General features: G+C 51.2%; 58 protein-coding genes (2 of these 58 cut by a window edge). 27 read left to right on the top strand and 31 right to left on the bottom strand.

Annotation, left to right across the window (positions count from 1 at the left end):
- The 3 genes from ACZ5ZS_RS00560 to ACZ5ZS_RS00550 form a co-directional block, all read left to right on the top strand.
- On the top strand, positions 1–653 hold the 3' portion of the coding sequence (locus ACZ5ZS_RS00560; RefSeq protein WP_229657637.1) for a (Fe-S)-binding protein. The gene continues 586 nt to the left of window position 1, outside the view; 653 of the gene's 1,239 nt are visible here — the last part of the coding sequence; its start codon lies beyond the left edge, outside the window; the stop codon is at positions 651–653.
- Between the two features lie 21 nt (positions 654–674).
- Entirely contained in the window at positions 675–1,958 is a 1,284-nt protein-coding gene (locus ACZ5ZS_RS00555; protein WP_188595955.1) for a glycerate kinase type-2 family protein, read from the top strand.
- A 111-nt stretch (positions 1,959–2,069) separates the two neighbouring features.
- Entirely contained in the window at positions 2,070–3,341 is a 1,272-nt protein-coding gene (locus ACZ5ZS_RS00550; protein WP_188595954.1) for an MFS transporter, read from the top strand.
- A 15-nt stretch (positions 3,342–3,356) separates the two neighbouring features.
- Here the strand turns inward: ACZ5ZS_RS00550 and ACZ5ZS_RS00545 are convergent, their stop codons facing one another.
- Together ACZ5ZS_RS00545 and ACZ5ZS_RS00540 are read right to left on the bottom strand one after the other, a co-directional pair.
- Positions 3,357–3,890 carry an NUDIX hydrolase gene (locus tag ACZ5ZS_RS00545; RefSeq protein ID WP_188595953.1) on the bottom strand — a complete coding sequence of 178 codons (534 nt, stop codon included), beginning with the start codon at positions 3,888–3,890 and terminating at the stop codon, positions 3,357–3,359.
- A 159-nt stretch (positions 3,891–4,049) separates the two neighbouring features.
- Positions 4,050–4,799, bottom strand: a complete 750-nt coding sequence (locus ACZ5ZS_RS00540) for an MBL fold metallo-hydrolase (protein ID WP_188595952.1) — start codon at positions 4,797–4,799, stop codon at positions 4,050–4,052.
- 576 nt (positions 4,800–5,375) lie between these two features.
- Here ACZ5ZS_RS00540 and ACZ5ZS_RS00535 point away from each other — a divergent pair.
- Together ACZ5ZS_RS00535 and ACZ5ZS_RS00530 are read left to right on the top strand one after the other, a co-directional pair.
- Positions 5,376–5,756 carry a 4Fe-4S dicluster domain-containing protein gene (locus ACZ5ZS_RS00535; RefSeq protein ID WP_188595951.1) on the top strand — a complete coding sequence of 127 codons (381 nt, stop codon included), beginning with the start codon at positions 5,376–5,378 and terminating at the stop codon, positions 5,754–5,756.
- 2 nt (positions 5,757–5,758) lie between these two features.
- Positions 5,759–6,160: a 4Fe-4S dicluster domain-containing protein gene (locus tag ACZ5ZS_RS00530; RefSeq protein WP_188595950.1), complete on the top strand. Its 402-nt coding sequence runs from the start codon at positions 5,759–5,761 to the stop codon at positions 6,158–6,160.
- A gap of 224 nt (positions 6,161–6,384) precedes the next feature.
- Here the strand turns inward: ACZ5ZS_RS00530 and ACZ5ZS_RS00525 are convergent, their stop codons facing one another.
- Positions 6,385–6,801, bottom strand: a complete 417-nt coding sequence (locus ACZ5ZS_RS00525; protein ID WP_188595949.1) for a hypothetical protein — start codon at positions 6,799–6,801, stop codon at positions 6,385–6,387.
- Positions 6,802–6,851: 50 nt separating this feature from the next.
- Positions 6,852–7,436 carry a TetR/AcrR family transcriptional regulator gene (locus tag ACZ5ZS_RS00520; protein ID WP_075059494.1) on the bottom strand — a complete coding sequence of 195 codons (585 nt, stop codon included), beginning with the start codon at positions 7,434–7,436 and terminating at the stop codon, positions 6,852–6,854.
- A gap of 121 nt (positions 7,437–7,557) precedes the next feature.
- Between ACZ5ZS_RS00520 and ACZ5ZS_RS00515 the strand changes: the two genes are divergently transcribed.
- Positions 7,558–8,772, top strand: coding sequence for an MFS transporter (locus ACZ5ZS_RS00515; protein ID WP_188595948.1), 1,215 nt, complete (start codon positions 7,558–7,560; stop codon positions 8,770–8,772).
- Between the two features lie 474 nt (positions 8,773–9,246).
- On the opposite strand, the gene ilvD is transcribed toward ACZ5ZS_RS00515, so the two are convergent.
- A complete protein-coding gene (ilvD, locus tag ACZ5ZS_RS00510) occupies positions 9,247–10,935 on the bottom strand; it encodes a dihydroxy-acid dehydratase (protein ID WP_188595947.1) in 1,689 nt (562 codons plus the stop codon).
- 542 nt (positions 10,936–11,477) lie between these two features.
- Here ilvD and ACZ5ZS_RS00505 point away from each other — a divergent pair.
- Positions 11,478–11,852 (top strand): hypothetical protein, encoded by a 375-nt coding sequence (locus tag ACZ5ZS_RS00505; RefSeq protein ID WP_188595946.1) that lies wholly within the window; start codon positions 11,478–11,480, stop codon positions 11,850–11,852.
- Between the two features lie 104 nt (positions 11,853–11,956).
- Here the strand turns inward: ACZ5ZS_RS00505 and ACZ5ZS_RS00500 are convergent, their stop codons facing one another.
- From ACZ5ZS_RS00500 to ACZ5ZS_RS00445, 12 genes are all read right to left on the bottom strand, one after another.
- Positions 11,957–12,736 (bottom strand): eIF2B alpha/beta/delta subunit family protein, encoded by a 780-nt coding sequence (locus ACZ5ZS_RS00500; RefSeq protein ID WP_075059491.1) that lies wholly within the window; start codon positions 12,734–12,736, stop codon positions 11,957–11,959.
- Between the two features lie 37 nt (positions 12,737–12,773).
- Positions 12,774–14,063, bottom strand: a complete 1,290-nt coding sequence (locus ACZ5ZS_RS00495) for a dimethylarginine dimethylaminohydrolase family protein (protein ID WP_188595945.1) — start codon at positions 14,061–14,063, stop codon at positions 12,774–12,776.
- Positions 14,064–14,128: 65 nt separating this feature from the next.
- Positions 14,129–15,346 carry an imidazolonepropionase gene (gene hutI, locus ACZ5ZS_RS00490; RefSeq protein ID WP_188595944.1) on the bottom strand — a complete coding sequence of 406 codons (1,218 nt, stop codon included), beginning with the start codon at positions 15,344–15,346 and terminating at the stop codon, positions 14,129–14,131.
- On the bottom strand, positions 15,324–16,817 hold the full coding sequence (locus ACZ5ZS_RS00485) for an aromatic amino acid ammonia-lyase (RefSeq protein WP_188595943.1): 1,494 nt from the start codon (positions 16,815–16,817) through the stop codon (positions 15,324–15,326). Before ACZ5ZS_RS00485 ends, hutI begins: the two co-directional genes overlap by 23 nt.
- Complete coding sequence (locus ACZ5ZS_RS00480; RefSeq protein ID WP_188595942.1) at positions 16,814–17,710, bottom strand: arginase family protein; 897 nt, start codon at positions 17,708–17,710, stop codon at positions 16,814–16,816. Before ACZ5ZS_RS00480 ends, ACZ5ZS_RS00485 begins: the two co-directional genes overlap by 4 nt.
- A 5-nt stretch (positions 17,711–17,715) precedes the next feature.
- Entirely contained in the window at positions 17,716–19,551 is a 1,836-nt protein-coding gene (locus ACZ5ZS_RS00475) for a urocanate hydratase (RefSeq protein WP_188595941.1), read from the bottom strand.
- Positions 19,552–19,611: 60 nt separating this feature from the next.
- On the bottom strand, positions 19,612–21,516 hold the full coding sequence (locus ACZ5ZS_RS00470; RefSeq protein ID WP_188595940.1) for a glycogen debranching N-terminal domain-containing protein: 1,905 nt from the start codon (positions 21,514–21,516) through the stop codon (positions 19,612–19,614).
- A 55-nt stretch (positions 21,517–21,571) separates the two neighbouring features.
- The gene (locus tag ACZ5ZS_RS00465) at positions 21,572–22,609 is read right to left on the bottom strand and encodes an ABC transporter ATP-binding protein (protein ID WP_188595939.1); all 1,038 of its coding nucleotides are present in this window, start codon (positions 22,607–22,609) and stop codon (positions 21,572–21,574) included.
- A 4-nt stretch (positions 22,610–22,613) separates the two neighbouring features.
- Positions 22,614–23,441 (bottom strand): carbohydrate ABC transporter permease, encoded by an 828-nt coding sequence (locus tag ACZ5ZS_RS00460; RefSeq protein ID WP_188595938.1) that lies wholly within the window; start codon positions 23,439–23,441, stop codon positions 22,614–22,616.
- Complete coding sequence (locus ACZ5ZS_RS00455; RefSeq protein ID WP_464858366.1) at positions 23,347–24,321, bottom strand: carbohydrate ABC transporter permease; 975 nt, start codon at positions 24,319–24,321, stop codon at positions 23,347–23,349. Before ACZ5ZS_RS00455 ends, ACZ5ZS_RS00460 begins: the two co-directional genes overlap by 95 nt.
- Positions 24,322–24,327: 6 nt before the next feature.
- The gene (locus ACZ5ZS_RS00450) at positions 24,328–25,698 is read right to left on the bottom strand and encodes an extracellular solute-binding protein (protein ID WP_188596020.1); all 1,371 of its coding nucleotides are present in this window, start codon (positions 25,696–25,698) and stop codon (positions 24,328–24,330) included.
- 211 nt (positions 25,699–25,909) lie between these two features.
- A complete protein-coding gene (locus tag ACZ5ZS_RS00445; RefSeq protein WP_188595936.1) occupies positions 25,910–26,953 on the bottom strand; it encodes a TrmB family transcriptional regulator in 1,044 nt (347 codons plus the stop codon).
- Positions 26,954–27,462: 509 nt separating this feature from the next.
- Here ACZ5ZS_RS00445 and ACZ5ZS_RS00440 point away from each other — a divergent pair.
- On the top strand, positions 27,463–27,615 hold the full coding sequence (locus ACZ5ZS_RS00440; protein ID WP_464858364.1) for a hypothetical protein: 153 nt from the start codon (positions 27,463–27,465) through the stop codon (positions 27,613–27,615).
- A 380-nt stretch (positions 27,616–27,995) separates the two neighbouring features.
- Here the strand turns inward: ACZ5ZS_RS00440 and ACZ5ZS_RS00435 are convergent, their stop codons facing one another.
- Both ACZ5ZS_RS00435 and ACZ5ZS_RS00430 read right to left on the bottom strand, forming a co-directional pair.
- On the bottom strand, positions 27,996–28,538 hold the full coding sequence (locus ACZ5ZS_RS00435) for a GNAT family N-acetyltransferase (protein ID WP_188595934.1): 543 nt from the start codon (positions 28,536–28,538) through the stop codon (positions 27,996–27,998).
- Entirely contained in the window at positions 28,468–29,010 is a 543-nt protein-coding gene (locus tag ACZ5ZS_RS00430; RefSeq protein ID WP_188595933.1) for a signal peptidase I, read from the bottom strand. The genes ACZ5ZS_RS00435 and ACZ5ZS_RS00430 overlap by 71 nt, the downstream gene beginning before the upstream one ends.
- 77 nt (positions 29,011–29,087) lie before the next feature.
- On the opposite strand from ACZ5ZS_RS00430, the gene ACZ5ZS_RS00425 reads away from it, so the two are divergent.
- The 3 genes from ACZ5ZS_RS00425 to ACZ5ZS_RS00415 all read left to right on the top strand — a co-directional run bounded on the left by ACZ5ZS_RS00425 (position 29,088) and on the right by ACZ5ZS_RS00415 (position 30,862).
- On the top strand, positions 29,088–29,381 hold the full coding sequence (locus ACZ5ZS_RS00425; protein WP_188595932.1) for a hypothetical protein: 294 nt from the start codon (positions 29,088–29,090) through the stop codon (positions 29,379–29,381).
- A gap of 198 nt (positions 29,382–29,579) precedes the next feature.
- On the top strand, positions 29,580–29,993 hold the full coding sequence (locus ACZ5ZS_RS00420) for a translation initiation factor IF-2 subunit beta (RefSeq protein ID WP_188595931.1): 414 nt from the start codon (positions 29,580–29,582) through the stop codon (positions 29,991–29,993).
- 5 nt (positions 29,994–29,998) lie between these two features.
- Positions 29,999–30,862, top strand: a complete 864-nt coding sequence (locus ACZ5ZS_RS00415; protein ID WP_188595930.1) for an NMD3-related protein — start codon at positions 29,999–30,001, stop codon at positions 30,860–30,862.
- A gap of 100 nt (positions 30,863–30,962) precedes the next feature.
- Here the strand turns inward: ACZ5ZS_RS00415 and ACZ5ZS_RS00410 are convergent, their stop codons facing one another.
- From ACZ5ZS_RS00410 to ACZ5ZS_RS00400, 3 genes are all read right to left on the bottom strand, one after another.
- On the bottom strand, positions 30,963–31,280 hold the full coding sequence (locus tag ACZ5ZS_RS00410; RefSeq protein WP_162508484.1) for a nucleotidyltransferase domain-containing protein: 318 nt from the start codon (positions 31,278–31,280) through the stop codon (positions 30,963–30,965).
- Complete coding sequence (locus ACZ5ZS_RS00405; RefSeq protein WP_188595929.1) at positions 31,265–31,633, bottom strand: HEPN domain-containing protein; 369 nt, start codon at positions 31,631–31,633, stop codon at positions 31,265–31,267. The genes ACZ5ZS_RS00410 and ACZ5ZS_RS00405 overlap by 16 nt, the downstream gene beginning before the upstream one ends.
- A gap of 273 nt (positions 31,634–31,906) precedes the next feature.
- Entirely contained in the window at positions 31,907–32,950 is a 1,044-nt protein-coding gene (locus ACZ5ZS_RS00400) for a DUF2208 family protein (protein WP_188595927.1), read from the bottom strand.
- A 329-nt stretch (positions 32,951–33,279) separates the two neighbouring features.
- Here ACZ5ZS_RS00400 and ACZ5ZS_RS00395 point away from each other — a divergent pair, with 329 nt between their 5' ends.
- Together ACZ5ZS_RS00395 and ACZ5ZS_RS00390 are read left to right on the top strand one after the other, a co-directional pair.
- On the top strand, positions 33,280–34,497 hold the full coding sequence (locus ACZ5ZS_RS00395) for a M50 family metallopeptidase (RefSeq protein ID WP_188595926.1): 1,218 nt from the start codon (positions 33,280–33,282) through the stop codon (positions 34,495–34,497).
- 55 nt (positions 34,498–34,552) lie between these two features.
- The gene (locus ACZ5ZS_RS00390; RefSeq protein WP_188595925.1) at positions 34,553–34,915 is read left to right on the top strand and encodes a roadblock/LC7 domain-containing protein; all 363 of its coding nucleotides are present in this window, start codon (positions 34,553–34,555) and stop codon (positions 34,913–34,915) included.
- Between the two features lie 43 nt (positions 34,916–34,958).
- Here the strand turns inward: ACZ5ZS_RS00390 and ACZ5ZS_RS00385 are convergent, their stop codons facing one another.
- Positions 34,959–36,290, bottom strand: a complete 1,332-nt coding sequence (locus tag ACZ5ZS_RS00385; protein WP_188595924.1) for an MFS transporter — start codon at positions 36,288–36,290, stop codon at positions 34,959–34,961.
- A 473-nt stretch (positions 36,291–36,763) separates the two neighbouring features.
- Here ACZ5ZS_RS00385 and ACZ5ZS_RS00380 point away from each other — a divergent pair, with 473 nt between their 5' ends.
- On the top strand, positions 36,764–37,981 hold the full coding sequence (locus ACZ5ZS_RS00380; protein WP_188595923.1) for an MFS transporter: 1,218 nt from the start codon (positions 36,764–36,766) through the stop codon (positions 37,979–37,981).
- 122 nt (positions 37,982–38,103) lie between these two features.
- On the opposite strand, the gene ACZ5ZS_RS00375 is transcribed toward ACZ5ZS_RS00380, so the two are convergent.
- Complete coding sequence (locus ACZ5ZS_RS00375; RefSeq protein WP_229657636.1) at positions 38,104–39,207, bottom strand: DNA primase; 1,104 nt, start codon at positions 39,205–39,207, stop codon at positions 38,104–38,106.
- Between the two features lie 136 nt (positions 39,208–39,343).
- Between ACZ5ZS_RS00375 and ACZ5ZS_RS00370 the strand changes: the two genes are divergently transcribed.
- The 6 genes from ACZ5ZS_RS00370 to ACZ5ZS_RS00345 all read left to right on the top strand — a co-directional run bounded on the left by ACZ5ZS_RS00370 (position 39,344) and on the right by ACZ5ZS_RS00345 (position 44,593).
- Positions 39,344–39,910, top strand: coding sequence for a KH domain-containing protein (locus tag ACZ5ZS_RS00370; RefSeq protein ID WP_188595922.1), 567 nt, complete (start codon positions 39,344–39,346; stop codon positions 39,908–39,910).
- Positions 39,911–39,961: 51 nt separating this feature from the next.
- Positions 39,962–40,609, top strand: coding sequence for a TIGR00296 family protein (locus ACZ5ZS_RS00365; RefSeq protein WP_188595921.1), 648 nt, complete (start codon positions 39,962–39,964; stop codon positions 40,607–40,609).
- Positions 40,610–40,697: 88 nt separating this feature from the next.
- Positions 40,698–41,162: a hypothetical protein gene (locus ACZ5ZS_RS00360; RefSeq protein ID WP_188595920.1), complete on the top strand. Its 465-nt coding sequence runs from the start codon at positions 40,698–40,700 to the stop codon at positions 41,160–41,162.
- A 141-nt stretch (positions 41,163–41,303) separates the two neighbouring features.
- Positions 41,304–41,996, top strand: coding sequence for an HAD family hydrolase (locus ACZ5ZS_RS00355; protein ID WP_188595919.1), 693 nt, complete (start codon positions 41,304–41,306; stop codon positions 41,994–41,996).
- 37 nt (positions 41,997–42,033) lie between these two features.
- On the top strand, positions 42,034–42,624 hold the full coding sequence (locus ACZ5ZS_RS00350; protein ID WP_188595918.1) for a MarC family protein: 591 nt from the start codon (positions 42,034–42,036) through the stop codon (positions 42,622–42,624).
- 229 nt (positions 42,625–42,853) lie between these two features.
- Positions 42,854–44,593, top strand: a complete 1,740-nt coding sequence (locus ACZ5ZS_RS00345) for a hypothetical protein (RefSeq protein ID WP_188595917.1) — start codon at positions 42,854–42,856, stop codon at positions 44,591–44,593.
- Positions 44,594–44,622: 29 nt separating this feature from the next.
- On the opposite strand, the gene ACZ5ZS_RS00340 is transcribed toward ACZ5ZS_RS00345, so the two are convergent.
- A complete protein-coding gene (locus tag ACZ5ZS_RS00340; protein WP_188595916.1) occupies positions 44,623–44,928 on the bottom strand; it encodes a 50S ribosomal protein L14e in 306 nt (101 codons plus the stop codon).
- A gap of 279 nt (positions 44,929–45,207) precedes the next feature.
- Between ACZ5ZS_RS00340 and ACZ5ZS_RS00335 the strand changes: the two genes are divergently transcribed.
- Positions 45,208–46,188 carry a tRNA guanosine transglycosylase family protein gene (locus ACZ5ZS_RS00335; protein WP_188595915.1) on the top strand — a complete coding sequence of 327 codons (981 nt, stop codon included), beginning with the start codon at positions 45,208–45,210 and terminating at the stop codon, positions 46,186–46,188.
- 17 nt (positions 46,189–46,205) lie between these two features.
- Here the strand turns inward: ACZ5ZS_RS00335 and ACZ5ZS_RS00330 are convergent, their stop codons facing one another.
- Positions 46,206–46,619 (bottom strand): metal-sulfur cluster assembly factor, encoded by a 414-nt coding sequence (locus tag ACZ5ZS_RS00330; protein ID WP_188595914.1) that lies wholly within the window; start codon positions 46,617–46,619, stop codon positions 46,206–46,208.
- Between the two features lie 370 nt (positions 46,620–46,989).
- Here ACZ5ZS_RS00330 and ACZ5ZS_RS00325 point away from each other — a divergent pair, with 370 nt between their 5' ends.
- Both ACZ5ZS_RS00325 and ACZ5ZS_RS00320 read left to right on the top strand, forming a co-directional pair.
- Complete coding sequence (locus tag ACZ5ZS_RS00325; RefSeq protein WP_188595913.1) at positions 46,990–47,940, top strand: GH12 family glycosyl hydrolase domain-containing protein; 951 nt, start codon at positions 46,990–46,992, stop codon at positions 47,938–47,940.
- 200 nt (positions 47,941–48,140) lie between these two features.
- Entirely contained in the window at positions 48,141–48,500 is a 360-nt protein-coding gene (locus ACZ5ZS_RS00320; RefSeq protein ID WP_075060508.1) for a hypothetical protein, read from the top strand.
- 46 nt (positions 48,501–48,546) lie between these two features.
- Here the strand turns inward: ACZ5ZS_RS00320 and surE are convergent, their stop codons facing one another.
- Entirely contained in the window at positions 48,547–49,353 is an 807-nt protein-coding gene (surE, locus tag ACZ5ZS_RS00315) for a 5'/3'-nucleotidase SurE (RefSeq protein WP_188595912.1), read from the bottom strand.
- 242 nt (positions 49,354–49,595) lie between these two features.
- Between surE and ACZ5ZS_RS00310 the strand changes: the two genes are divergently transcribed.
- Positions 49,596–49,994 carry a translation initiation factor IF-5A gene (locus ACZ5ZS_RS00310; protein WP_188595911.1) on the top strand — a complete coding sequence of 133 codons (399 nt, stop codon included), beginning with the start codon at positions 49,596–49,598 and terminating at the stop codon, positions 49,992–49,994.
- A 52-nt stretch (positions 49,995–50,046) separates the two neighbouring features.
- On the opposite strand, the gene ACZ5ZS_RS00305 is transcribed toward ACZ5ZS_RS00310, so the two are convergent.
- The gene (locus tag ACZ5ZS_RS00305) at positions 50,047–50,283 is read right to left on the bottom strand and encodes a hypothetical protein (RefSeq protein ID WP_188595910.1); all 237 of its coding nucleotides are present in this window, start codon (positions 50,281–50,283) and stop codon (positions 50,047–50,049) included.
- Positions 50,284–50,287: 4 nt separating this feature from the next.
- Positions 50,288–51,241: a hypothetical protein gene (locus ACZ5ZS_RS00300; RefSeq protein ID WP_464858356.1), complete on the bottom strand. Its 954-nt coding sequence runs from the start codon at positions 51,239–51,241 to the stop codon at positions 50,288–50,290.
- 140 nt (positions 51,242–51,381) lie between these two features.
- Here ACZ5ZS_RS00300 and ACZ5ZS_RS00295 point away from each other — a divergent pair, with 140 nt between their 5' ends.
- The 3 genes from ACZ5ZS_RS00295 to ilvA all read left to right on the top strand — a co-directional run bounded on the left by ACZ5ZS_RS00295 (position 51,382) and on the right by ilvA (position 54,702).
- The gene (locus tag ACZ5ZS_RS00295) at positions 51,382–52,635 is read left to right on the top strand and encodes a molybdopterin molybdotransferase MoeA (protein WP_188595908.1); all 1,254 of its coding nucleotides are present in this window, start codon (positions 51,382–51,384) and stop codon (positions 52,633–52,635) included.
- Between the two features lie 340 nt (positions 52,636–52,975).
- Positions 52,976–53,353 carry a RidA family protein gene (locus ACZ5ZS_RS00290; protein ID WP_188595907.1) on the top strand — a complete coding sequence of 126 codons (378 nt, stop codon included), beginning with the start codon at positions 52,976–52,978 and terminating at the stop codon, positions 53,351–53,353.
- A 113-nt stretch (positions 53,354–53,466) separates the two neighbouring features.
- The gene (gene ilvA, locus ACZ5ZS_RS00285) at positions 53,467–54,702 is read left to right on the top strand and encodes a threonine ammonia-lyase (RefSeq protein WP_188595906.1); all 1,236 of its coding nucleotides are present in this window, start codon (positions 53,467–53,469) and stop codon (positions 54,700–54,702) included.
- 51 nt (positions 54,703–54,753) lie between these two features.
- Here ilvA and ACZ5ZS_RS00280 read toward each other — a convergent pair whose 3' ends face one another.
- Together ACZ5ZS_RS00280 and ACZ5ZS_RS00275 are read right to left on the bottom strand one after the other, a co-directional pair.
- On the bottom strand, positions 54,754–55,617 hold the full coding sequence (locus ACZ5ZS_RS00280; protein WP_188595905.1) for a sulfite exporter TauE/SafE family protein: 864 nt from the start codon (positions 55,615–55,617) through the stop codon (positions 54,754–54,756).
- A gap of 348 nt (positions 55,618–55,965) precedes the next feature.
- Positions 55,966–56,561, bottom strand: the final stretch of a protein-coding gene (locus tag ACZ5ZS_RS00275; RefSeq protein ID WP_188595904.1) for a TSUP family transporter. The gene runs 802 nt beyond the window's last position; only the last 596 of its 1,398 coding nucleotides appear in the window; its start codon lies off the right edge, out of view; it ends in the stop codon at positions 55,966–55,968.

Genomic DNA, 56,561 nt, shown 5'->3' with positions numbered 1-56,561 from the left:
ATGATCCTGAGGTAAGGAGGAAAATGGAGGGATACCTGCGCAATGTGGTCAAGCTCCTCAAGGCCGCCGGCGTCAAGTTCGGCTACCTGGGCGAGGACGAACCGTACCCGGGCACGTTGCTGTTAGACATGGGGTACGTCGAGGAGTTCCGGAGGTATGCGGAGAAGGTGGTCAACCTATTCCGGGAGAGGGGGGTTAGGAGGCTAATAGTGGTGGATCCCCATACGTATGATATAATGATCAATGAGTATCCCAAATACGTGCCGGGCTTTGACTTGGAGGTGGTTCACTACCTAGATTTGCTTGGTTCACTCGACCTGAAGCGCGGTTTGGGCTCCGTGGCATATCATGAGCCGTGCCACCTAAAGAGAAGGTTGGACTACGACAAGCCGCTGGAGTTGCTGAGCAAGGTGGCCGAGGTTAGGCTTCCCCTGCATAACGGAAGGAACACCATGTGCTGCGGAGGCCCTGACGAGGCGTTTTACCCAGGCATATCGGATAATGTGGCCTCGATTAGGTTTAAGGAATTGAAGGATACGAACGCAGCCAGAATAGTGACGGCTTGCCCCATCTGCTTCGTTAACTTGGACAAGGACGAAAGCGTGGTTGACATATCGGAGGTCCTGATCGAGGCGATGGGCGGCAAGGCCTGACTTGGTTGAGTGGTGTACAGCATGATCAGCAACTTCATGAAGGACATGATTAGGGATATACTGGAGGAGTCGGACCTATACGGGAGAGCCCGCTCATGGTTGGCATCCCATCCCCTTAGTGCTGATCGCATCCACGTGATTTCAATGGGCAAGGGCGCCGTCAACATGGCTGCCGCCGCGGAGGAGGAGTTGGGAAGCAAGGTAGTTGATGGCATTGTGGTGGTTCCCCAGGGAACTCCGAGGAGAAGTCTTCACTCGATGGTATTGGAATCCACGCACCCACTGCCAAGCGAGGCAAGCCTCCGCGCGGGGGAGGCGATTATGGAGCTGCTGGGCAGCGTTGAAAGAGGAGATTTAGTTCTCTTCCTGATAAGCGGAGGCGGGTCCGCGCTTGTGGAAGTGCCGGCCCCGGGGATTTCGTTGGAGGACTTGAGGGGCCTCAACGAGTTGCTGATCATGAGTGGAGCCACCATTGAGGAGATAAATGCCGTGAGGAAGCACGTCTCCGCCGTGAAGGGTGGGCGGCTGGCCAAGATCGCGTTGGATAGAGGGGCAAGGGTCGTATCTTTGTTGGCAAGCGATGTTCCGGGCGATGATCCTGCCACCATAGCGAGCGGCCCCACTGTTCCGGACCCCACCACTTACGGAGATGCAGTATTGGCGTTGAAGTCGAGGGGGATATGGGAGAAGGCGCCGCCGCGAGTAAGGACTGTGTTGGAGGAGGGCATGCGGGGATTGAGGGAGGAAACGCCAAAGGAATTGGCGGGAGCCGATGCTTTCCTAATGGCGTCCAACATGGATGTATTGAGGGGATTATCGAGTCGCTTGGCAAGGAGGGGAATTCCCTCCCTTATTTTGACGTCTAGCGTGGAGGGGGAGGCCAGGGAGGTTGGGAGGTTTCTCGCCAGCATAGCTGTAGAGGCGCACCGCAGCGGCTTGCCTCTCCCTAGAGGGGCGATTTTAGTCGGTGGAGAACCCACAGTTATGGTGAGGGGAAATGGTAAGGGAGGGAGGACCACTGAGCTCTGCGCTGGATTCGCATTGGGCGCGAGGGGGGTTGGCGGCGTTTACATGCTGTCGTTGGCCACCGATGGGCAGGACGGCAATATGGATGCGGCCGGATGCGTCGCGGATGGGGAAACCATGAAGGAGGCGGAAAGGGCCGGTGTGAGCTTCGTGGGTGAGCTGGGCAGGAATAACACTGCGGCAATATTCGAAGCAACCGGCTCACTGATTAGAACCGGGTTAACCGGTAGTAACCTAAATATAATATCGGTAGTAATGATTGATTCAATTGAGAAATAATAGGATATTGACTAAGAATATATCATAATACTAATAAAAATTTTATAATATAAATAAATAATTATATATTTAACAGAATTGTTATAAATTGGTTATTCATAATTTACTATAATGTCAGAACAAGAACTACTAAATAAAACTGTGAAAAGGCTATGGATCAGAATAATTCCCTTTGTATTTATCCTTTATATTATAGCATTCCTTGATAGGGTAAACATAGGCTTTGCCGAGGTCCCCATGCATCAACTTCTCGGCTTCTCATACGCCGATCTAGGCTTAGCCTCCGGCATATTCTTCATTGGATACTTCATATTCCAGATGCCGGGCACGTACTTGGTTGATAGGATAGGAGCCAAGGTAGTGGTTGCGGTCTTCCTGGCGGGGTGGGGCATATTCGGCATATTGGTGGGGACGGTAACGAATATAGTGGAGCTAGATGTATATAGGTTCTTCGAGGGATTCATGGAGGGAGCGTTCTTTCCAGGCATAATATACTACTTATCCCTATGGTTCCCCCAGAAATGGAGGGCACAGGCAGTGGCCCTTTTCATGATGGCTATACCTGTCTCGGAGATAATAAATGGGCCGCTCGCCGGCTACATAATAACCACCATAGGTTGGCGCTGGCTATTCTACATAGAGGGCTTGCTCGCCCTAATATTCTCGCCGATAGCCTATGCCTTCATGACGAATAGGCCCAATGAGGCGGCTTGGCTGGCTCCTGAGGAGAAGAATGCATTGATAGCTGCGTTGACTAGGGAGGCCGAGGAGGCCGCTAAGAAGGTGAAGCAGAGCTTTGGATCGGCCATAGCCAACCCAGTTACCGTAATGCTTGCCCTGATATACTTTTTCTGGATAACGGATCTATATGCAGTAGATATATGGTCCCCCGCTATACTTAAGCTCGGCTCCACGTATGGATACGTCGGCGTCGGTTACTTGATCTCGGGCATATGGTTGATAGGGCTGGTGTACATGTATTTATGGGGCCGTCACTCCGATATAACTATGGAGAGGATACATCACACGGCAATTCCATTGATAATAGGGGCAATAGGTGCGATAATAGCAATAGCGCTGCCGGGCAATTTCTACGCTCTTGTAATCGCCTTGATATTATTAACCATGGGCATATTGGGTCCCTTCGGTTCCTTCTGGAGCCTCCCAACCATGTATTTAACGGGAGCTGTCGCAGCGGTGGCCATAGGGTTCGTGAACTCCATAGGAAACCTGGGAGGCTTCGTGGGTCCCTATATAGTTGGCTACATAGAATCGGCCACCCATAGCTTCGCATTGGCATATGCAGTATTTGTTGTTTTCTTCGTGTTAGCGGTTGCCCTGGTGTACTCGCTCAAGGCCTTCAAGCAGATAACCCAGGCGTGAGTTTTACCCTTAAAATCAAGCATTGAATATTTGTTTTTTCAATTCATCTGTCTCATCATACACTCTGAGAAGTATTCGCCTAGTCATGCCCCAAATTATTATTCCATCGTAGACTATCGCCGTTCTCTCCCTGTCCTTGACGATTGCCTCCCTCTCGTGTCTGTGAATATCGCTGAGGGCTATCCACTTGAATTCGTCGAACTCCCCCCCATCTGTGACCGGCTCGACGTTGCACCCATTAATGGAGAACACTATTGGCACCACGTTTATTTCGGGTATGTTATGGGGATGCTGGACATCCAGTACCTTGATGACGCGGGCATTGCTTAGATCTATTCCGGTCTCCTCCATCGTCTCCCTAATCGCGGTCCTCAATAGATCTCCATCGCTCTCCTTATAGTGACCTCCCGGGAAAGAGGCGTCGCCAGCCCATGGATCCCCGCTCCTATTCTTGCGCCTGCCGACCAGCACTTGAAGCTCGCCGCTGCAGATCCTCAGTATCACGGCGACCGCCGCCCAAACGCCCTCCTTCGGCTTGATGGCCGCCATACAGTGAGACGGGCATATTTAGTTAATATCTTTATCTCTAAATCCCTAATTAGCTGATACATTACCCTTACGGGCTGGGATTAATGCTTCCACGAGGGTGGATTGAAGCTTAGGAGGCTAGGAATGAAGTGATTCGCTTATGTTGGACTGCCTCCATGTCTAGAGCTCGCCCACATCTACGCTGGAGCACTCGAGCGGCACCAAGATGCGTCCTCTGTTTATTATTGGGTTCTTTATATAGTAATGAATTGGAATCAAGTACTTAACGCCGGCCATCTCCGCTATGTGTCTAGCATCGTCAGTGGTGCTATGGCCAACGGCGTGCGCCTCCGTCTCCATGCCTGGATTGCCGCTGATTTCATGAATTAAGACATTGCATCCCCTCGCCAGCCTAGCCACGTTATCCGACGGCATGGTATCCCCACTATAGACAATGCACTGCCCCGTGGAGTTCTCCATGACCTTGATGGCCATTGATGGGATGGAGTGGGCAGCCGTGGAGGCCCAGACTTGGTACCCATTGCCCTCATATATGATGCGCGGCTCATCACCCACGGATGCAGCGATCAAGCGGAGGAACCGCGTGTACTTCTCCAAGTGAACATCCCTCATGAGTCTCCTTATATCCCTCACAACGTAATCCATGGCGATCACCCTCAACCTGCGATTCTGGGAACCAGCCATCAATGCAAAAGATGGTATCCCCAACACGTGATCGCCGTGCCCATGGCTCAACACCACTAAATCCAAATCGCCCACGTCAAGGCCTGTGCACCTCCTATACTGCCTATATATCCCCTCCCCAGCGTCGAGCAGTATCCTTCTGTTCCCCACCGTGACCAGTATTGAGGCCATGTTGAGCCAGGGACTGGACACCCAGCCGCCTACGCCTAGGAAAGTCAACCTCATATAGTTCAAGCCGCATCAACCATTTATAAACAATACCTAAAAACTCGCCCTTTGGGATACAGTATATTGAAACTACAGCACTTAGCTACGGCATCGAATTAGCAATTGTTAGAATCGTTAAAAGGGAATCAAAATATAAACACGTGCTAGATCATGCTATAGGGAACAATCCTGGTGCTTGATCCTTCAATTTTAAGGAGTAATGATGATGAGTTTCAACCCCTCCATGGCCAACCCATCCAAAAATGCCGGGCCGCCCAGCTTAGAAGAAGCGTTGAGCGGTGGGGTCGAGAAGCAAGGAGCTTTGCTTCATCGATCCAGCATAGGTTAGGGACTTGCACAGGAGGTGAGTTAGTGGATCATGGATTGGGGATCTTCGCTTGTCCTCGCTATGGTTGAAAGGAATGATAGAACCACATTGCCTCCTCCAAGACTTGGGAAGAGCGTGGCAAAGCCCACGGCTTTACGGAACCACGCATACTATCCGTATATCATTTAAATGACTTTCCCTCATAGTATTTTACAATGGATTAATCGCTCATAAAGATTAAGTGACTCGGCGTTCAGCAGTTATTCATGAGCAAGGCATGGCATGGAGTGGATAGGTCCCGTTACGTCTGGTACCCTAAAATAGATTACGATAAATGCAGTGGATGCGGCCTATGCATTCTCACTTGCGGAAACGATGTCTTCAGGTGGACCAATAAAGGCGTGCCGTTGGTTGCTAATCCCGGTAGTTGCGTTCTGGGGTGCACAACATGCGCCAAGCTGTGTCCTGAGGACGCCATATCGTTTCCAAGCGATCCAAGGAGGTTCCTACAAGGCATTATAGTGAAGGAGAAGATATTTCCCACTGTAAAGAAGGAATTAGCGGAGAGATTAATTAAGTATCCCGATCATAGGGTTCAATCAAGGGCTATCAAACTAAGTGAGGGTCTACACGAGATGAGGCAGTGATCATGTGTTCAGACCTCAGCAAGTGGCATGGAATTGAGAGGGCCGCCATAGAGTGGGGTCCAGCGATAGATGAGGATAAATGCGTTGGGTGTGGTTTATGCGTGGTGCAGTGCTCCGAGAGAAGGAATGTGTTTGGATACGATGAGACTAAGAGGAAAGCCATTGTTCTATACCCGAATAATTGCATGGTTGGGTGCAATAACTGTCAAGTGGCTTGTCTCTGGGATGCAATAACGTTTCCAAGCCCCTCCGAGCTTAAGAAGCCTGCACGAGACCTCGTGGATTCGGGCGTAGTGAGAAGGGAACTTGAGGAGAGGCTTAGGAGGAACCCGAATCTAGTGATGGAGTTACCATCTTCGCTGATAAAGAAGATATGCGAAGATCAAGTTGGTACTTGTCATTGATGGCAAAACAAGCCTCGCCGACCATTGGCCAGAATAGCTAGCTTAAGCGCTCTCGTTTCTGTCTATTATCCCCATCAGCCCTTTGGTAATGGAATGATTTATCTCAATAATGCCGGAATAAACGATCTTCTAGTGATTAGTGATGATCCATGAACGGTGAGGTCCTTCCGAATTAGCGTAGGGTCGAATATTAATCATTACCTAATACATTATTGATGTTTGCTTCACTGCTTGGACTTAAATCCACGCGGGCGTCGATCATTGGGTACCGTATCCCCCTCTCTATGCCAAGGTTTTTCATGAGGTTTTCTATGCGGTTTCATGGCTGGTCCCCTCTCCTCCTGCGCATTCATTCTTTTCCTCGATGAGAGGTAATCATTTATTATTTCATAGGCCTTCCTTGGGTCGCTGACGTCAATTAGCCTCTTTGAGAGCTCATTCTCGCCTATGTACGCGAGCCATTGTACTATGTGCCCCTCCTTGAGGTGATACTCAAGGCTCTTCGGATCGACGTCTAAAAGCCTCTTGAATTCGCTTCTTAATTCCTCCATATTGCTGGCCACGCCGATGGTCTTATCAAATGACTTGAAGTAGAATGGCACCTTGCCTTGGGTTCTCTCGCCGGTTTTTCCGCCGCTCATTATCAAAGAATTGCGTTTTTACTTATATGCATTTTGATAATGTTCAATTATTAACTTATATTCCGTGTAGTTGAATTTGTCGCACTTAGTAATCCATCGACTAACTCCTCAACGAATTTCCTGGGCTCCACCTCGTTCTCGTCCCACCAAATCGCGTAACACATTAATGCTCCAAAGAAGGCCTTCTTAAGCGAGACCGGCATTGGGCGTCCCGTGAGAGTCTCAATTCTCTTGAACATCTCATCCATCTTACTCATGCAGGTCTCTCGCAACCTCTCCTTAACTCTCTCATATCTGTCCTTATAGGCCATAGTTAGCATTAGCAGCGACCTCAAATCCTCGTTTGAGTACTTCTCCATAAATCTCATGCCGAAATACATAAGTAGCTCCCGTGCATTATTGTAATCTCTCTTTAAAGCGTCGTTTATCACATCATAGGGTGCGGAGAGAAGCGCAACGCTTTGTATCAATTCATCCTTATTCTTGAAGTATAGGAATAATGTGCCCTTGCTCACGCCGCATGCCTTTGCCACCTCATCCATTGAGGCAGCATCAAATCCCTTCTCTGCAAAGACCTTAATGGCTGCATTGACTATATTCATTGTTTTTTCCCTTCTTCCTATCTTGTTTCTCATGGTTTTTCTCTAGATTATTCTGTAAATTGCGATTTAAATAACTTACTGACTAGACGGTTATATTAAACTGACTGGTCAGAAATATTTATAAACTAACTGACTGGCTGGTTAGTCGACCAATATGACACAACAAAATAAATGGAGAAAAATCGGGCTGGACTTCGGAGTAATAAGCGGGGCTGAGTGGCTAATAATAGTGGCAGCGTTCCTAGGAAGGTATCTACTCCAGTTCTATCAAACATCAATAGGCTACTTGGGGGGTACCTTTGGCATGAACTCATTCGAGGTCGGTATAGGCTTTGCGCTCTTCACACTGACTTTCGCGGCATCAGCGTTCATAATGCATAGGATAAGGCCGAGCCAACTAAGGATGGCTGAGATAATAGAGTTGACTCTTCTTGGAGTAACAATGCCACTGTACATAGTGGTGAGGGGTTATGCCGAGGTTTACACCCTGATGACTATTGACGGTCTTATAACTGGCGTGGTCATGGATTCCTTCATGACAATGTCAGGTATGGCCTCGGTGGAGCAGGCAAGGAGGCAGGTGGAGCAGGCGGCATTCTCATTCTGGGTTGCGCTGGCGCTTATTATAGCCCCGCTCACCACGGGTTACTTGCTTGGCCTTGGGATAAAGACCTTATTCGCATTATTCGCAATAATGGCCTTCATAGCTATACCATTCGTTGCAGCGATGAGTGGGAGGTATGCGTTGAAGTACGTGGAGGCCAAGGACCATAGCGGCCATGCGAGCATAACATCCCTATTCAAGAACCTGGAGTTCAATTGGGCAGTGATAGCGGCGTTGGCCTATACGATACCATTCTTCATAATATTCTCCTTCGGCTACGAGCTAGGAAGCGCTCTAGGCTTCTCAGCAAACGAGGTCTACTACCTATTCGCCGCCATGTTCATTGGCGATGTGTTGACGAGGTTGGTGATCAGGTTCAAGTCACCAATAATGAACAGGAGACCTTACATGATCGCCGCAGTCACTATAGCCCTACTGGCCTCGGTATTCCTGGCGCTAAGCATGGTTTCATGGATCTTCTTTGTCCTAGCATTCCTGATAGCAGGCATACCGGATGGATTAACCTGGACCCTCGGGCTACAGATAGCTAACACCTCATTCAAGCGCGAGGAGATAGCGTCGTCAACGTCATTCTTCAGCTCCATAATGATGATAATGTCAGTCCTAATGCCGCTGGTGGGCTACATGTTCTCAGTAGTCGGGTTCACAATGACTCTGTGGGTATTCGCGGCGGTGACTACTATATTATTTGCCTGGGAATTAATGCTAAGGCCAAGGACCGTGGCCGAGGTGAGGGCAGTATGATTTCAGCCCATACTTATTAAGTTTTGCTTTTCACTCGACTTTTTTTTAGCTCATTTTTATTCCATTTTTAAAGCGAGTCGAGCAAAGTTAGCTTGTCTTTGTGAAAGTCCTCACAGCTATCTGAATAGCGGATAGGAATGGTCTGACCTCCCCCCCTCCCTCGGCATTGCGGGGGTAGTCGGCTCCGCTCCCCATCCTTAGAGAGCCGAAAGGGAGGGGTGAAGAGGGTTGCGAATACCTGCTTGAAAATCCTTACCACGCCTTAAAAGGCGAGGCTTGCCGTTCGTTTTATCACTATTTTATAAGGACATTACGCGTTATAGAGATAGTAAGTGAGTCCCTGCGAACAGCCTAGGTTAAGCCAAGGGGAGGGTTGAAGGTCATCTACTTGTCCGGCTTCTGTGGGCTAACGCCCAGCCTCATTGGTCATTTTACCGTTTTCCTCCGCAATCTGGAGCAATCCTTTTAACGGATTCAATCCAGCACTGCGCCTCTGGCCGCTGATGCCACCAGCTTAGCGTACCGCGACAATGCCCCAGATGCGTATTTGGGCTCTGGCGGCGACCAATCCTCTAGCCTATCCTTTATTTCGGTCTCGCTCAATGCGACGGAGAGAGACTTGTTGATGGCATCGATGGTTATCATATCTCCATCGCTTAGAGCAGCTATGGGTCCCCCAACAGCTGCCTCGGGCGCGACGTGCCCCACCATTAATCCCCTCGTCGCTCCGCTGAACCTCCCATCGGTTATCAGCGACACCTCATCCCTTAACCCAGCTCCGACTATGGCTGATGTTACGGCCAGCATTTCAGGCATGCCAGGCGCGCCGCGAGGCCCGACGTACCTTATTACCACGACGTCGCCCGGCCTTATCTTGCCCTGAGTCACTGCGTTGAAAGCCGACTCCTCGTCATTGAAGACCCTGGCCGGCCCCTCGTGCCTGAGCTTCTTGACGCCGGCCACCTTCACCACGGCCCCCTCTGGAGCCAGGTTTCCCCTCAATATCGCCACGCCGCCTGTAGATAGGATGGGGTTATCCAAGTCCTTGATTATATCCCCGCGATCAATTAACGGCAGCGACCATGGCCACGTCTTGTCCAAGTTCTTCCCCATGGATTCCCCCGTCACGGTCAAAGCGTCCAGATTCACTAATCCCCTCCTACCCAACTTGCGGAGCACCAATGGGAGACCCCCAATCCTGTCCAACTGCCATACAGCGTATCGACCCCCGGGCAGGAGATCGGCTATGTACGGCGTCTTCGAGTATACTTCATCGAAGTCATCTAAGGTCAGCTTCACGCCCGCCTCGTTGGCTATGGCGAGGAGGTGGAGGACAGCATTGGTTGAACCGCCCATTGCAGCATCGACCGCTATGGCGTTTCTGAACGCGTCGTACGTCATCACGTCTCTCGGCCTTATTCCAGCCTCTAGCAGCTTCATCAAGGCTTGGCCCGATGCCTCGGCCACGACCCTCCTCCTGGCATCCACCGCCGGTATAGTGGAGCTCCCAGGCAGTGACATACCCATCGCCTCCGCTAGTATTGCCATGGTATTAGCCGTGTAAAGTCCAGCACAGGAACCAGCGCCGGGGCATGCGGCGTTCTCTATTAGCCTTAAATCCTCCGCCGTTATCTTGCCGGAGAAGTACGCGCCGACGGCCTCGAAGACATCGCCGAGCGACAACATGCGGTCGCCCAGCGACCCGGTCAGCATTGGACCGCCGTTTATGAATATGGCCGGGATGTTAAGCCTGGCGGCTGCCATTAACATGCCTGGCTCTATCTTGTCGCAGCTAGCGAGGAGGGCCACTGCGTCAAAGCCGTGGGCCATCACCATCAATTCGACGGAGTCCGCTATCACCTCCCTGCTGATGAGGGAGGCCTTCATTCCTTCATGACCCATTGCTATTCCATCATCTATCGCAATAGTATTGAACTCCATAGGAGTGCCTCCCCCCTCCTTAACTCCAGCCCTGACGTGGATCGCCAATTCATTTAGATGTATATGGCCGGGCACTATCTCATTCCATGAATTCGCAATCGCTATTAGAGGCTTCGCCAGGTCCTCATCGGAGAACCCGGCGGCCTTGAATAGGCTTCTATGTGGGGCCCTTGCAACCCCCTCTGTAACTACCTTGCTCCTGTGCTTAATTTCCACTCGCATTCCATTTAATACGCTGATCGATTATTAAATATATCTACGAGCTAATTGATTGTTATGTAAATATTAAGATAATAAATATAACAAAAGATCTTGCGGGCGTCCTGTAGTTGCGGGGCCTCCTGATTGGATGATTTATGTTTATAACCTAGCCCTTTAGTGCGGGACGGGATTATTTAGCGTTTCAAGTCCAGGCATTAATGTAAGTTATTGTGATCGATACGAATATATTCATTGCTGGCTCAAGGGTATACAGCCCCCATGTAGCTCCGCGGCTCACTGGGCGCGGGATTTGGGTTCCGCGCCCATTTTCTGCATTTAATTGTATCATTATAGTGATTTATATGTAATACTGATTAGCGCTTTACAGAATCTAATTAAACCCAGCGCAGTAGGTTTATTCAGGCCCAAACCCGTGCTAATCCACGCCATTGAAAGCCGGAGCCCCAAAGGCGCCGGCAAGTAAAGGGCGCGGAGCTACATGGGGGGCAATCTTTAGGTTTTGATGTTAATCTTTATATTTTCAACCTCTGCGAATAAAACCCATGTCATTAATAAGGGAGGCCGAGGATAAATCAATTAAGGGAAGAGGACGATTGGTGCTGCTGGACTCCGTATCGCCCAGAATGTTGGGGTTGGCGGATAGGGTCATAGTCTCCATGACGAGAATATCCAATCAAGACTTCCTAAAGAGGTACGAGGACGCAGTGAAATCCAATTACAGGATATTCAATCTACTGGGGAAGCGAGAAAGCGTGGTTGCGGTCAGGCTGCTGGGGATCAATGGCCTGCCTGATAGGATCGACGCGCCGGCCAGCGAGATGAGGTTCCTCATATCATCATCGGAGGCGTATTTCATAGACGTGGATGCGTATGATGACGAGCCCTTGGCTATATACAGACTGATGGTGGAGGAATGACGGTTCTAGCCCCGGCTGGCTAAATGGCCTTTGCCCGGGCATTTCAGAATGCTTCCAGAGAAACCTTAACAATCTTTGGGTAAATGGAGGAGGGCATGCATAATCTATAGGAACTTCATTAATTCATTCATTGCAGCCTCATGAATGTCGCTGGCCAGGCCCTGTCCAGGCCTGAACTCGCCCACGTCCGTAATAAATTCATCCACCAACTCATTTGGAACGCAGTCGAAGAGCTTCACTCTCAATCCATTTATCTCCACGCTATGGATGCCGCCGCAATCTACATCGCGTGGTAGCGCCTTAAATGACTCAGCCACCACGAGAAGCGGCTTTCCCAAGCGCCTCGCCACCAAGGCCAAGGGAAGGGAGCCCACCTTGTTAAGCACAACGCCGGAGTAGATGCCGTCCGCCCCCATGGCTATGCCGTCGACCTCCCCAGCGAATTGCGCCATGGCCAGGTCCGGAACCAAGCGAATCCAGGGAAATCGCCTCGCCAGCTCCACCGCCTCGCTGCCCGGCCTAGACTCCAGCGCGTAACGGATTGATTGGCCGAAAGCCGATGCCACCGCGCTGGAGTAACTAATAGTGAGCATAGTCCCCACTCTCATCCTACGTCCTGCCTCCGCCAAGGCCAGTGCGGCTGAGTCCCCGTACCTACGCAGCGCCTCCACGGTATTCATACTCAATCCAAACCGGGTTATGGCGGTGGCCACGAACTCCAGGCTAGCCATGCCGGGCCTCACCGATCTCAGCGCGGAGACCAAGCGGTCGACCTCAATGATTCCCACGGCCGCTCTCGCAGCATCAACGGCCCTTTTGAAGTACCAGGAAGCGCCGTGGACTTGATCCTCCGCCATTTCCCTGATTATTGACTCGAACTCCACGCGGTGAAAACCTGCGTTGGGGATTAATACTTCTCCCTCAATGACGATTCACTATTGACGTCATGCAGTGAATCCCGCCGTAACCGCCGGTGAGCTCGCTCACGTCTATTTGGACGAAATCCACCCCCTCCTCTATAAGTTCCGGTTTATGTGGGAATATATGTCCCTCGGTCCTCAGCTTTCCATACTCTGCCTTGGCCACTTGGAAGAGCTTCGAGTACTCCGGGCTTGCTTCCGTCTTCATCATCAAGGCGTTGATCACCTTGGAGGCGTTCATCTCCACGTTAGGCGTCACGATCTTCCTATCGGATATGGTCAGGAAGTTACTGGCATAGGATAGCTGCTCCATGAATGTTATTGGGATTATGTTGAATCCCTTGGACTTCATGTAGTCCAGCAGGTTGGTTTTAGCCAAGGCAACGAATCCATCCCCCTCATTGGCATAGACCACCACTGAGGCATCCCGCATCATCTCCACGTTGCCGACGGCTAATCCATCGCCTGCCACGTTGAAGAAAGTATCCAAGTGCATGTCCAGCATGGAATCCCTGCTGGGAACCAGCGGATGCCGAGGCAACCTGACCACCGCCACCTCCTTCACTCCGAGCAGGCCCATGGCTTGCATTATGCCGCTTCTATTGGATCTGTGTCCATACCCAATCACGGCGAAGTCCCCCATGGGCATGTAATCCCCGCCCTCCAATACGCCGGGAGAGGATATTCTATATATCAATGGCATGGATAGGGCCTCGAACGCTAGCTCCGTTACCTGGGTCTCCGCCCTCCTCTGTGGAAGCGCCATGCGGCCCTGAATTATACCGTTGGGAACTGTCAATTGTTGATCCCGCATGAAATACATATTGGCCAGGGGCATTCTGTTGACTACGTACACCCTATAGGACCTCGACCTCCGCCTCCTCTTGAGGATCAGCGTGGGCCTCAGCACTAGAACGTTGAACAGGAACTCCGGATCGTACGCTGACAAGTTATTGATGAACTCTGAGGCATCGTCATCGACGTCCCCCCTGAACTCCACCAATCGCTTAACCCTCTCCACCACCTTCTCCCTGAACTCGGGGCTGGACTTTATCCTCTGCACAATTACCTTCTTGGCCCTATGAACAGCCACCCCCTCCCTTTCCAACGCGTGCTCCAGCACTTCATGCTCGTAGAGGGCCTCATCCATGCTGAACGCCCGCTCGTATAGGAACGACTTGGGATGTAGGAGGCCGTAGAACATCTCTATGCCGGGCCTGTGAATCATGACTTCTCCGAGACTATCCCACTCCCTCTTAACATACATGGAGACGCCATTTAGGCCTTGCACGACCGGCTTTAAAACCTTCCCGTTGAACAGGTCAATAACTGCGATTCTCTGGGGAGCGCACTGACTTACGTGGCTGGGGATGCCGCTTTGGGCTCCACGACAATGCTGCCCAGCACCAATAGGCTCAACTTCCCACCCCCCATCCAGTACGTTAGCCAATCAATATCATTTACCTTCCAGATGGCAAGCAACGCGCGGCTTCCCGGCGCCACCACGCCGACGTCCTTAAGGCCAAGGCTATAGGCCGAGTTAGTGGTCGCCGCCATTAAGGCTTCAAGCGGAGTCAAGCCGTAGAGATATGTGGATAACTCCATTGCCGCCTCCATGCTTGGACACCACGAGTTGGGGCTAAAATCGGTGCCCAACGCGGGTATGCCGCCTTCCCGCCTCAACACGTCTACTCGCGGCTTTTCGCCGCTCATCATTGATAACGCAGTGCACGGCAGCAGCACGGCCGCCGTCCTCGACTTGGCTATCATGGCCATGACATCCCCCGGCGTCTTGAGCAAGTGGTCAATTGAGGAGAGGGACAGCTCGCCTATCAATTCGCTGCACCCTATATTGGCCAGCTCATCGGCGTGAAGCCTTAACCCAATGCCCAACCTAGCCGCCGCCGAGAGAAATCGCTTGCTCTCATCCACTGTGAACGCGCCGTCATCGCAGAACACATCGACGAAGCTCGGCATTAATTGAGGCAGCGCCTCGATCATTGCATCTACGTGCGCCTCCCTATCTCTTCCCCTGGGCGGCACGTGCATGAGAAGCGTATCCACAAGCTTCGCCGTTGACTTGATGCGCCGTATTATATTGAGCAGCCTGGCCTCGCCGCTGGGCGCCGCGGCGTATCCTGTCTTCACCTCGAGTGCCCCAGCCCCATGCATTATGGCTGCGCCCACCCTATCCTCCAGGCCCCGCATTAATTCCTCATCGCTTGCAGCCTCCGTGGACTCTATGGTGCTGTATATACCGCCGCCCCTCCTCAGGATCTCGCCATACGTGACTCCCCCAAGCTTTAACTTCAGCTCCCAGCTCCTATCGCCTGCGAACAGCATGTGCGTGTGCGCATCCACCAAAGCAGGCGTGACTAATCTATTGCGGGCATCAATTACGCGCGACGCTCTGTATCTTTTCCTAATCGCGCTGGAGGGCCCCACGTCAAGAACCTCGCCCCGCGAAACGGCGACGGCGGCGTTCTCCATGATGAACACATCGTCGCCAAATCGCCACGGCGACTTCCTCGCCGTCGCCAGCACGCCTATGTTATCTATTAGTAAGTCGATCACCCTCAACCACTCCCCTAAGCGTTAAGCCCCTCGACTCTAGGAACTTACCCAGTATAAAGGGCAAATCGCGTGCCACCGCCTCTATAGATGCGCTCACGTCGCCGTCCCTCCACCTATCCCCGATCAATTCGTGAAGCAATCGACCGGTCCCCCCACAGCCCCCGCACCCGTCTCGGTCGAGGGCCACGTAGCTGAGCAGCAAATTGATCGCAATGCTCCTGAACGCCAATTCATTTAATTGCCTCAATAAGTAGACCGAGTTGAGGCTCATGGCAACCACGTCCTCCTGAAAGCCGCTGGTGGGCACGTTATTGACGAGGGCCGGCGTTGATAATTGCCGCGCAAGTCCGGAAAGGCCAGCATTTGTGTACTGCATTATCATGAAGCCAACGCCGCCTCTCCTGCCCAGGTACTCCTCGCTCCCATTTATTTCCCGCCTAAGCAATTGAGCGCTCCTCCTCTCCTCCAGGTTGATCAGCGAAGCCACGGCGTTCCTCGCCAAGTCGCTCGAGATGGATATGTACTGTCCATGGAAGTGGCAGGTGGACTTGAAGTTGGTTCCAATCATCACCGGATTATCGCTGGTGGAGTTAACCTCATTCTCCAAGTTGCGTCTAGCCCACCACAACGCGTCTATCGCCGCCCCTATCACTAGGCTGGAGCACCTAATCGAGTACGGATCTTGAACCCTCCCGGACGAGTTCACCCTCCTGCTTCCGGCGAGGGACTCCTCCAGCAGCCCAGCTACCAACAGCGGAGCTTTGTGCCTCTTCACTGCATTCACCTCGATTGAGTTCGGGCTCAATGATCCCCGGGCCGCCTCCATGATCATCACTGTGGAGGCGATGGAGCCAATGGCCACCAGAAACGAGTTGACAAGCTCAACGGCTAACGCGCCCGCGCTGAAGCTAGTTCCATTAATCATTGCCAGCGCCTCCCTTAGGTTAGGCGTGAATGGGGTCAAGCCGATTCTGCGAAGCGCCTCCGCCGCTGGAAGCCGCTCCCCGCTCGCCTCCGCCTCCCCCTCCCCCGCCACTGCCAACGCTATGTGGGCCAGGGGGATTAAGTCACCGCTGGATCCAACGCTGCCCAGAACCGGCACCACGGGCGAGATGCCTGAGTTGAGCATGTTGATCATGGTGATGAGAAGCCCGCTCCTCACCCCGCTGTAGCCCTGGGCCAATTGATTGGCCCTAACCAGCAGGGAGGCCCTAACCCACTCCCTGGGCGCCGGTTCCCCAACGCCGCAGGCATGCATTCTAATCATGTCGAGCGGATCCGCCTCCCCGCCTTCCCCGCTGTTGGCCAGCTCGCCGAGAAGAGTGTTGACGCCGTATATCCTGCTAGTCGCCGCCGCCTTCACGAGCCTCTCAGCGCCCTCATCGATTCCCTCCAAGCCGCTTGCCTCTATCCGTGCCCCCTTAATTGCCGCCTCGTAAATATCCATTACGCTTAACTCTCCAAGCCTCACTGGGCATCGCCTTGGGGCCACATGGCGTTCATGAGGACGGCGGCGGCCAGGTTGGAGGTTTGATCGGCGACGTCCACCAAGGGAGTTACCTCCACCACGTCGAATACCCTGGGCCTCAATTCCTTGGATAGCCTGGAGACAAGGTCTATTACCTCCCTGGACGTGAAGCCGCCGGGCGATGGGCTGTTCACGCCTGGCGCGAATGCCGGATCCACGGCATCCATGTCGAGGCTAAGGTATACCCGCCTCCCCCTATACGCCTCCGCCAGTTGAGCAGCGACGCCCTTAACGCCGACCTCCTCCGCCTCATTCATGGTTATTATCCTTACATTGAGCTGCCTCGCCTCATCCATTAAGTACCTCGGATTAGAGTGGGGCCTGTAGCCAACCACGGTTATGGGCATTGATGGATTTGCCTCCCTAATCATTCTTATCGCCAATCCGCTCGTCAATCCCTCGGTGACGGTCCTTATGTCTGGGTGGGCATCTATCAATATGTAGCCAACCTCCTCCTCCATCTCGTTCAATGCCTGAAAGACTGGGTGAGAAACGCTGTTGTCGCCTCCAATCACGAGGAGCTCCTTCACACGCTTCAATGCCTGGGCCGCCGCCTCGCGTGTCCTCCTCATGGTCTCGCCGTGATCCCCGATGACCACGTCGACGTCCCCGAAATCCACTATACTGGCATTGATGTTGAGGGGCATGGAGTAGAGGAAGCCCCGCACCCGTGATGGCGCGAACCGTGCGCCCGGTCTCCCGCCAACAGCGCCGTCCCAAGGAACTCCAAGCAATCCCACGTCTCCCTCCGCGTCCCCCCTGATCACCCTGTCCTCCAGCCTAACGTCCCTTGGATCCTTTATGAATCGAGCGCCGGGTGCCCTAGTTATAGGCATGGGCATCACTTGCGGACCCGCTTATCGTACTCCTCCAAGTCCTTCTTTACGCGGTCATAGGTATAATCGCTTGCCCGGCCCTCTCTATGGGCCTCCTCGATCACCCTCCTGCTCTTCTCCTCCAGCCTATCCATTATGGGGATCCGGATCCCTCTCTCCCTCGCCACCCTGAGCGACTTGGGATAACCCGCGTGCGCGTGCCTAACGACGCCGCTGCCCGGATCAACTGTGAACACCCTCATGGCTTTCTCCTCCGCCAGCTCGCTTCCATCAACCACCATGCCGAAGCCGGCGTGGATTGAGTACCCTATGCCGGTCCCCCCGCCGTGGTGGAAGCAAGTCCAGGTAGCTCCGGAGGCCGTGTTCAACGCGTAATTCAGTATGGGCCAGTCCCCGATGGCATCGCTCCCGTCTAGCATGGCCTCGGTCTCCCTGTACGGGGAAGCCACAGATCCGCTGTCCAAATGATCCCTCCCGAACCACATGGGCCCGTTTAGTTCGCCCCTCCTCACCATTTGGCTGACCGTCTTCCCGAAGAGCGCGCGCTCGCCGTACCCCAGGTAAACCACCCTGGCCGGGAGTCCCTGGAACTTCACGTATTTATGCGCATTCCTTATCCACCTGGCAAGCCTAGCATTGCGTTCAAATAGGGAGAGAAGCACGTCGTCCAGCCTGTATATGTCGTTTGGTTCCCCGGTGAGGCTTATCCACCTGAACGGGCCTCTCCCCTCCTCGAACATGGGTCTCAGGAACTCCATTTGGCCCGGTATCTTGAACGCGTCCTCCACGCCCGCATCGAATGCTTGCTTTCTCAGGTTATTGCCGTAATCGAACGTGACCGCGCCCCTCCTTTGGAGCTCCAGCATTAATTGAACGTGCTTAGCCATGGATGATGAAGCCAAGGAAACATACTTATCCGGATCGCTTGCCTTTAACTTATTGGCCTCCTCAAGGCTTAATCCCTGCGGCACGTATGCAAGCGGGTCATGCGCCGGGGTTTGATCCGTCAATAGGTCCGGCGTGACGCCTTCCCTCACGAGTCTCTCAAGCAGATCAACGGCATTGGCCAGCACGCCTATGCTGGTGGCCTGCCGCTTCTCCTTGGCTGCCAGCGCCATGCTTATCGCCTTATCCACGTCGTCGGTCCATGCGTCCAGGTACGCCGTATTAATCCTGCGCTCAATCATTCTCCTATCCACGTCGGCTATCAAGGCAACGCCGCCGAGCATCTTAACGGCGAGGGGCTGGGCCCCGCCCATCTCGCCCAGCCCAGCGCTGACCATTAATCGCCCCTCCAGGCTCCCAAAGTGCCTCTCCGCGGCGTATCCGATAGTCTCATAGGTTCCCTGCAGTATTCCCTGGGTCCCAATGTAGGCCCAGCACCCAGCCGTCATCTGGTGAAAGCTTATCAAGCCCCTCGCCTCTAACTCCCTGAAAGTCCTCCAATCAGCCCACTTGGGGACAAGCATCGCGTTGCTCATGACGACTCGGGGAGCCCTTTTATCCAGCTTGAATATTGCAATGGGCTGCCCGCTCTGTATCACCAACGTGTCGTCCGACTCCATAGTCATGAGCGAAGACACTATCGCCTCGAAGTCGTCCCACGACCTAGCCGCCTTCCCGGTCCCGCCGTACACGATCAAGTTCTTGGGGTCCTTGGCTACCTCCTCGTCCAGGACGTGGAATAGCATTCGAAGGGGTCCCTCCAACTGCCAGTCCAGGCTCCTCACGTGGAGGTCCCTCCCCCTTATTGCCTTGATTCTCCTGGCCTCGGGATCGTAGTAACCAAGCGAGATCAATTCTTCCAGGGGAGTTCCAATATACTTATATGGTACGCTCATTAGGCTACGTATAGCTATATGGTTTTAAAAATTAGCGTGGATAGCCTTCATGACCGCGTGTCATTCATCTATTATCAACTCCATTCGCGATGCCTTTCGCATTGAATCCACTACCTCATAGGATACATTTACACCCCCTCCTCTCCTCCTCATCTTTATGTTAAGCCGCAGGCCGTGTAAGTCAATGTTCCTTACCTCAATCCACTTCAGCCAGTCGGGAATGCATGGCCTAAGCGAGACAGCGTTGCCGTTGAATGATATTCCCAGCATTCCTTGGATCATCATGACCGCCGCTCCACTTGCCCAGGACTGGGGGAAATTCCCCATGGGTCTCGGGGGATCGGAGCCGGTATACAGTTCGGGCAGGCCCGGGAGTCCCAGTTGCTTGAATGCATTCAGCATCGCCTTGGATCCTGCCGAGAATTCATCGCATAAGCCGTAGTCGGCCAGACCCTTCAATATTATGGAGTTATCATGGGGCCAGATCGATCCATTATGGTAGCTGGTGGGATCGTGACGAGGCTCGCCGTATCCCAGGGTCTTTATTCCGTACTCGGTGAAGAGCCTATTCCCCATTAATACCTCGGCAGCCTTTTTGGCGTCCCCGCTATTGATGGCGTGGGTCCAAAGCAAGTGGCCTGGATTGGATGTGTATATATCCGCCAACCTGCCCTCCCCATCAATGGCCTCCGCAAAGAATCCCAATTCATTGGACCAGAATAGCGTTATCTTATCCCGAACGCGGTTGGCAACATTGCCCAGGCCAAGGCCTGGAGAGATTTCATCCATGCTCCTCAGCGCCTCCCAAACATATCCCTGCACCTCAATCAAGTACCTGGGGTACCCCAATAGTTCCCCGCTTGAGTCGAAGACGGAGTCCCAAGAATCCTTCCATCCTTGATTGCTCAGGGCACCACCATCATAGCCCAGCAGCCCCAGCTTATCCTTGCTCAATTTATCGAGCAGCCACGCCAAGGCTAATTCGACGCCATCCTTGAATGGTTTAATAGAATCCACGCCGCTCTGCCTGGCATAGCTCGCCACCAGCATTAGGTAGAGGGGAGTGGCGTCTATGGTGCCGTAGTACCTCCTGAACGGCAGCACGCTGCCGCTTATCTCGCCCTCCCGCCTCTCGTGTATTATCTTGCCGGGCTCCTCCTCCCTCTCCTTGTCGTGGCTCCGCCCAATCAATTCCGTCAACCTCTTAATCACGGACTCCGCTATTGATGGAATGAATCCAAGGGTCTGCATGGCCGTCACTATGGAATCCCTTCCGAACACGCAGTTGAACCAGGGAATGCCGGCCAGGGGAAACATAATGGCGGGAGGAGACTCCAGCAGCGTGAAGATGTTGGTGATGGAATATCTATATAATAAATTAAGGGAATTGTTATCGCTCTTCAAGTGTGGAATCATCCGCAAGAATTCCATGAAAACATCCCCCGCGCTTCGAGGCCTCTCTGGGCTTCCCAATGCCGGCATCAACATCACGCTCAGCCGCCCGCTTCCCCTCACTATGGCTAATCCATCCTTCAATGAAGCCTCTCCACCGCTCCTAATTACTAGGCTCCTCCTCGCTCCATCGGTTCCATCGTAAAATGCAATGATCGCTTTCCCCCTCCTCTCCACGTTAACCATGCGTCTCCTCTCCACGACGCTCGACTTACTTAGGGAATCCCTTACCTCGAATATATCGGAGAAGTCGAATCCAACCTTGACGCTCAACTCCCCGCCTCCCTGCACTGAATCGCGCACTCCATCGTAGAACGGCGTTATGGTTCTCCGAATGGGTTCGCCGTTCAAGTCGTACTCGTAATTAATGGATATGCCGCTCCTCCATGACTTGATGGGCAATGCCGGTCTCCCATCTATTAGTAATTCATATAGGGAGACGAACCTAGTATCCCTATAGTACAGCCCGGTATAGCCATGGCTGGGGCTCGCCGAGCCTCCGCGTAGGACCATGAATGCCCTGCCCGCATTAATGGTCTCCCTATCCTCCAGCTTCCAGTCGCTGATCCTAGGTCACCTCTATCCTAGTTCCATCGCTTGACCTGAACCAATGCGCTTTGGCTGGATCTATGCCTATTGCCACTACATCGCCTACCCTGAGCCCAGCCACCTCGCGGAGCTCCTTCTTTATCGTTAATTGAATCGACCCAGCTGACGCATGAATTACCGCCTCGTCGCCCAGAACCTCTATCAAGGAAATGGTAGCCCTAACGGAGGTGCCGGGTCCACTGCCTATGGCTAGATCAGTAGGTCGTATTCCAATCGCCACCTCGCCGCGTTCATACCCAGGAGGCGGAGCCACGCCATTCAAGGCAGAGAGCGGTATCACGTTCATGGGAGGATTTCCTACGAAGCCGGCGACGAATACATTGCTCGGCCTCTCGTATAGCTCCAATGGGCTCCCGACCTGGATTATCCTTCCCGCGTTCATGACCGCAACCCTGGTTCCAAGCGTCATGGCCTCCGATTGATCGTGTGTAACGTATATCACGGGAACTCCCACGGAGCCCAGGAACCTCTTTATCTCGGCCCTCATCTCCACCCTAAGCTTCGCATCCAGGTTGCTCAAGGGTTCGTCGAGCAAGTACACGCTTGGGTTCCTAACCATGGCCCGCGCCAATGCGACTCTCTGGGCCTGCCCACCGGATAATTGGCTTGGCCTCCTGTCGAGCAGGTCATCTATGTGGAGCCGGGCCGCCACCTCCTTGACCCTCCTATCTATCTCGCTCTTCTTGAGCTTGCGTATCTTCATGTTGAGGGCTATGTTGTCGTAGACCGTCATGTGTGGATACAAGGCATAGTTTTGAAACACCATGGCCACGTTCCGCTCAAAGGGTGGGACCCCGTTCATTCTCCGGCCTCCTATCCTTACCTCCCCCTCATCCGGCTCTATTAGCCCAGCCACTATTCTGAGAAGCGTGGTCTTCCCGCTGCCGCTCGGCCCAAGTATCACGAAGAATTCATTGTCTCCTATGGTCAGGTTAACGTCATCCACTGCCTTCTTATTCGAGTAGTACTTCGTTACATGGATTAATTCTACGGTCATGCTCTCATCCCTTGTTGACGTTCAGCGCAATTCCCTTTATGAAATACCGTTCAAATATTACATAGATCATCAACGTCGGTATAAGCGAGAGGACCTCGGCGGCAGTCATTTGATTCCAGTATATCTGGGCTCCATTGGCTCCCTTGAAGAAGTTTATTGCGAGGGGAAGCGTGAACTTGCCGGGGGTCTGCAGCACGAAGAGGGGCCAAAGGAAGCTATTCCATGCTGCTAGGAACGTATATATGGCAGCCGCCGCGAATGCCGGCTTGGCCAGCGGCGCTGCTATTATAGCGAATATTTGATGAGTTCGCAAACCATCTATTCTGGCCGCCTCCTCCACCTCCGTCGGTATCGTCGTGAAGTACTGCCTCATGAGGAAGATATTCACCGCGGAGACCATGGATGGAATTATGACGGCTTGGTATGTATTCACCCAGCCTATGTCTACCATGAATATATATTCGGCCACAGTTATCACAGGAAACGGTATCATTAGTGTGGCCAATACGATGTAGAACAGAACATCACGGCCCCTGAATTCCAGCCTGGCAAAAGCATAACCCGCGAGCGCGCCTATGAGAACGGAGCCGGCCGTGGTGGCCACCGCTATTAAGATGCTGTTCAAGTACCATATGGGGAAATCGCCGAATCTCCATACATATATGTAATTGCCGATGGTGTTCACCACCGGTAACAGATTAGGGGGGAAGTGGGGAAAAATAGATGATCTAAACGATTTAAGGAACATCCAGTAAAAGGGCAGGAAATACACAATGGCGATGATGACTTGAACGGCCCTCCTGATCCATGCCTTCACGGCTTGTCCAGCCATTCATGCCCACCTCATCTCCGGAATCAGCTTGCGCCTGCGCGATGGTTAGCGCCATTATCAACACGAATAAGACGAAGCTCGCCGCGGCGGCTGCGCCGAAGTTATCGTACACGAAAGCCTCGTTGTATATATACATTAAGGGAACGTAGGTAGAAGTGCCGGGACCGCCGGCGGTCATTATGTATACCTGGTCGAATAGCTGCATGGAACCTATAACTCCCAACACTGCAACGAAGAAGAAGCTGAACCTCAGGAGGGGCAGGTAGAAGAACCTGGATCTCTGGACGGCAGTTCTAATCCCATCGATGGCGGCCGCATCCATTATTGATTGGGGAATGGATTGAAGGCTGGCCAGGAACATCACCATAAAATAAGGCGTCGTGCTGAATATGTTGAGGGCCATTATCGCGGGGAACGCCCACGCGGTGCTGAGCAACCAGTTCTGGGGCTGTACCCCAAACACCCTGAGAAACGCATTGAGCAATCCATCCCTGGAGAACACGTAAATGAATAACACCGACATTACGGCCGACGACGTGACGGCAGGTATGAAAACCGTGGCCCTGGTGATCCTCGCCAGCCTCGTCTCCTCATTGAATAGCAATGCGAACGCGAATGCCAGGATGGTTTGGGTGGGAACAACTATGGCCGTGTACTCCAGGGCATGTAGCAACGATAATCTGAAGAGGGGATCCGAGAGCACCACCGCGTAATTGGTTAACCCCACCGGGTATATCCGGTGGAAGAAAGGGTCGTAATGCATTAAACTGATGGCGAAGGAATACGCTGCCGGGAAGAGCATGAATGAGACTATCAATGCAAAGGCGGGAAGGATGAATAAATAACCCGTTATGTTTGATTTCGTTGTGCTCTTTCCCATCCTAGATCAGCCGTTGGTGGGGCATTGGCCGCTTAGGCATAGATTAGTATCGTTCACTATTTCTTGATAAGCCTCATTGAGATTTATTGTTCCGGAGAACAAATTGCCGACCACGTTATGAATATCCGTATGCATTGCATCCCAGTTGGTGGTATTGTACGCCCAACCATACGCGAACGGGTATTGTTCCGCCAAGTAAGCGGCGGCTGGATTGGCATTTATGTAGGTGGAGTTGTGGAGTATTGATAATCTAGCCGGCAGGGCGAGTCCCTTCATGACCCAGGTGAACTCGCCATTCTTGCTTGTGAACCATGCGACGAACTCTATTGCGGCCTTCATCTGTGCGGGACTTAGGTGTGAGTTAACGGCTAGGCCCACAACGAACATCATGGTGCCTCTCTGCGCGTCGGAGGGCATCCATTGAACGCCCCACTCCCCAGGCGGTACCTGAGAGCTATTGCTCTCCAGCACTGGTATAGTCCACGTCCCGCTCACAACCATGGCCACCTTGCCCAAGGCGAAGTCGCCCCCATTCCATCCAGCCGATAGATCGGATGCCAAGACGGCATATCCCTTATTATATAGATTATACCAGAACGCGAGTCCATCATATATCGGGGTTGTATTGGCGGGGGTTCCCGTGCCTTCCTGGTTCACCCAATCGCCGCCGGCCTCGTGGATAAATGCCAAAATGCGGGCCCACGATGGGGTCACAGTCATTGGATAGTAGCCTGAGGGCAATTTAGCCTTGAGCGTCGCCAAGTAGTACATGAAGGTGGTCCAGTTCCAATTAGCCGGTGGGTCCGGGAGCCCTGCCATCTGTAGGAGCTTCTTGTTATAGTAAACCCCCAGAACCCCCCAGTCCTTTGGCACAGCGTAGAGAGTTCCCTTGTAATAGAAGGTCTTCAACATGTTTGGTATGAAATCGGATAGATTATAGCCGGGGTAATCGGCCAAGGCACTAAGATTGGCCAAATACCCAGCCGCCGCGAACCTGGGGAGCTCCGTGTTCTCCATGTAGAACACAGACGGACCGGTGCCCGTGGCCAGCCTGGTGGCCAGCGTGGAGTAGTAATTACTGGTTATTGGTGTGAAGACCACGTGTATGCCAGGGTGCTCTTGATTGAACTCATTAACCATCTGCATGTCGAACTCATACTCGGCCCCGCTGGAGACCCATCCGGCGAACGTTATGGTTACGTTAGTTGTTGGTTGAACGGTGGCACTCGATGATGACGTGGTAGGAGTGGACGAAGATGTAGTGGAAATAGATGGTGATGGTTTATATGTAATATATATACCAACTCCAATTGCTATAATTATTACAAGACCTATTATTACCCATGCCAAACGCCCCAAGGCATGTTTGTTGCCCATTTTTATCACCTCTGCTAAGAATAACTTTGGGGATATTTAAGCTTTACTGATTATACTATAGAATTATAGTATAATTAATTCATTAATCCCATATTCGCTAAAGTCCATCAAGCAAAAAGCCTTGGAAAAACGGTAAGGCAAGTAGGAAAACACCGAGACGCTGCTCGTTCCTTTCTTGGACCTGAAGGGTGAGGTTTATAACCGCCTTATTTTACCGGGGAGGATCGGCATCCATTGCCTCAATTATTACCTCACGTGCCTCTATGTCCTCTATCTCAGCATCGTATCCCCCTATTGAGTACCTCCTTCCATCGCTCTCCATAATTATGCTGGAAACCCTATTGAATGATTCAACCGAGGAAACCACCCCCCTCACCTCTATAGGTTCCCCCCTACGTATATCAATCCCCCTCACGGTTATTAAAGGTCTATGGCCGCGGCCAAGAAGTTCCTTGAGATCCAGCGACGCAAAGTGGGCATTGAGATACCTGCGTGGATATCTGCTCTTCTCCGGATCTGCTCGCAGCGCATCGCTGGACTTACTCCAAGTGGAGCTGAATATATCGAGGAACCTAGCTATTATATCGATGTCTTGTATTAGATATCCAAATGATGCGCTCGATCTATTCATTATAGCTCTCCTACTTGCATATATCCCCCTCTCGAAATCGGCCACAAGCAATAGGAAGTCCCCCAGCTTGGCAGTCCTAGCCCTGACCAAATCGCCGTACTTCCTCATTGAGCTCAAGCAGTCATTATCTATACCTGGGTAGATCAACAGGTACAAATTGACTCCCCTGTTCAATGCATCCATAAATAATCTAATGTTGCTCCTAAGCATCCACTGAGGAAGCTCGCCGTACAGCTCTGTCTTGGCATTGGAGACCACGTCAACAACACCATTATTTATGCCGTTCATGCCATATGAAATGGATATTTGGGAACCACCACGTTGGCTCTGTCCAACCCCCTTAACCGACTCCTTTATGGAAAGAAGCGTGGAAACGTGGGTTTCTATTATTGTTGACAAGTCGTAAGCTATGTACACCTTGGGCCTGGTGCCGGATACCCTGATGAAGCCCCGCCTAAGTAGGCTGGAGAGTATATTGTATAGCTGGGGTTGATGTATGTCCACTGATTCCAGCAAATCCTTAACGCTCGCCTCGCCTCGGGCTGCTATTGCTAGAAACACCTCCGCCTCCCTATTAGTTAATCCCAACATGGTTAATACATCCAGCAAGTAATCTCTACTCATCTAGATCGACCTCAGCAGATCCTATAAATGCGTTTAAGTATTTGCGATTCATTATTACCCTCGCCCTAGAGAGGTGAATTCTCCATTATACTCTTCCCCGCCTCCATAAAAGAATGCCTAGAGCCTTGCCTTTCGGGTTAGGTAACTCATATTGAGGACATAGCAAATGTCGACAATAAATATCCTCTTGCCTGGAAGGGCCATCTTCATGATTAAGTGAACGACAAACCTCGCCCCTTCAGTGTGGGTAAATGGGGAGCGGGGCCGATTACCCCCCGCAATACCAAGGGAGGGCGTCCACGAAGCAGAGCGCACAAACGCAAGGGCGAATGTGATCCATCTCCTATCAAACGGTCTTCAGCGTAGAAAGATCTAAAACTAGCGAGTGTCTCTGCCAAGCTATTCAATGAGATATTAACTTAAGGAGAGAAAGCAATTCTTCTACGGGGAGAAGGTGGACTTCAAAGGAACGCGGGTCAAGCACTACAAGAAGTACAGGGACATTATGGATGATTGTAAGCATCATAAAGAAGCTCCTCTCCTTCATAGTAGACCACGACGGAATAGCACCGGTGAAGGGCGTAATCCCTGAGGTCTCGGAGAACCCCCTAAAGACGGGGAGGAGGTCAGCTATGTACCACTTCCTTAACTCCATGCCTTGATGGTCAGCAATGTCCCACTAGGACGCGGTCCAGAGGACAGTCACGGTCCATTAGCCTGTTGGCCGCATTCTACGGCGTGTCGTCTCCTTATGAATGGTTGCTGTTTAGGCGCTAGATTTGCGTGTCCAATTTTTGGTAACGCATATATAAATATTGCTGTAATTCCGCGATACACAATGAGGATAATCGGATGAAAGATGATATTGTCTCCTTATTCTAGGTTAATTGGTTCAGTGGTTGTAAAGTGAAGTGGCTGGCACATTCATGGTAAGCATTCGGTAGCAGTGGAGGATGGGTTCTTTATCGAGGGAAAGGGACTAGGGAATCGATTATAGTGGTTTGGCCCCAGGATCGGAGGAGGCACTTCATGCTCAGGCCTGTCAATAATCGCTGAGCGTCCTAGCCATTATGTAGGCATCCTCTCCGTCCTGGTAGTACCCCCTCAACGTGGAGACAACCTTATAGCCCAGTTTAGTGTATAGATTTATCGCGGGGGTATTTGATATCCTCACCTCCAGATACACCTCTGATGCATTGTAGAACCTCTTCATGGCTCGCATGGATCGTATCATTAAATTATAGGCCACTCCCAATCGCCGCGCCTCGGGCAGTACACCGATGGAAACTATATGGCCCTTTCTGGCCACCCCGCCGCGCCTCAAATTGGACCAGCCGAACTCCACCCTGGTCATTACGTATCCAACCACCTTCCCACCCAGCTCCGCCACTATGAATGATTTCGGGAAATTCATGTGATGCTCCACGAAGAAGAAATCAGGGTAATTCTCGGGCAGCACCGCCCTGTTTATGTGGGTGACTTGTTGAAGGTCCTTCAACGAGAACTCCCGCAGGCTATACTTTGTCTTTCCGTCCTTTGCTGTTATCTCCTCCTCGCCCTCCAGCTTTTCCGTGACCTCTCCCATGCCTTGATGTCGTCACTTCTCTTTTTAAAGAACTCTCCAGAGCGGCTAGAACGGAGTAGAGGGCAATAGTTAACACGACGAAAATAACCAGAGTGGCCGCGTTCCTTATCATCAAGCTAAACAATCCCCAGTAGGGTATGGCCAGACACACCTCCCCATCTACTTCATTGAATGGCGTGGTCCAAGGATCCCTAACGGGATTCGCATCTCCCTTGGTCTCCACGTAACCGTTCCCAACGTATATTACCCTGTGAACTATGTATTCCCCATCATGGAAATAAACCACTATGTTGCCCAGAAGGGAGTTGAAGTGGACGGGGCAGAGAATGACTAGGGTGCCGACCTCCATCGTAGGCTCCATGCTAAAGCTACCCACCGCTGCCCAGGGAGTTATGAAACCACCGCCGCTGCTGGCCAAAATAATTGATGCAGAGCTCAGCGCTATAATTATAATCATCAATGCCAACTTCATTGCTCTCAGCGGCTCGCCTCGCTTAAAAAGTTTTCATGGGCGGGAAAGTTTAAAACGGAGCATGGCTTGCCGTAGCCATGGATGTATTCGACGCAGCAAAGTGGCGGGAGGCCGTGAAGTTAATCAATTATGGATATGGAGGATTAATGATAGGGCTACTGGCTTGGTTAACATACCTAATAGCGGGCCACTACACGTTCGGAACTAACATAAATCCATTGATAAATGCCACGACGATAGCCGTGGTGGCCACCGTGGTATTCGTGGGAGTCAACGTCGCATATGAAACGATTATACAACCCATCGACAAGAAAAGGGGAAAAACCACCGGCAAGGGAGGCGCGGGCAAGTCAAAGGGGAAGACCCGCTAGCGAGCTACCCTTCGTTCAAGCGGTGTCCTCTGCCGCTCGAAGATAACTGCGGCGGTCGCACGGAGTCGGCGGGTCCAGTATTTTATGGGAATTAAGGGCTTTATTTTGGAGATATTCGCTATACAAGGAGACCTAGTTACTTGCTATATGGCTTCTCTATGCAAATCTTTTTAAGCAGCACCTGTCGAGGTTCCATGGATGGATCAAGACTCGCTTTACAGAAAATTGCTGGACAGGGCCTACTCCGTGATAACCCCCCGTGCCCAACAGAGATCCGAGTTGCCTAGGCTAGTCATTGAGACCGCGCCTAAGAGGACCATTATAAGGAACTTCCTGGACGTGGCCTCTCGGCTGAGGCGCGACCCGTCCCATATGGTTAGATTCTTCCTGAAAGAAATGGCGGTGCCGGGGGCCATAGAGGGCAACTCGTTCGTTATATACGCGGAGAGGAATCCCAGAACCGTGGAGCTGGTGTATGAGAGGTACATTAAGTTCTACGTGGTTTGCCCGGTCTGCAACTCCATAGATACGGAGCTCATAAAGGAGGGCAGGATATACATACTGCACTGTACGGCGTGTGGAGCCAACACCCCCAGGAAGGGAGTGGGCTAGGCGATATGCCAAGCAAGGTTTGCCCCATCTGCGGTAGGGAAACGGATGTGTTGATAGAGGGCATGTGCCCCTCATGCTACTCAGAGAGACATAGATTGATATCCGTGGAGGGACCGGTTAAGTTACTGGTCTGCAAGTCATGCCTATCGGCCTACCAGAGGGGAAGGTGGGTAAGAGATTGGAAGCAAGTGGCTAGGAAGGCCGTTCAGGCCGCCGTGAAATTCAATGGCTCCATAACCGGCGTTGAGATGGACGTGATGGGCAATCCACTGACTACGATGTCGGTCAGAGTGAGGGCAAGGGGAAAGATCCATGAGTCCCTAGGCGAGGTGGGGGAGGAAGCCATAGTGCCGCTAAATGTCGTCCTTGATTTATGCCCCACCTGCAGGTACGTCTACTCCGAGCGAGAGGCCGCCGTGATTCAGGTCAGGAAATTGGGGCGACCCATAGATGGGGATTTAAGGACTGCACTGGAGAGCGTGATAAGGATCACCCTCGCGAAAAGCGATGAGGTGCAGAGGGGCGCGATAATAGATGCAAAAGAAGTGGAGGGAGGCATTGACATCAGGCTAACCAATGCTAACATAGCTAAGTCCATAGTTATGGCAATCCACAGATCATTTCCAAGCAGGGTGGTGGAGACGGAGAAGGTGGTGGGCGTAAAGGATGGCAAGCACATATACAAGATCATTTTCTCCGTGAGGTTGATAAATCTGAGGCGAAACGATGAGGTATTGATAGATGGAGCGAAATACGTGGTCAAGGATGTCAGGAACAACTCCGTTGGCTTGCTTGATGAGAAGGGAAACAGCGTCTCCATGAGCTTCGATAAATTAATTGGAAGGAGAGTCATAATGAGCAATCAATGAAGTAAACATGAGCTCAGCATGCATGTCATAATAGTATTCGTTACCATAAATTGGACACGCGGTACAACGTGCCCAACCCACACGTCCTGCTTCTCCTCGATTAAATTTCCACGTAGTACTTTATTAATCGCTTGAATATGGCCGCATCCGTCTCATTCAATATGTGAAACTCGAACTTCGTGTTTCTAATGGATTTCCTCAACTCCAAAAGCACCATCAACCTATCCTCCTGGTCCGGTATCTCAACCAGTATATCCACATCGCTCGCCGCTATTGCTTCCCCTTTAGCCTCGGATCCAAATAAGTATGCTTTTCCTCCATGGGCTTCAGCTATTCTTTTTATCTCTGCAAGGTATGTTGATCTATTCCTCCTATAATCCTCGTTCTTCCTCTCCCAGAGCTTCACAGATTCAAGCACTTAATCACCTCCTCCACGAATCGAAGTGCTTCTATGTACTCTCGCCGTCCATATCTCCTGACCAAGTACCTGGATCCTATGTATGCATCCTCCAGTATGTCAATTATGTACCATTTTTCCTCGGCCAACTTCTTAACGCAATCATTCCCGCTCAGCTCTATCAGATCGTGAAGTCCATGGGTTCTCGGGAAATCACCCTTCTCCCTCAACAAATAAGCCTTAAGGGATAACTGCATGGACTGCTCAAGGTGGAAAAGGGAGATGTCGAACCTGTCCTCGCCGGCGTCGATGTCGGATATCTTTAGAAAATGCCTAGCCCTATCCACCATTTCGCGATAAAGCTCGCCGCTCACCATATTTGCGCTGAAGCTACGTTATTAAAGCTTTGCTAACAGAATTGCGAAAGACATGAGATGCATTGACCATACATTGCACAATGTTTATGTAAGAATTACCAATAATTAGGCCCGGCCTCTAGCGACTTTACTGCCCGGCCTCGGCCGAGGGTTTCTTCCGTAACGCCGGCCACGCGGCGGGGATTGGGGGAGGGGGATTGCTCAAGGAGGCTCCCTTCAGGGCGAGGGACTCGCTTCTCTCCTTGTTGTTGTGATGCTTTGCTATTGGTTTTAATCCTCCCTTAACTTGTCCCATGGTATTTTCCTACCGCACTTGGGGCAGTACTCCCAGCCCTCCATTATAGGGGATCCACAGTATGGGCAGACATAACGATTCTCGCCATTCTTGCCTTGCGACTTGTCCTGCAGCTCAGCTCCATCCCTGGCTTGCTCCTCCACGACGGCTTCCTGCGGTCTTTCTATTGTCTCCACAGACGCCTGCTGGAAATACTTGGAGAGCACCTTATTCCATAACTCCCTCGGCGACTTTGTGTACAGCCGTATTCTTTGGTAGGGCATGGTCATGGGATTCCTTTTCTTATCCTTGGGTCCCTGTTCCAGCTCTATCTCTACGAACCGCCTTCTCTCATTTATCAATACCTTCTTCACCGCCATGGGCGTCCTCATTATGTACGATCCATCCAATATGAATGCATCCCTATAGAAAATTACTCCCTTGCTCGGTATCATGGGTAGATTACCCATTGGATTGGCTGATTGACCAGCGAATGGCAGTTTCAAGGCTCTGGAGAGCACGTAGAATACGAGGAACCAGACCCCGAATAGAACCAGGTACCCGAAGAAGTATGAAAGGAAGCTCCTATAGAAGGTAGCTAAGCCAGCCGCGTAGTCCGTTATTATTGCTGATATGAACTTGTTAACCACCGTGGAGAGAAGCGTCGGATAGATGAAAATTATCACCAAGAGCAGCGCAAGCAGTATGAACATGTTCTTGAACATGCCCTTCGACATTTGGGAATACTCCTTCTGTAGCTCCGAGTCGCGCTCCATTGCCTTCCTTATCTCGTCGGGATCCAGCTTGCCTAAAGCGGACTGCTTCTTGTACTTCTCTATCTCGGCGGCGTTGGACCTATACGTCCGGTAACTCATCGCTATCATAGCGCCGAACACTATCACCAAGTACCCCACGAATACCCCTATTGATAGCCAACTATTGTGCGCCACCTCCCCCCAAGCGGCGGCCGCGGCGAAGGCTATGGGCGCTGCTACCCAGAACAAGTACTTAACGGGCCCGGACTGCATTGCCATTGACATTAATTAACTCATAAAACGATGAAATAATAAACTTTTCCCAGAAGATATATACGTTTTTATCCATAATGACCTCAAATTGCTGTGCAGCAGCTATGTCCCTCCATACTTAAAGGTTATATGGAGGCAGGGCAGAGGCATGGTTTTGGATCACGTTAAGCAGCCGCCATTATTGTGTCCCCCAACTGCTCGAGCGGAAACATTTAAATCGACATTAATAGGGGAGAGGCGATGTCTATCTTGGGGCAGATGGTTGAAGGCCATGAAGAGGAATCGCATGTTGATCTCTCATCTCGTTCGACGAGCGGTTCCTTAATATGGGGGTGAGGGCAGTGCAGGCAATACCGTCCATACTTTGGCTATTCATAGCATGGTTCATTATAGTGGGCATGCTTTATCCCTTTAAAAATAGATTGAAGTTGGTCAAGATATATTATGGATTGGCCATATTGGTCAGGGGGGAGAACGTTCATCAAGCAATAGAGCCATTCGCCAAACTGCTTTCGAAGGTGCCAGAATGGGTGCTGGAGGTATTGATAATAGGCGTGTTCCTATCATCCATGGTATACTTAGTGCCGGCCCCCCTCCAAATAGTGGGCGTTCCAGGCTTCTCCTTCCCCTCCTTCTTCAGGATACTGGGCAATAACGTATATGCCTTGTTGACAGTTAAGACATCGTCACCTACCTCGCTGGTCACGCATAAATTCGTCCCACTGGCTCCCCTGATACCCGGTGTTACGATAGACCTCTATACCTTCATGTATGTATTGATAGCGATAGGCATCGGCATACTGGTACATGAATTCAGCCACGGCGCATTGGCGATAAGATTCAAATCAAGGGTCAAGTCGGGCGGCGCCTTCCTATCCCTTTTCCTGCTTTACGGCGGATTCGTCGAGCTGGACGAGAAGGAAATGAAGGAAAAACTATCCCTGCCGCAATTATTGACGGTTTATGGCGGCGGCGTTTTCGCCAACCTACTACTTGCCTACTTAGCGGTTGGGCTGCTTCTGATCGCTAACCTTCCCGGCTTGATAAACTACATCGGGGGAGTCGTGATAGCGGGCGTGATAAAGGGCTACCCAGCCTATCAAGCCGGAATAGTGAACGGCAGCGTCCTTCTATACGCCAATGGAACGGCAGTTCAATCCACCTACTCCCTCCTTTACTTGCTTGAAGGAGCCAAGCCGGGAGAGCACTTGATATTGACCACGCTGAGCAATGGGGTTATATCGAATCATTTAATTACGTTGGCAAGCGACCCGAATGCGCCGGGCTTTCCCTTCATTGGAGTAATGGTTCAAAACAGGGAGTTCTATAACTTCCTATACTGGTTCTGGACGTTGAACGTCACGTTGGTGCTGCTGAATTCAATGCCGGCGTTTCCATTGGATGGCGGTCAATTCATATACTCGCTGCTGGCCAGATTCGCTGGGGAGAGGAGAGCGATGCTGGTGACCGAGGTGTTGAGCATCGTTGTGTGGGGCTTGATAATCCTTACCATATATATAAGTATATCCACGGGGTTATGGCAGCTCGTCGCTCCATGAAAATGAGCATAAATTACTAGAAAAATTTAAATTTAAGGCGATTGAAATAGAAGCGATGCAAGGCTCCTTCAGCGGCAGCATAAAGAATTACATTGATGAATTGATGAATAACGTAAGCGATATTGAGCTAGTGGGGCTGGCCACATCCAATGGCTTTCCAATAGCTATTCAAGGAAGGGGGTCTATGGATAACATCAATAGCAAGATGGTGAGCGCATTCATAGCATCGATAATAAGCGACGTAAATAAGAATTTGAAGGCAGCAAATATGGGCGGCGACGTCGAATCGCTAACCATACTAACATCTAACTCCCAAATACTTCTGCGTAGGAAAGGTGACCTCATCATAATAATAAAGGCAGCGGTAGATGCGGATACCAATCTACTTCTATATTTGATAAATCAAGATCCATTTTGATATGATTCAATACAATAATTTGAGATTAATGATTTGAGATGATTCACTTTATTTGGCTTAGATCTATTCCCTTGGTCTCTGGTCCTATCGCGGCGGCTATGCCGTAAAGTATTCCAGCCAATATCAAGAAGAAGGCCGCTGTGAACCATATATTGCTTCCCTCTATTGGCTTAAAGACGGAGTATAGCGGTATTGAGTATAGGGGCATCCATGCTGTTATGAATAGGCCAGAGCTATATCCGAAGCCCACTCCGCTCGCCCTTCTCGCGGTTCCGAAGCGCTCTGATAGGTATACGGGAACGAGTCCCCATGGCCATTGAGTGAACCATCCGGCGAATAGGGAACCCAGGTATAGGAGGCCGGAGCTGTGGGTGGCGGCGCCCAAGTACCATATATAGAAGGATGGAACCGCCATTATTACAGATACTATTGCGCTGATCAGGAATGCCTTCTTTCTACCCATGAAATCGGCTGATAGGCCCCATAATGTGGCAGCTATGGCTGCGAAGACACCAGATATGGCGTAATAATACGATGCAGCGCCCTCGCTTAATCCAGCGCCGGTAAGTATGCCCGTGGCGTAGTCGAATAGGGAGTACGAGCTGAAGAATAGCCCAGTCATCAACACGAACACTTGCAGGAAGGTCCACAGGGTGGGTGGCTTAAATATGCTGAAGAACGGTATCCTCTCCAATTGATTCTTCTGCTTGGCCTCTACGAATATGGGGGAGTCCTTCATTGTCAGCCTTATTATCACCGCCACGGCTGCCGGTATCAATCCTGTGAGGAACACGTATCTCCAGCCGTATGCCTTCATTGCTGGTATGCCCAGGGCATCGACGAACAGCGCAACTACGAAGCCGCCCAACGCGACTCCCCACGAGAAGGCTCCCTGAGCTATGCCGCTGGCCAGCCCCCTCCATTTGGTTGGCGCGTATTCTATTGCGAATGGATGGCCAGCTGCATACTCTCCTCCTATGAAGGTGCCTTGCACGAACCTGAGGACTAGGAATATTATGAATGCAGCTATCCCTATTTCTGCATACGTGGGCAGGGCAGCCGTCAACGCGCTCATTATTGAGAAGCCGGTTATAGTTATTAGGAGGGTATCCCTGCGTCCCAACCTATCGCCTAGGTTTCCGAAGATAGCGCTGCCCAGCGGCCTTCCAATCAATGTGAAGGCATATCCAAACAGCGTATAGTAATACTTCAAAATGCCGCTTAAGTGGGGTGGGAGCAGGACGCCGGCCAGTATGGTGGTCATTGCAGTGACGAACAGCAAATCGTATGCATCGAGCATGAAGCCGAAGAATTGGCTAACCAAGGCTTCCTTGGCTTCCCTCGTCCATTTCTGGGAGTATATGGATTTATCCATTAAAAAACATTTATATTTCCAATTTTTTAAACAATATTTATTTATTTTTACGTATGTGGTCGAACCATAGTTATCGAAATGCTATTTTGATATATATGGAATATTGTAACGATATTAGTAAAAATATACTTGACTTATATTAAATGAACGTTTTACTTTTATCCATATAAACCTAGATATAAATTGATCATAATTATATCGAAGTGAATGGTGATAATGCCATGTTGTACCCATCAATTCCTTCTATTACATTTGAACAGTGCCTTGAACGTGGTGAGGGGGTCGTGGGGGGTTGTAGCCGCTATGAGGTAGCCACCATCATTTACTGTGGGTCGCAATGGGGCAGCGCCCGTGAGGGGGCGAAGCCCTAGGCCTCGGGAGAACCCCTTAAGGGAGGGGAGGAGGTTGGAATCAATAATCATTATTAAGGCAATATACTTAAACCGGTCAATTCCCGGTCCAATAAGGTAGGGATGAAGGGCTTTCGAGTCGCCTCAGTCTACTTCAGCGGGAATGTGGGCGTCATGTTGTTATCGTGGCTGCTTTACGGGATTGGATCGGCGATAACCAATCCATACCTATCCATTTACATGAAGATGCTGGGAGCAAGCTCCGTGATGATTGGTGCGATATATTCCCTCGGTATGCTGGCTCAGTTAATAACCATAATTCCAGGAAGCCTTCTTACCGATACCATAGGGCGGCGTCAATCCATAATAATAGGCACGTGGGGCATAGCTGCAACTACATCGCTCTACGTGATTGCGCCTAATTGGCAGACATTGCTGGCGGTTTATGTGATAAACTCGGCAATGGCGTTCTACCAGCCAGCCCTTATGTCCACAGTGTTGGATTCCCTGCCCTCCAATAAGAGGGCAAGCGGCGTGTTAATGGTATCCGTGCTGCCCCAGCTCCCCGTGGTGGTATTGCCGCCAATCGGCGGGGCATTGATCGGGAGATACGGGTTGCTGGGCATTAGAATGGCTTACTTGGCGTCGACCGCCGTCTCATTTGTGGTGGGAATAATAAGGCAGCGATACCTGAAGGAGACGTTGACCGCTATAAAGCCGTCCCCGCCCTCTCCTAGGGAGTTATTGCGGTCATATGATTTAAGGACGTCAACATCCAGGTTACCCAGCGAGGCCAAGTTCCTCCTGGTCGTGATGTTCTTGGCATCGATCGCCTCGGCTCCTGCCAGCACGTTGGTTCCAGTGTATGTGATCTACAGGCTGAACTTGAGCACGGTGGCTTGGGGAACCATGGTGGCTGCCGCCAATGCGGCTTACTTGGTGGTGGGCTTAATAATGACACTGTACGTCGATAGAATTAGGCGCATTCTCCTTATCGTTGGCGCGGCGGTCATGGCTGTAGCCAACATCTTCGGCTTGATCCCGAATGGCTTGATAATCTCGTTATACTTGGTGGTTTTCCAGGTGGGGCTTCAGCTCCTAACCACGTCGATTCAAAGCGATGTGGGGGACGTGGTGAAGGCCGAGGGCAGGGGTAATGCGGTGGGGCTATTGATAATATTTCAATTAATTGGCCAATCCATTGGCAGTTACTTGGCGGGAATCACGTATAAATTAAATGCGTTAAATCTATTCATTATGCCAGCCATAATTATGGTGATGGCCACGGCCATTATAGTCATGAAGAGACACGGGCTGGCGATCCCCAGTAAGTCTATCTGACCTTCATCCTGAGGGGCTGGGTTTATTTTCATCATAATGCGATCGACAAGCCTCCTTGTGATGGGTTGACCATCCCCTCCTCCAATTTTTTGAGCGATTATCTACGGTAATGCCTAGCGGGGTTAGGAGGAGCTGTTTCTTTCTTTCTGTCTAGCTTGCATTGTTTTCCTTGACTTGGCGTAGTATTGAAGAGGGTTCCTGGTTCCGCATCCCAGGTTTGTTGGGCATAGGCCGAGGGAGTTCATTTCTTGGCATGATGGTGGCAAGTACTTATTTCTACCTCCCCTGGCCCCCGCTATGTGCTCCACTTGGTACCTAGTTATCCTCTCATTGAAGTCCGCCACTGGCTTGAAGTCATCCACTACCCGCTCCACCGCTTCTTCAATGCTTAAACCTTCGTAATCGGTTAATGCATTTATCATAAATGCGGCATACGCGAATCTGGCCATGTGGCTGGGATTCCCGCCTCCCTTCATCTCCTTCATGATGCTATCAATGCAGGGTGGGTACAGCGTTGTTACCTTCACGTTGGCCGGCTCGTATTTTATGTTGGTCCGCTCTTGTAGATTGGCCAGCGCGTCCTTGGCCGGCTCTATTATCTTGGCTATTATATCCTTCTCCTCGCTGAATGACTTGATGATATTCATGACTCGCGCCTCCACCGCCTCCTCCACGAGCCTAACCAAATCCCCCCTTCTCACCAGCACGTATCCCTTGACTAAAGGCCTCGATCCAAGCGACCAATACGGGTCGTTTCTAGGCATGGTTCTTAGATAATCCCACACGTTGATCCCGAAGTCGAATAGGCGGGCCAAGTTGCCGTAAACAACGTTACCTGTGGGTTTCACCTGCAAGTTGAATTCCCTGGCGATGTACATTATGCACGCCGGCTCCTCCCTGCTCAATTTGCTGGAGAACAGCTTGCTCTCCGCATCGGCTATCCTACGCCAAGCCCGTGGGTTCAAATGAGCGGCAGCGGCCATTGCTATTAAGTGGAGCAACACGGCATTGACGGCATCACTCGTAGCCGGTTCCCTCGCCCGCTCTCCCCTCGATAATAGATCGCCCAGAAACTGTACCGCTCCATCCACCAAGTCCTTCGCATCCGGCTTGGTTAAGTCCTCTATTTTAATTCCTACCTTATCCAGCCTACGTATTGCCTCCTCCGTGAAGGGGTACTTGGCTATGAATGCATCTAAGTCCTCCGAAACGCATGCGGGCAACACGTTGTATAAACTACGGCCGGAATTATTAAGCGTTAGACGTGAGTTCAACAATATTATTGCTATATCGTGAATGGATCCATGTTAGGGGCCTTCAATGATGCAAAAGGTATTAAAATGCCCCGGGCAGCGATGGTGTATGCTCAGCGATTACTTGAAGGGAGGCATTAATGTGCTCGTTGACGAGATGCCGCCCCAAGATCTGGAGAGGGTGCTGGCTGAATCCCATAGAGTAATCATTAAGCGCGGCGATGGTTTTATCACTCTGCTGCCGCAAGAGGGGGCTACGTTCGATGACGTCATGATATCTAAGAGGATGGTCGAGGCCGTTGCCGCGGGATTCTCCGTGGACGATGCGTTGATGTTGGAGGATAGGGATTACTTGATGGATCAAGTGAATATATTGGATTATGCCGACAAGGGAAAGCCGAGCAGGATGAATCAGTTGAGGGGATTGATAATAGGAGAGAATGGGAAGGCGAAGAGGAATATTGAGGAATTGACTGAAACCAAGATAAGCGTGAAGAGCTCCATGATATATATAATCGGCAGGTTCGAAAACGTGGAGGCTGCCAGGACGGCGATAGATATGCTGCTGGCGGGCCGCCAGCACTCCACAGTCTATAAGTGGCTCCAGTCCTGGAGAGCCGAGCGGCAGAGGAGCAAGTTCATAAACGAGATAGATGAGGAGGGATACCTCCGTTGATCTGGGTCTCAAGGCCTAAGGCATATTAATCCCTACTGTGCTTGGACCAGCATGTTTAGGCCGTATGGGATGGATGAGGGAAAGTACTTGGTAAGATTGGCTAGATTAGCCGTGGAGGAATTCATAAAAACCAGGAAAGTAATTGAAGTGCCCAGCGACGTGCCGCAGAGACTCTTACAGGACAATTACGGCGTGTTCACCACGATAGATTCATTTATAGATGGAGAAAGGGAATTGAGGGGATGCATAGGCTATCCAAGGGGTAAGGTGAACACCGCTAAGGCAACAATAGATAGCGCATTGGCAGCCGCGTTCGATGATCCCAGGTTCACGCCGTTAAGGCAGGAGGAGTTAAATGGAGTGACATTCGAGGTAAGCGTGTTGAGCCCCCTAGAGCGGATAGATGTTCATCCCAGGGACCTGCCAAGCCATATAGAGGTGGGGAGGCATGGCTTAGTGATACAGCACGGATTCAGCGGCGGTCTTCTACTTCCACAAGTGCCGGTGGAGTATTGTTGGGACTCCATGACCTTCTTAAATGAGGCATGCGTTAAGGCATCCATGCCGCCCGATTGCTGGATAGAGGATGGGGTAGAGATATATTTGTACGAGGCCCAGATATTCAGGGAGACAATTCCACGGGGAGATGTTGAGGAGCGCGATTTGATACGTGAATTGAGGAGGTGCGGTAGTAAATAGAATGAAGTGAATTCGCTGCGAGATCCATTACGCGGCTGAGGGGCTTTAAGGACAGCTTTAAAAACCCGCATATTGATTGATCAATGCTATGTTCGACGTCAAACAGATACGGCTGGGCCTAGAGGAGTGGCGTAAACTCAGCGATGAATTGAGGAGAATAGGTCAGAACGATGATCTGGAGGTACTTATGAATATAGCCGTGGCTCCCAGCGAGGAGGAGGGGGATGCGGCTCAGAAGCTGACCAACGAGATGAACGACATTGGAAAGGAACTGGAGAGCGAGGTGGGAGCCGCCGTCCACGTGCACGCGCATGAAGATCATTTTGCAATGTATTTATCCATGAAGAAGAAGGGAGGCGATATATCCAGCGCAATAAGAACGGTGGCGTCCCTGATAAAGAGCTGCGAGTTCTGCTCGGTTCACGGCATAGATGGGGAGATACATTTGGGCGATGATGTCTCCGCCATCTTCTTCGGCGATCCGTATAAGATGACATTCATATTGCCAGGCCAAGATGGGCGTCGATTGATAGTTATGGAGATGAATACATAACTAGTAATCCTGCCCAGTCCAAGCCGGCCAGTTGCGGTCGACCCGCCTCATCCGAACAGCTTGGCGGACTGGATAATATTAGCCTTGGTAAAGGCTGCGTGCGGACAGATTTATATTGTGACCCGGAGCTATAATCAGTTAATGAAGACTCTGTTCATGGAGGTATTGAAGACGATGGTATACCTCAAAGGCTTCGAGGAGGAGGCCAGCTACATGCTTAGCCGCGGCCTGGGCATAAAGGCTGATCTAACAGCTGAGTTCAGGAGTAAATGGGAAGCTATGTACGGCGAGTCTATAAGCAAGGGAACGTATAGGTCACTGCGGCAATTTGCCAAGGACGTGGTCGCGTCCATGTTGAGGAATCGATCTATAAGCATAGGTCCTCGCGAGCTGAGCTATTGGAGCAACTCAGTGGTCAATTCAATGATGGATGCCGCCAACATCTATGATGATGTGAGGAGCGCATTGGATGCATTGATGGATAGAGGAGTTCAGCTATACATATTGACTAACCTGGATAATGATATTGCGAAGAAGATATTGTTGAAGCACGGCTTGTTGAGGTACTTCAAGGGGGTGATCAGCCCGGATCTGACGGGGGTGGGTAAGCCCAGCATGAAGATATTCCAAGTCGCCTTAGCGAAGGCAGGAGCTGATTTGGAAAGCTCCCTAATAGTAAGCGGTCTTCCAGAGGATGCTGTTGGAAGCAAGCTGAGCCGGATTAGGATGGCTTTCGTCAATAGGGACCGCGCAGTGCCGGTTCCTCAACCCGATTATGTGGTGAACGACTTGGGCGAGCTGGTGGAGTTAATGGATTCCATCTGGGGTTCATGAGCGATACCGATTTTAACCGATCCATCTCTACCGTGATGTGGACGGCACTTATGGATTGGTCATAGATACTATTTCGGTGGCGGTTCAATTGATAGCAGTGATAGATCCTATAGGAGCCGTTCCCCTGTTATTCAATGTGCCTGATTACGATAAGCGAGTGAGAAGCATCAGTAGATTAATAGGAATAGCTGTCCCGGTGATTCTGTTAATATTTGCATTGCTGGGTCCCTACATATTGTCGGCCTTCGGCATAAACATAAATGACTTCAAGATAGCGGGCGGCATAATTCTGCTCGTCGTTGCAATAGATATACTGAGGGGAGGGACGTCCAGCACGGTTCCCATAAACCCCGATGATTACATCCTAGTTCCAATAGTGACTCCTCTCCTGGTGGGGCCAGGCGCGATAACCGCTGCAATGATATACATGACGTATTATTCCGCGGCTGTGGTAATATTGGGAATAGCGATCGCCTCCGCTATCACGTACATGACCGTCAGGTACTCAACCATACTGGTCAAGATAATGGGTCAAAGCATGTTGAAGATGGTGGGGAGATTCTTCAGCTTAATAATAGCGTCCTGGGCAATTCAATTAATAGTGGAAGGCGTAACACACGTGATTTGATGGTTAAGCGACTCTTCAAGGTTTGAGGGAGGGCATCGACGTTTCTTAAATAATGGATATGAAGCTGTAAAGAACTAGGGGAGCGGTTTATTCCTGAGCGGTGGAGGACCCGCTCCTCCCAAGGAACGCGAAGAATACGCACCAAGCCCCCCGTTTAGACTTAATGCCCACAGTCTGCGCGGCAGACCAAGTACACTGCTTAAATAGAAGACCCCCCACCAAGCCCGGCATGCCCCCATCAAACTCACGCCGGCGAGGCCCCTCCACAACCCCAACCACGTTGGCGGCGCTCGCCGCCACGCTGATAATCGCATCCCTCCTCACCCCCCAACCCAAGCCCCTAGCCCAAATCTCCGGGAGGGGCTACCAAATAAATTACTACAACGCGGTGGGAACCCCCGTGCTCACTGTAAGGGGCTACGTGGACTCACGCCCAGTCCCCCTCATAGTCAGCCTATTCGCCTACACGCCCACAAGCATATACCCAGCCGGGTATTACCGCGGCTACGGCGCGGCGACGGCTAGATTAACGGCGACCCCCATAGAGGAGGCGGCTAGGGCGTGGGGCGCAGGCGGGAGGGGGGAGCCCTCGCTCCTTGCATTCGTGACCTACGTGGATAACTCTACCGGGACCATGAGGTTCGTGGCGCTGGCCATACCCTACAGGCCGGGGTGGGTGGAGTTGGGCCGGGTCTCCATAGTGGCCGTGGTGAACCTAACCGGGGCGAGGCCCCTCCCCCTCAATCCCAGCCCCACCGCCCCCTCCCCCTCAATTAACCGCCCCCTCAATCCCACCGGCTCCGATCCGTATGGTTACTCCTACGTGGGTTCGTGCATGGGGAGCGGCGGCGTGGTGGCTAACCCGCCCGGGGTCCCTGGTGCTTGGCAGTTGGAGAGCTGTTATGAGTTTGAGGGCCCAATACCCCTAGCCTTCATCGCCTGGAGCAAAAACACATGGAATTCCGGGGTATCCCAAATAGGGATAGTAATGACTGGCGGTAGTTATGCTGAGGCTGGTAGTGGTTTTTATGCTTCTTATTCTGTTTATAATGTGAGTGGGGATTATGTTGTTTCTGTGGCGTCGAGCGGCCCTACTTGGTCCTTTCCTCAGCAGGCAAACATGGAGATCGAATCATGGCCTTGGCTTGATTGCGGTGTATTGGGTGGAGTATATGTCCATCATGGTTCTTCCATCTCCATTTCCTGCCCCGCGAGCTACCTATATTCAGTCCCTGGCTCTGGTGCGTTGTTCTTGGCTGCTCGGGGTTACGTGGCCGCGCCCACATTCTACTCATGCGTGTTCCAGCCCGGCCCCTCTGGGGAGGAGTGCGAGCCCGTATACGTGGCGAACGGCACCATGGTGCTGGACATCACCTCCTACACCCCCGGCTACCTCCACCTGTACCCATACATTGACTTGGGGAACGGCACCGTGACCAAAACCCTATCCCTGCTGAGGGGGGAGGGGTTGGCTGGAAGGGCGTTCACGGTGCTCGACGCCCAGTCCTACTACTACAACCCAGCGATTAATCAGGTAGTGGAGGTCCCCGAGTGCGGCGACGCCCCCAGCCCCAGCAGCATCTCCCCCAGCGTCGTGGCTTATAACCTCCAGGGCGCGTTGACTACCTATAAGCCCGGCGTCCCGGGCTGGGCGGTTGACGTGGGGGGAGTCCTAGCTGACTTGATGGCTGGGATGGCGGGTGCGCCGGGCGTGGTTGGCCCGTTTCTTGGCTTCGCCGCGTCCTATCTCCTGAATCACTTGGGGAGTTCCTCGTCCACCGTGTATCAGGACTACGTTATGCAGGTAGGCGCTGGCTCAAGCTCTGTTTGGGGCTTCTACGTGTCGTTCGTGGGGACCCCGGCCTTGGAGGCGTCCAGCGGCTCTGAGTATAGTTGGCCCATGGGCGTTGTGATTAACGGGAGCAATTACTACCTGTATTACTTGTTGGGGAGGCAGTGTTGGAGTTGATGGGGTTTGTGTGGTTTTCGTGGTTTGGGTTATTGTAGGGTGGGTGTTAGGTATAGGTTGGGCTTCACTCCCTGCCTTACTGTTTCCGTTAGCTTTGCCTCCTCTATCGCCTTTATCACCTCCTCATCGCTCGCCCCCTTGCCTATGTTGATCCTGTGCTGGGTGGGCTCCACGTGCTTCGCGTTCACCTTCCTCCTCTTCACCCCCGTCAACCGCCTCGGCCCCGTGATTAATAGGAAATCATCGTCTATTACATCCACCACCACGCACATCCTGCCGGCCTCCCTTCCCCGAGTCTTAACGCATATCCTCCCCACATCAAACACTCTAGCCATGAATCAAACCCCGGCCCCACCATTTAAAAACTTTATGATGACCCCACCACGCCCATCAATCAAGGAAGAACCCGGCCCTCATGGAGCAGGATAATTAATTCTTAGGGCCTTTTATATTAAGGGGTTGGGGGGAGGTGAAGTCCCCTCGGTTTGGGCAAGAATGGCTTCCTTATTCCTGAGCGGTGGAGGACCCGCCCGAAAGGACAGGGGTAGTTCAAGGAAGTGAGTTGCGGGGATCCATGCAGGTAAAGCTTTAAGTTAACCGTTAGAAATATATTTGTGAAGATAATCCTAGGAACCCCCGTAGTCGGCGCAAGGCCGCGGCCCTGGGTGGAGCTGGGTCTATCCGTTCCAATATTGATAAATTCATCCAATTTAATCAGGAGAAGGCCGCCCACCAACGGCGATGCTCCGCTTCATTCCTTGATGCAGCACGAGGGAGAAATATGGCTGGACTCGGGGGGTTATCAATTCTTGAGGCGTGGTATTGACATTGGGGTGGAGGAGGTAGCCAACATATACTCAATGTACTGGGATGCCCAGGCGTACCTAAGCCTTGATTATCCGCCGGCTCCCACTGATTCCCCTGTCGAGGCGGAGTCTAAGATGCGCAAGAGCTTGGAGAACTACGCTGAGCTGAGCAGCAAGTTGCCTGACCTAAATATAGTACCGGTAATACACTTCTATAGAGAGCCGGATATATCCATGGCCATGTTGAGAAAGGTTTTGGATTACGGCCCGCGGATCATAGCTATCGGCGCACTGGTTCCCTACGTGTTGATGACTCGCAACGTGCCGAGGAACTCCAGGAGGAAAGCAATGGAGTTCATATTGGCCGTTCGGGAGCTGCATCCCAAGGTGCACGTCCTTGGACTTGGAAGTCCAATAATAACTCCGATACTGCGGTTGTTGGGCCTTCACTCCACGGATACGGCGACGTGGAGGCTCAAGGCCGTTTACGGCAAGGTAATGATGCCTGGAGGGGGAGAGAGACACGTCACGGACAGAGGCATTAAGTTCGGCAAGAGGGAGGCCACTCTGGATGATGTAAAGGAGTTATACGAATTCCTGAAGGCCACTAACTTCCCCTTAATTGACGATTTCTGGATCAAGTTGGATAACTTCGAATACAGGGCGTTGGTTAATGCGTGGGTTATAGCGATGAGCGATAGGCCTCCCAGGCATGGAATATTCAAGTCAATGTATGGAGAATTATCGAAGCTGCTGCCCCAGCAGGGCGATCAAAGCCGAATCCCGTAGACCCCAAGCGTTAGGTTCTATTGCTGAACTTGTTGTTCTTGCGCTTGTTGCTGAAGCCATTGATCAACTATGTCGTATCCATATATGGCCTTGAACATCTCCCGTCCAACCTTGGTCATTCTGAGAGGAGTCCACGGCGGATCGAACACCACCTCCACATCCACGTCCTTGGCCTCCGGCACTATTGATTGTATGGATCCTCCCACGGAGTAGCCTAGATCCTGGGATAGAGGGCAACCCACGGCGGTCAAGGTCATCTTTATCACAACCTTATCCCCCTCCAGCATTACCTCGTATATTAAGCCAAGATCGTATACGTCTATCGGTATCTCCGGATCATATACATTCCTCAATGCATCGATTAATTTACGAACTCTCTCAGGGTCCAGATTGGTCTTGAAGTTCACCTCATCTGATGATGACTCCACCATGCCTATTCACATCAGCGTCACGTAGGCACCCCCTTAAAAACCTATTGCCGCTAACTGATCAAGAGACGAAAAGCTGGCCCTCCTAATAGCAATGCTCCTATGTTATTGCTCCCCTCATCTTATGCTCAATTGCATTTAACAACGGTAATATCTAAATAATATAGTACTGAAATACCTCCTCGCAGATGGGGCATCTCCCCACGATTGGGATTTCCCGCTTTCCCTAGGAAACTTACTATGCACCCCCTCGGAGAAGGGTATGTACAGCAGGGTCTACTGTCCACAGTCTCTAAGGGCTGTCCTTTAGGGCATGGATCGCTCGTCCCTGGCAAGAGTTAAACTTTTTATTGATCACTACGAATTGAACCTGATGAGAAAAGCAATATTATTGGCGGTGATTCTCGCTCTAGTTTCGATCGTAGCATTAGTCTTACTAATGCTAAATGGCTCTTCCGGAAAAGGAACTGATCATCATGGCGGCATCGATCTAATGCTCTCATATGATAACTTTAGCTTAATAGGAGGTTGGGGGCCATCACTTTCCTATCCTATTGCGGAAATCTACACGCCTCATAGTTCCCTCTTCGTATCGACGTTCTTATGGAATATAAAGAGTGCTAAAGGTATTGTAAACATGACTTTTCATAGTAGTTACCTAAACGTGTCAGTGAAGCTTTCCCATGTAGTTAAAATCCAAGACGATATAAACGTTGACGGTTACCCAACTTTAATGTATGGCAAGGAGGGCTGGTTTCCTTTTTACGCTTCTACCATGACGTTACCACAATTAAAACTCCCCCTCAAACTCTCCTCATTGCCAACCTTTTATTCGAAAGTAGACTTCAGAGTTTATCAAGTTAATGGTACTATAGACGATTTCTCTTATGATATTTGGCTGAGCCAAAACCCTAACGTCACGTATTTACATTATCCCTGTATAGAGATAATGGTTTGGATGTATCATGAGGAGAATATCTCCAACCCTTATTTTATTAAGGAGGGAAATATAACGGTTCAAGCGATTATTAATGGAAGTGAGACCAATGTTGCTTTTACCGTTTATGTTTTGCCTCACACCGGCTCGAGTAATGGTTGGGTCGGCGTATATTACGTATCAAGTAAGGACTTAGAGGGAGATGTGAGTTTGCCTCTTTCCTATTTCATAATCACCTCCTTCACTTTCATAGATAAAGTCTTTCCTTCGCTATCTCCTTCGCAATACTACTTAGATGCCATGCAATTGGGAATGGAATTTAATGATAAGAACGGTTATGTTAATTTAGGTTATATACTATACTATTGGTATTTATATTGTTATTAACGTATCCTCCATGCTATGCGACCTCATTGCCCTAGAAGGAGGGGGAGATCGGTTAGCTCTAAGCGAATGCTTAAATTTGCATTAATTCTGCGTTGGTGAGTGCTGAGGGTTTGCAGCGCTGATCATGATGACTCTGCTGAGACTTAGCTCTCGTTTTTGAGAGGAAAGGGATATTTTCCAGTCGATTTCAATGCAAATCTATGTACGATTTAATACGGGATGAGGCCCATGATTTGATCATGTTGAAGACGGAGCACTTGATAATAAAGCAAGCCATAGTGAAATACATGAAGACCAGGTCAACGACTGATCTCTCGCTTTTGCTGAACTTGTTGGAACGACACCTTGAAAAGGAGGCCGGCGTTGAATTTCTGAGTCTGAGTAAGGAAATGATAGATATGTTGGGGAAGGTCAAGGAATCCTTCGTGAAGGGAACCATTAGCGATGAATGTATCACGGCTTTGTTTAGGGCATTCGTGGATCATGATAATGAATTGAACAAGCTTATTTGGGAACTAGATGCCAAAATCAACGAGGAGATAAGAAGGATTATACAATAGATGACAGATGCATTCCCAAAGCGTGGCGGCCGTTATTGGGTGCAGTTCACGGCGGGAACAAGCTTCGTATGGCGGTTGTTATGGAATTAATCAAGTCGTGCAGATCATCATGTGCATTACATTTATTCGCATTTAGATCCAGGTAGAGGGGGGTCACCGCTATATTTCTCTCAACGTTGACCACGTAGACGTCGGTGCCCGGCCTCGGGTTTTTCTGCTCCCCATATAGCCAGTAGTACTTACCTCCGCGTGGATCCACTCTCTCATCCAAGTACTGCTCGTACCTGAGCCTCGCCGCCTCCGCCGTCTTGGCCACGGTATTCGGCGAAAACTCCCTGGGAAAGTTGATGCTGAGCACATCTATTCCCTTCGGCATTCCCCGCCTCATCACGTGGCTGACCACCGCTCTCGCCCCTGCCGCTATGAAATCCGCCACGGCCTCCAGCTCTCCAGCGGAGGAAACCGCGGCCGAGAAAGCTATGGCGGGCACCCCTATTAACGCTGCTTGGGCAGCAGCGCCTATAGTACCAGATGACAGAATAACTTGGATTGACGTATTGTCACCTATGTTGACGCCGCTGACCGCTACGTCTATCTTGTTGGCTATCCTCTGCGCCAGGTAGATTATATCGGAGGGAGTTCCATTGGTGGACCACATGCGCAGGCCATTTACGTTAACTTCCTCCAGCCTAAGCGGTTTATGAAGAGTTATCCCCAATCCACTGGATGACTTGGGGGTCTCAGGGGCTATTATTATGGGATTGCCCAAGGGCTTGACCGCGTCAAAGAGTATCTTCAAGCCCGGACTATATATTCCATCATCGTTGGTCACCAATATGTTGGGATTATCCATCTTGAGCCTATATATTAGGCGAGTTAAATTCTTTTACTTGCTCAAAACATCACATCGATTTAGTAAACTACCCAGCCCTAACGGGCTGGGTCTCCATAAATTGATGAAATGAATCATACATTTGAACGGGAGGGAGTAGCGTCGGCCGGCATTGTCGGGCGTCATATATTTTCTTAATGCATTGCTAGCTGGATGAACATAAAAATTTAAAAGCAATTATCGACTAGGGTGACGATATTGATATGTCCACTAGACCTGCCGAAGCGGGGGAAATAAAGGATGGATCTTATGTCATGATAGATGGCGAACCATGCAGGGTCGTCGAGGTGGAGAAGAGCAAGACGGGCAAGCATGGAAGCGCGAAGACCAGGATAGTGGGGGTTGGCATCTTCGACAATGTGAAACGAACATTGATTCTTCCGGTTGATTCCACCGTGGAGGTACCTGTGATAGAGAAATTCACTGCGCAAGTCATTGCGATGACAGGGAACTCAGTTCAATTAATGGACCTCAGGGATTATTCCACGTTCGAGTTGAACCTGGATTCCGTGGAGGAGGACATAAGAGGCAAATTGGAGTCAGGTATTCAAGTGGAGGTCTGGGATATAGCTGGCAGAAAGAAAATAACTAGGACTCGTTGAAACATAAAGCCGCCCACAACCAGCGCGCATAGGTTTCCCTATTTATGGAGGGCTAGGGGTTGGCTTGCTGGTTCAATTTCTCGAATTGCAGCAAGTCATCGCTGAACCTTATTATTCCACGTTTATGAAGCTCCCATAGATCATCTACTATGCGGGGCCTAACCTCATCCTCATCGAATTGGAGCCCGGACTCCCTCATCTGCTTCACCACTTGATTAACGAACTCCAATGTGGATACCTTGCCCCCGCCCATTTTGCTTAACTCCCGCTCCACGAACTCGCTTGGCACGAGCCTACCTCACCTCTATGCTTGTAAATCTTTTGCAGACGTGCCTAATGGGGCACTCTCCGCACATCAGCTTTGAGCAGTAATTCCGGCCTATGTCAGATGCCCCCTTCTCGTATAGCATTGGATCCCTCGCCAACCGCACTGTGTCCCTAACCAGGGGAACCACCTTGCGCATCTTGAAGGCGGCACTGCCTTGCTTTAAGGCATTCAAGACCCGCTTCGTCCTATCATCGTCGACGGCCAGGAATGCCCCACTTCGGAGAGCCACCAACGCGGTATACATATCCACAACCGGGTCGTATTTCAGGTACTCTTTTCTGAGTATTATTTTTCCGGCGAATGGTATATTGGTCTCATGACCTATTATTCTGGTGAGGAGACCCAGCATCTTGGTTCTGTGCAGCGATGCGTTGTCTGTCATGAATCCCCTCAGGAAGTCCTTTAGATTCCTGTACTTGCCGATCAACGCGATCCTCTTATAAAGAACGGGTTTGGCGAATCTAGTCGTTGAGTTAACGAAATTGCTCAATGCAGTGCCTAATTCGTCCCTCCTAGCCCCTATTCCATCGCCGAACATATTCAGCGTCTTCCTAGCCCCTCTCCACGTGGGTCGTTCCAGGAACGGCAGCAATTCATCATATGCATCGCGGATGGTAGAATATATCAAGTCGTATTTAGGCCGCTCTACGGCGGTGGCCACGGATGATGATAGGATAATGTATCGCAGCAGGATCTCCGTCTTGGGTATGTTTCCATACTCCTCCACTAAGTCTAGAAGAGAGACTTCCCTGCTCTTCCTGTACCTATTGGCGAAATTAATGAACGTGCCCCTTATTTGCGGCACTATGTAGGATAGATCGTCCGGCAAATAGGACAGTGCCACCTCTACCGTGCGCGATCCATACCTGACCGTTTCCTCCAATACATTCAACGCCTCATTTCTTGCCTCATCGATCATTTGTAAGCACGAACCATTCGAGCATGGCTTAATAAAACTTAAGCCGGACGGCGTGAAGCGCGGCGGCATGTCTTTTTGTTGTGTGGAGGGGAAGGCGGCTATTGGTGGAAATTTTATTTAGAGGATGGAGCCTGCCAAGCGTGCGAAGCGGTTTCAAGGAATTGATAAGCATAGACGAAGCGGTGGATGGGGCAGTTCGGCACATTACCCAGGTTCCCAAGACGATCAGCGTGGAGACAGGGAGCAGTTTGGGGAGGGTTCTGGCCAGCGACGTGGTTTCCAGCGTCGACGTCCCATCATTTAATAGGTCCGCCGTCGATGGATACGCCGTGAGGAGCAGCGATACATTCGGCGCATCTTACACTAACCCAATAACTCTGAGATTGGTGGGGGCCGCATTGACTGGCCACGGATGGAGAGGAAAGGTGGGGCCGGGGGAGGCCGTTGAAATATCGACAGGCGCACCGCTGCCAGAGGGAGCGGATGCGGTAGTAATGTACGAGGACGCCAGGCAGAACGGGGAGTTGATAGAGGTTCTAAAGCCCGTGGCTCCTCTAGGCAATGTGTCGAGGAAGGGAGAGGATGTAGCGGCGGGGGATGTGATCATTAAAAGGGGGACTCGCATAAGGCCATGGCATGTCGCTATACTGGCGTCGATGGGCGTGCGCAGGGTGGATGTGTTCAACATGGATATTGTGCTCTACTCAACTGGGGATGAATTGGTTGACCTGGAGTCGACGGGCTCGCTGGGCGAGGGCAGGATAATAAACAGCACTAGATTCGTGGTGGTGGGTTCCCTGGAGGAGGATGGGATAAGCGTGACGTACGGTGGCATACTGCCCGACGACGAGGATGTAATAAGGCAACGGGTCTCGGATGGCTTGAAGCAATTCGACTCAGTGATATTGACCGGGGGATCCAGCGTTGGCGCTCCTGACGCCACGATAAGGGCTATTCAATCATTGTCGCCGGAGTACTTGGTTCACGGCACGTCAATTAGGCCCGGCAGGCCAAACAGCGTGGCAGTCATTAATGGAAAGCCCGTATTCTCGCTGAGCGGGTTTCCCGTGGCCGCACTGACGGGCGTGGAGGCATTGGTGAAGCCTGTTCTATTTAAGTTGATGGGGACAGAGGCACTGCCCAAGCCCACGGTAAAGGGATTGCTGACCCGCAGAGTGGCCACGCCGATAAACACCAGATCATTCGTGAGGGTTAAGGTGTTCGAGCGGGGAGGCAATATATACGTGGAGCCATTGGCCCTCACGGGAAGCGGCGTCTTGTCCACGTTGATTAAAGGCAATGGCATATTGGTGGTTCCGGAGAACAGGGAAGGATTCGATGAAGGCGAGGTGGTGGAGGTGGAATTAATAGGGCCCCTTGTAAGGGAATACTGACCTCCTCCCCGCCCTTGAGGGGTGGGGGGTTCCCCCGGGGTCTTGGGGGTTACGCCCCCTTGGCGCTACTCCGTTTCCCCTTCTCGGTATTGCTGGGGTAGTCGGCCCCAGCCCCCCATCCTCAAAGAATTAACCGAGAGAGGGAGGGGGTGAAAACCCCAAACAAAACACTGACCTAAAAACACACCCCCCAGAGAGGCGAGGCTTGCCCACTCCTTTATCAAAGAAGTATGGCGAGTCCACCCCTCCTCCCCTTCAAGGCGAGATCAGGGTGAACTAAGAGTTGGAATGTGGCTGCGCCAAGGGGCATGCTTTTAAATTGGCTCGTTTCTTGGAAGCCATGAAGCCCATAACAACTGGGGATGCTCCGAGACCCATAGGTCCATACTCCCAAGCTATTGAATCGGGAAACCTGGTTTTCGTGAGCGGGCAAATACCGCTGGATCCCAAGACGGGCGAGTTAGTGGCTGGGGGAATAAAGGAACAAACCAAGCGGGTCATAGAGAACATAAGGGCGATACTTAGGGCGGCTGGGTTGGACTTAAACAACGTGGTCTACTCAATAGTATTCCTGAGGGATTTGAGCACGTTCAATGACTTTAATGAGGTGTACTCGACGTACTTTAATGAATCCAAGCCGGCGAGGACCACGGTTGAGGTAAGTAATTTGCCGCGGGAGGCTTTGATAGAGATGACAGTTATAGCATCGCGGATTTAATGGGAGTGGCACGCGGTTCGGTTTATTCCATGAATTGAACTGCTGCTCATTATGAATGTATATACCTACATATTATAGGAAAGGATATATATGCCGGGCATCCAGCCCCTCTCATGGTTACCGTGAACGAGGTATTCGAAATGACGCGGGATGCGTTGGAATTAATAAAATCGGCTCAGAGGCGGCGGTTGATCTATAGGACGCCCCTGGTCAAGTCCGATACCATATCAAATGCGACAGGCGCTCAAGTATTCCTGAAGCTGGAGGCGCTTCAGAAAACGGGCTCGTTTAAGGCTAGGGGTGCCTATAATGCCATAACTAGGCTGAGCAGGGAGGGCGTGAAGCACGTTGTGACGGCATCGGCGGGCAACCACGCGCAAGGAGTGGCATATGTGGCTTCCCTTTACGGCATTAAGTCCACGATAGTTATGCCGCAACTCACGCCTTGGATAAAGATAAGCAGGACGAAACGGTACGGGGCCGACATAATATTGCATGGCGAATCGTATGCGGAGGCGGAGGCGAAAGCCATGGAAATATCCAAGGAATTGAACGCGACTTACGTCCATGCATATAACGATCCCCTAATAGTGGCTGGGCAAGGGACGATAGGTTGGGAGATATTGGAGGACCTGGATGAGGTAGATGCAGTGGTGGTCCCCATAGGTGGGGGCGGCTTGATCTCTGGCATAGCTACCGTAATAAAGAAGAAGAGGCCCGGCGTCAAGGTAATAGGGGTGCAAAGCGAGGGGGCACCCAGCGCGTACCTCTCGTTGAGGGAGGGGAAGATCATGGGAGTGACGAGCGTGGATACCATAGCGGAGGGAATAGCAGTTAAAAGAATAGGGGATCTGACTTTCAACATAATGAGGGAGGTGGTGGATGACGTGGTGCTGGTCAGCGATAACGACATAGTTAATGCCATATTGATGATAGGAGAGGCCACCAAGGTTATAGCGGAGGGAGCTGGAGCTGCGTCGGTGGCCGCATTGCTGAGCGGCAAAGTCAACGTTAAGGGCAACGTGGTTGCGCTGGTGAGCGGTGGTAACATAGATATGCCGATGCTTACCAAGGTGATCTACAAGGCATTAGCCAAGGCCAACAGGATAATAAAGATAAGGGGCTTAATACCGGACAGGCCCGGCACTCTATCCATAGTGACGGGAAAGATGGGGGAGCTGGGCATAAACATAATAGACGTGTTCCACGAGAGGTTCAACCCGGAGATAAAGCCCAACTACGTGGAGGTCAGCTTCGTGATAGAGGTGCCTCCCGACGCCAAGGCAGTGGACGATGTATTGACGGAGCTGGGGAAATTGGGCTATAAATTCTGGACCGAGAGATTCTAGGCTGCCAGTGAAATCCCCCATAACCACCCGCTCAATTCACTAAGTTTCACATCACTTTATTTTCCCCAACGCAAGCATTGCGGCGACGAATGCTACCGCCGCGATTGCGGATATTACGTATTCATAGGATTGGGATATCGGTAATACCCCGCCAAGCCGAAGGCCGCTGATAAGCATCCTGGTGGCTAGGTATGCGAACACCGAGATGAGGATTGCCTTTAATGTGGAGCCCCTTACCTTAGGGAGAAGAGACGCTCCTGCCTGCGCGCCCATGACGGTGCCCAACACTGCTAGGAACGCTATGAATGGCTGAACGTAGCCGAACACCCAGTACAAGGAACCACTGGTGGCGGCCGTGACGCCCACTATGAAATTGCTTGTGGCCGTGGCTGCGCTGAGGGAGAGTCCAAGCGACCAATAAAGGGCTACCAGATTAATCGGTCCCCCGCCTATCCCGAGCAGGCCAGAAAGGAGCCCGCCCATCAACATTATGCCCATGGATGTTAATCTGCTGGAGAGCGACTGGACCAGGCTGGCACTGGATCTACTATTGACTAGGTAAATCGATGAGAACATCACGGCGCTGAGCGCTATATGGAGTATGTATTCCAATCCATGGCTTAGCACGTAATAACAGGATATGGATCCCATTATTGCGCCTAGCGTGGACGCCGCCGACAGCTCTATGGCTAATCGTTGATTGACGAGGCTCCTCCGCATTAGGCGGCTACATGCCGTGCAAGACGTGGCCAGCGCGGAGAATAAGCCCACCCCCGACGCGTAATTAATTGGTATTCCATATATGACCAGAATGGGGATCAATATGGTTGCACCGCCGAGCCCAAGCAATGCCCCTATCAATCCAGCGGCTATCCCGCAGAGTATCAGTGTTATCGAAATGATCCATATTAACATGGGTCCTGCCAGTAGCCATGGAATAAATCCATTGCTGACGATGTCAAATCCTTGCCAGAAATGATAATAATTATTTTAATAAATTCAGCATTAATGAATGCGGGTCCCTCCATTTATGGGCTGAGATGCCACAGATGTAGCGACGTAAATTCACATAATGCATATAAAACAATAGAATATGATATCTCGCCAATGCTTGGTGATTTCCTATATCTGAAGAAACAACGCATCAATAGTATGCAAAGACATCCGTTAAGGCGATTAGGATATAATTCGCCTGGCAAACTTGATTCATTGTTTTAACAAGAAAGAGAGAGGAGGGGCACTGCGCGCCTCCAGACCACTACGTCAATGAGGAACCAAGCCGGGCACCACTAGCAGCGCTATTAATAGGTTCACCAGCGTTATCACGGCAAATAGGGTGTACCACTTATCTCGCTCCAATGAGAATCTAACAACATTTATCAGGACCATTGCTATGGGCATTATTATCAATAAAACCAAGCCCAGCAACATAAATGAGATTCCATCCCACTCCTGCAAGCCAGCAATTATGGTCTTGATGCTTATTGAGGCCGTGTTTACCCTGGATGATGGATCAGCTACATCCATCAACGAATGGCCCAGCCCACCGCCGTGAAGCACAACTAATGCCAGGCCCAACCCCATTACGGCCACGCTCAAAAATATTCCAATGCGGAGCAGATTCGACGTGATCCCCTCGAATCTCTCCTCAATGCTGCTGCCCTTCGTTAATTGAGCCGTATATATGGGAGGCAGTTCCTCATCGACCGGTCTCCTCGCCATTAAGTAGTACAGCGATGATATCATGACTGCCGAGAACATTAGGGAAATGAACGTCTTGTCAAGGGATGAGATCGGCATCAACCCCTCCCTTCCAAGCCCGCGGAGAAGCATCCTGAAGCCCAGGTAGGACAGTATTG

The organism is Thermocladium modestius, assembly GCF_055398215.1.
The sequence above is the reverse complement of the archived record's forward strand: the minus strand, read 5'-3'. Positions and strand labels throughout refer to the sequence as shown.

What these genes read in the sequence shown, in the direction of transcription:
- ACZ5ZS_RS00555 (WP_188595955.1), top strand. Translation starts at nt 675, where the DNA reads ATGATCAGCAACTTCATGAAGGACATGATTAGGGATATACTGGAGGAG.
- ACZ5ZS_RS00550 (WP_188595954.1), top strand. Translation starts at nt 2,070, where the DNA reads ATGTCAGAACAAGAACTACTAAATAAAACTGTGAAAAGGCTATGGATC.
- ACZ5ZS_RS00545 (WP_188595953.1), bottom strand. Translation starts at nt 3,890, where the DNA reads ATGGCGGCCATCAAGCCGAAGGAGGGCGTTTGGGCGGCGGTCGCCGTG.
- ACZ5ZS_RS00540 (WP_188595952.1), bottom strand. Translation starts at nt 4,799, where the DNA reads ATGAGGTTGACTTTCCTAGGCGTAGGCGGCTGGGTGTCCAGTCCCTGG.
- ACZ5ZS_RS00535 (WP_188595951.1), top strand. Translation starts at nt 5,376, where the DNA reads ATGAGCAAGGCATGGCATGGAGTGGATAGGTCCCGTTACGTCTGGTAC.
- ACZ5ZS_RS00530 (WP_188595950.1), top strand. Translation starts at nt 5,759, where the DNA reads ATGTGTTCAGACCTCAGCAAGTGGCATGGAATTGAGAGGGCCGCCATA.
- ACZ5ZS_RS00525 (WP_188595949.1), bottom strand. Translation starts at nt 6,801, where the DNA reads ATGAGCGGCGGAAAAACCGGCGAGAGAACCCAAGGCAAGGTGCCATTC.
- ACZ5ZS_RS00520 (WP_075059494.1), bottom strand. Translation starts at nt 7,436, where the DNA reads ATGAGAAACAAGATAGGAAGAAGGGAAAAAACAATGAATATAGTCAAT.
- ACZ5ZS_RS00515 (WP_188595948.1), top strand. Translation starts at nt 7,558, where the DNA reads ATGACACAACAAAATAAATGGAGAAAAATCGGGCTGGACTTCGGAGTA.
- ilvD (WP_188595947.1), bottom strand. Translation starts at nt 10,935, where the DNA reads ATGCGAGTGGAAATTAAGCACAGGAGCAAGGTAGTTACAGAGGGGGTT.
- ACZ5ZS_RS00505 (WP_188595946.1), top strand. Translation starts at nt 11,478, where the DNA reads ATGTCATTAATAAGGGAGGCCGAGGATAAATCAATTAAGGGAAGAGGA.
- ACZ5ZS_RS00480 (WP_188595942.1), bottom strand. Translation starts at nt 17,710, where the DNA reads ATGCCTATAACTAGGGCACCCGGCGCTCGATTCATAAAGGATCCAAGG.
- ACZ5ZS_RS00475 (WP_188595941.1), bottom strand. Translation starts at nt 19,551, where the DNA reads ATGAGCGTACCATATAAGTATATTGGAACTCCCCTGGAAGAATTGATC.
- ACZ5ZS_RS00470 (WP_188595940.1), bottom strand. Translation starts at nt 21,516, where the DNA reads ATGGTCCTACGCGGAGGCTCGGCGAGCCCCAGCCATGGCTATACCGGG.
- ACZ5ZS_RS00465 (WP_188595939.1), bottom strand. Translation starts at nt 22,609, where the DNA reads ATGACCGTAGAATTAATCCATGTAACGAAGTACTACTCGAATAAGAAG.
- ACZ5ZS_RS00460 (WP_188595938.1), bottom strand. Translation starts at nt 23,441, where the DNA reads ATGGCTGGACAAGCCGTGAAGGCATGGATCAGGAGGGCCGTTCAAGTC.
- ACZ5ZS_RS00455 (WP_464858366.1), bottom strand. Translation starts at nt 24,321, where the DNA reads ATGGGAAAGAGCACAACGAAATCAAACATAACGGGTTATTTATTCATC.
- ACZ5ZS_RS00450 (WP_188596020.1), bottom strand. Translation starts at nt 25,698, where the DNA reads ATGGGCAACAAACATGCCTTGGGGCGTTTGGCATGGGTAATAATAGGT.
- ACZ5ZS_RS00445 (WP_188595936.1), bottom strand. Translation starts at nt 26,953, where the DNA reads ATGAGTAGAGATTACTTGCTGGATGTATTAACCATGTTGGGATTAACT.
- ACZ5ZS_RS00440 (WP_464858364.1), top strand. Translation starts at nt 27,463, where the DNA reads ATGATTGTAAGCATCATAAAGAAGCTCCTCTCCTTCATAGTAGACCAC.
- ACZ5ZS_RS00435 (WP_188595934.1), bottom strand. Translation starts at nt 28,538, where the DNA reads ATGGGAGAGGTCACGGAAAAGCTGGAGGGCGAGGAGGAGATAACAGCA.
- ACZ5ZS_RS00430 (WP_188595933.1), bottom strand. Translation starts at nt 29,010, where the DNA reads ATGAAGTTGGCATTGATGATTATAATTATAGCGCTGAGCTCTGCATCA.
- ACZ5ZS_RS00425 (WP_188595932.1), top strand. Translation starts at nt 29,088, where the DNA reads ATGGATGTATTCGACGCAGCAAAGTGGCGGGAGGCCGTGAAGTTAATC.
- ACZ5ZS_RS00420 (WP_188595931.1), top strand. Translation starts at nt 29,580, where the DNA reads ATGGATCAAGACTCGCTTTACAGAAAATTGCTGGACAGGGCCTACTCC.
- ACZ5ZS_RS00415 (WP_188595930.1), top strand. Translation starts at nt 29,999, where the DNA reads ATGCCAAGCAAGGTTTGCCCCATCTGCGGTAGGGAAACGGATGTGTTG.
- ACZ5ZS_RS00400 (WP_188595927.1), bottom strand. Translation starts at nt 32,950, where the DNA reads ATGTCAATGGCAATGCAGTCCGGGCCCGTTAAGTACTTGTTCTGGGTA.
- ACZ5ZS_RS00390 (WP_188595925.1), top strand. Translation starts at nt 34,553, where the DNA reads ATGCAAGGCTCCTTCAGCGGCAGCATAAAGAATTACATTGATGAATTG.
- ACZ5ZS_RS00385 (WP_188595924.1), bottom strand. Translation starts at nt 36,290, where the DNA reads ATGGATAAATCCATATACTCCCAGAAATGGACGAGGGAAGCCAAGGAA.
- ACZ5ZS_RS00380 (WP_188595923.1), top strand. Translation starts at nt 36,764, where the DNA reads ATGAAGGGCTTTCGAGTCGCCTCAGTCTACTTCAGCGGGAATGTGGGC.
- ACZ5ZS_RS00370 (WP_188595922.1), top strand. Translation starts at nt 39,344, where the DNA reads ATGCTCAGCGATTACTTGAAGGGAGGCATTAATGTGCTCGTTGACGAG.
- ACZ5ZS_RS00365 (WP_188595921.1), top strand. Translation starts at nt 39,962, where the DNA reads ATGTTTAGGCCGTATGGGATGGATGAGGGAAAGTACTTGGTAAGATTG.
- ACZ5ZS_RS00360 (WP_188595920.1), top strand. Translation starts at nt 40,698, where the DNA reads ATGTTCGACGTCAAACAGATACGGCTGGGCCTAGAGGAGTGGCGTAAA.
- ACZ5ZS_RS00355 (WP_188595919.1), top strand. Translation starts at nt 41,304, where the DNA reads ATGAAGACTCTGTTCATGGAGGTATTGAAGACGATGGTATACCTCAAA.
- ACZ5ZS_RS00345 (WP_188595917.1), top strand. Translation starts at nt 42,854, where the DNA reads ATGCCCCCATCAAACTCACGCCGGCGAGGCCCCTCCACAACCCCAACC.
- ACZ5ZS_RS00340 (WP_188595916.1), bottom strand. Translation starts at nt 44,928, where the DNA reads ATGGCTAGAGTGTTTGATGTGGGGAGGATATGCGTTAAGACTCGGGGA.
- ACZ5ZS_RS00330 (WP_188595914.1), bottom strand. Translation starts at nt 46,619, where the DNA reads ATGGTGGAGTCATCATCAGATGAGGTGAACTTCAAGACCAATCTGGAC.
- ACZ5ZS_RS00325 (WP_188595913.1), top strand. Translation starts at nt 46,990, where the DNA reads ATGAGAAAAGCAATATTATTGGCGGTGATTCTCGCTCTAGTTTCGATC.
- ACZ5ZS_RS00320 (WP_075060508.1), top strand. Translation starts at nt 48,141, where the DNA reads ATGTACGATTTAATACGGGATGAGGCCCATGATTTGATCATGTTGAAG.
- surE (WP_188595912.1), bottom strand. Translation starts at nt 49,353, where the DNA reads ATGGATAATCCCAACATATTGGTGACCAACGATGATGGAATATATAGT.
- ACZ5ZS_RS00310 (WP_188595911.1), top strand. Translation starts at nt 49,596, where the DNA reads ATGTCCACTAGACCTGCCGAAGCGGGGGAAATAAAGGATGGATCTTAT.
- ACZ5ZS_RS00300 (WP_464858356.1), bottom strand. Translation starts at nt 51,241, where the DNA reads ATGATCGATGAGGCAAGAAATGAGGCGTTGAATGTATTGGAGGAAACG.
- ACZ5ZS_RS00290 (WP_188595907.1), top strand. Translation starts at nt 52,976, where the DNA reads ATGAAGCCCATAACAACTGGGGATGCTCCGAGACCCATAGGTCCATAC.
- ilvA (WP_188595906.1), top strand. Translation starts at nt 53,467, where the DNA reads ATGGTTACCGTGAACGAGGTATTCGAAATGACGCGGGATGCGTTGGAA.
- ACZ5ZS_RS00280 (WP_188595905.1), bottom strand. Translation starts at nt 55,617, where the DNA reads ATGTTAATATGGATCATTTCGATAACACTGATACTCTGCGGGATAGCC.